We start from the raw sequence: 55,130 nt of genomic DNA on the forward strand, positions 1-55,130 counted from the left end.
AGTCGGCGTGGCCGGGGCAGTCGACGTGGGCGTAGTGGCGGGCCGGCGTCTCATATTCGACGTGGGCCGTCGAAATCGTGATGCCACGCGCCTTTTCTTCCGGGGCAGCGTCGATCTGGTCGTAACGCTTGTACTCGCCGAAATACTTGGTGATCGCTGCCGTCAGAGACGTCTTGCCGTGGTCAACGTGGCCAATCGTGCCGATGTTAACGTGCGGCTTGTTGCGCTCAAACTTACTCTTTGCCATTTGAATGCTTCCTGATGAACGTAGGATTGGTGACCCCGGCGAACCGGTTTAGTGCCGCCGTTTAAGACTTTCGTCGCCATAGCGCAAGACTTAATTGCAGGACGCCATTCGGGAGCAGCTTCCGATCGGTCTTGAGCTTTCGAACGTGGCGGTAGGCACTCGGCAAGCGCGTCGAATAGTGTCGCTTCGGACGCCCCGACCTCTATCTGACGATGGGCGGCACTCGATCGACAGGGCAGCCTCGAAGGCGGCGAAGGGATTAGTATTTCACATCGACATTTCCGTCGAAGCTAGCCGGACGACGTGACCTGCCAAGCTCAAAGGCCGCGGGTGACATTCCGATTTCCTAAGGAATTGGAAAACTGGAGCGGGTAGCGGGAATCGAACCCGCATATTCAGCTTGGAAGGCTGCTGCTCTACCACTGAGCTATACCCGCGGGTGCAAAAAGATCCTGTGATGGAATGGTGGAGGGAGTTGGATTTGAACCAACGTAGGCTGAGCCAACGGATTTACAGTCCGTCCCCTTTAACCACTCGGGCATCCCTCCAGATTCCATCCGGATCTTAGCGACCAAGTCTGTGAGACCGTGACGCTGCCGCCGCGATCTGCGCCGCGTATATGACCGCCTCACTTCTTCCTGTCAACATGATCTCACAGCAAAAATGACGAAATAATTTCAGTTCCCGTGGAAAGCCGCAGCGCAAAAGAAGGGCTATGCGCCTTCCGGTGCGGTCGGTATAAAGCGGCATGAGCAAAGACAAATCCCCAGGGCCTCCGGCCCCCGAAAACCCGATAGACGATCGCTCCGGCAAGGACACGCATTACGCGACGCTAAGGCGCGCCCACCGCGATGCCAAGCGCGAGCGCGGCGAGATTCCGACGCCCGCGCCGCAGAAGCGAAAACGGGGCGGCGACGATTGGAAGCCGCCGGCACTTGCCCCAGATCAGGTCCAGCTTTACGGGCTGCATACGGTCAGGGCCGCACTCGACAATCCCGAGCGGCAGATCATCAAGCTGTCGGTGACGCAGAATGCGCTCGTGCGGCTGGAGATCGGTCCTGTCGACCAGCTGCCCTACCCGCTCGACATCGTCTCGCCGCAGGATCTCGACAAGGTGCTCGGTCCGGATGCGATCCACCAGGGCGCGATGCTGGAGACACGACCACTGCCAGTGCGCCGATTAGCGGCGCTCACCGACAGTCCGCTGCTCCTCGTGCTCGATCAGGTCACCGACCCGCACAATGTCGGCGCCATCATGCGCTCGGCCGTCGCCTTCAATGCCGGTGCCGTCATCACCACCATGCGCCACAGCCCGACCGAATCGGGTGTGCTGGCAAAATCAGCCTCCGGCGCTCTCGAGCTCATACCTTATATACAGGTCACCAATCTGGCAGATGCTCTGGGTGAGCTCAACAAGCTAGGCTTCATGACGATAGGTCTTGATTCGGACGGCCCTGCCGCACTCGAAGGCAGCTTTTCCGGCGGCAAGATCGCGCTGGTCCTGGGGTCCGAGGGCAAGGGTTTGCGGCAGAAGACGCGCGAGACGGTCAATGCGCTTGCGCGCCTCGATATGCCCGGCGCAATCAAATCGCTGAACGTCTCGAATGCCGCCGCAATCGCCATGTACGCAGCGCGTTCATTCCTGAAGACTTGAGCGGCACAGGAAGCCCCGAGCCGCGACCAATTGGGAGAACCCGCCTTGATTCGCTTGTTCAGCCTCGTTGCGACTGCCATCACGATCACTCTTGCAAGCGCTACAACTTCGCCGGCTGCCGATGACGAGCAGGCCAAGGCGCTGGTAGGTTCATGGCTCGTTGCACCGGAGAACGGGGCGAAAGGTTGCCGCCTCAGTCTCGAGATGGCTGAAACGATCGGCGGCCGTGTCATTGCGGGCGCACAAGCCTGTGCTGCAGCCCTTCCCGTTCTTGCCGGCGCCACCGCCTGGAAACTCGGAAGCGACGACACGCTGAGGATCATCGATGTGAACCGCAAGGAGCTGCTTCGCTTCGGGCAGGAAGAAGGCTCCCCCTGGGAGACCGAGGAGGGCGATCCCATGTGGCTGCTGCCGGCGCTCGGCGATCTGGATCACGTTCCGTCGGTCGAGAGCCTGGTTGGCACATGGCAGCTTAAGAGCCAGAGCGGCGAAGCTCTGTGCCAGATCGATCTCACCGCCGATAAGGATGAGGACGGCACGACCAAGATGTCGCCGAAGACCGCTTGCCCCGCATCCATTTCCGATATGAAGCTCAGCCTCTGGGCAACGGAAGGCTTCGGACTGGTGCTGATGGGCAGCGAAGGCTCTGCACTGGCATTCGACATGAATGCATCTGGCAATTTCGAAAAATCCGCTGATGAAAGCGGGCCGCCGATGCTTCTCGTCCGACAATAGCGACGGTGGGCGGCTCAGGCCTTCTTGAGGAATTCGGTTCGCAGCACGAGCCCTTTGACCTTTTCGACGCGGCACTCGACCTCGTCGGGATTGTCGGTCAGGTGGATTCCCTTGACCAGCATGCCGCGCTTCAGGGTCGTCGACGTTCCCTTGACCTTCAAATCCTTGATCAGGGTGACATTGTCATTTTCCTGTAGAAGCGCACCGTTCGAATCTCTGACTTCCATGTCCCTGCCCTCATTCTGCCCGTTCTGCGGCCGGCATAAGCCATGGGTATAAAAAGCTCAACCCGCTGACGTGCAATTTGCCGGAGCCTTGCGGCCGACGGTCCACATCGCCTCGCAGCCCTTGCCACGGAGGCCGTAGAGACCGGTCGAATACCAGATGCCAGACCCGGCAACGCGCTGAGGCAGCTTAAGCTTCTTTCCGTCCGATAGCGTCACGACGGCCACCCCTCGGTGAAAACGGACGGAGAAGTGGCTGCCATCCTCGCAGCTGTAACCGGCCTTGGGATCGGCGCCGAAGGAAGGCTGCGTAAAAGAGCCCGCGGCGAACACGGTCGCGACGACAATTGTCTTCTGAAGCATAGGATCAATTTCATATAAAATATTCTACCTACGGCTGAGTCGTAGAGCCAAAATCGCCTGGATTGCACCGCCTTTACGGCGCTGAGATCCGGTCAATTGGCGCGAAGCAGCGGGCTTTTCAGCAGTTCGCGCCCGCGCGCGACAATCTCGTCCTTGGTCATGCCGTTGAGCGTCGTGTGGGCTGCCTTGATCGCTGGATTGATCAGCGACACCAAAGCCGCCCCTTCGGCATTGGCGGCCGGTGGGTAGTGGGCAAGCACGATATTCATCAGGCCGCGCTTGTAAGGCTCGCGCTCCTCCGGCGTCAGGCTTTTGGCGATGGCACTCATGCTTCTGGCGAAACTCGCCTCCGAACTGCCATCAATCCGCAATTCCTCGGCAGATGCCGTCATAGCATTGAAAACAAATAGGAAAGAAAACGCCAGTTGCACCAGCTTCATCGCATGTTCCTTCTGCCGCAAGAGCTTGCGTTTCAACAAAGAGACGTGATGCCACCCTGTTTCCCTCCGCTTTTGCAGGGCTTCGGAGACCAAGGATGCTTCAATCAATCGAAATATTACTCAACAATGTCAGTTTGAACATAGGGCTGGCGGTTGTTTCATTGCCTAACGTTACGTCAGTTCTGCAGATATTCTCGCAGTTCGACGGGATTTCCCATTGCCGGAGCAGACCCAGCCCCGGCTGGCCTGCACAAATCACACCGATCTCGGCGCCCAAATGGCGAATTTTGGCTTTACAGCCGCGCAGAATCTGGTACTTGGCTGCCAACATGCCCTTGTAGCTCAGTTGGTAGAGCACCTGATTTGTAATCAGGGGGTCCCGGGTTCGAACCCTGGCGGGGGCACCATTTTTCCTTTTATAGATCAGGCGAACGGTACGGTGGCTCGGCGGACTTCGATGGCTGTTCGCCCTTGATTGCCGGGCGCCCTATTCCACATAGTCGCCAAGAGCTTCTCCACGTCAGCACAGCGAGGATAGAATGACTGACGAACTCGATCAGGCGATGACAGAATTTGTACAGGCGGCGGCCATGCATGTGCTGGAATTTGACGCTGGGGCCCGCCAAGAGTGCCTGATCGGCCTGCATGAGAGCTGGGTCGATATCGGTAAGCAAGCCGGCATGGACGACACGGCTGCGCGCATTCATGCCGATATGCTCGTCGACTTCACCCGCGATATGGTCTCCGCGATCGAACTGAGTGGCGGTGCGCTCGGTGGGACTGCCTAGGCTCCGGCTTGAAGGAAGCCGCCTTGAACCATCGCAAATGCGGATTGTCGGCGATCTCGCCGCTTAGGCCCAATGTTGAACCCTAGGACATTCTTGCCACCGGCCGATCAACGTCCATACTGCCCGGGCAAAGCGAAAGCGGCCAAGATGAGCACGGACTGGGCAGACATCGAGCGCATGGGCGCAAAGGCTAGGGCCAGCGGCTTTCAGCTGGCCGACAACCCGTTTCTCAGCGATGCCGGAGACACGGAAGACACACGCGAAGACTGGGAGACCAAACGCGACACATGGATTCTCGGCTGGACCCTTGAAGACGCATTCCGGCGCCAGGGCCCATAGCGAACCCACATCGGGGTCGCGTAAACCATATTAGTACTATCTGTTTGAGTAATCTTTAACTTTTCGGTAACCATCAAGCTGCGTTGTCCCCGTAGCTCAATGGTAGAGCACCTGAGTTGTAATCAGGAAGACCTGGGTTCGAATCCCGTGCGGGGGCTCCGCGCACTTTCTTTTTCGGCTTGTCGCACAAGGCAATTATCCTTTACCTAGAACAGCGTTCAAAAGGACATTGCATGCCGCAATCTTTTCAATCTCTTTGCTTCATCGCTTCCTCATCTCCTGAAGCATGCGCCGCCCGCGAGGAGTTGATCGCGCTTTATGGCCAGGCACCGCCGGAGAAGGCAGATGTCGTGGTAGCTCTCGGCGGCGATGGTTTCATGCTGCAGACGCTTCACAACACAATGAATTCCGGCAAGCGGGTCTACGGCATGAACCGGGGATCGATCGGCTTTCTGATGAACGACTACCGGATTGAGAACCTACCCGACCGGATTGATGCGGCGGTGGAGAACGCATTCCATCCTTTGCAGATGAAAACGACGAACGCCGACGGGTCGACATCGGTCGCGCTTGCGATTAACGAAGTCTCCGTCTTTCGCCAGTCCTATCAGGCTGCGAAACTCCGCGTTGAAGTCGATGGCTATGTCAGGCTCGAGGAATTGATCTGCGACGGACTGATGGTGACGACGCCGGCCGGCTCGACGGCCTACAATCTTTCTGCCCATGGACCGATCCTGCCGCTTGACGCGCCGCTGTTGGCCATCACTCCGGTCAGTGCCTTTCGGCCGCGCCGGTGGCGCGGAGCTTTGCTGCCGAACAAGGTCACGGTCGATCTCATCGTGCTCGAACCGGAAAAACGGCCCGTCAATGCCGTTGCCGACAATGCCGAGGTGAAATCCGTCCTGAGCGTTCGCATTGCCCAGACGGAGGATACGACGGCGCGGATCCTGTCCGATCCCGATCGCTCCTGGTCGGACCGAATTCTTGCCGAGCAGTTTTCCGATTGAGCGCGTCGGGGCGGATATCGCACCGAGCCGCGGTAAGATCACCTGCCATGGCAGCCTTCATTGCGGCATCGCTGCTCGGTGTTTTTCTTGCGGCGACGGATGTGTCGGCCGACGAAACGACGATCCTGCCGGCGACTATCCAGTTTTCGACCAGCACAGGTTACTGGGAAGACGATGGTGCCGTGGCCACGCCTGCAACTCCGCCTGCAGCCAAGGACACCCCTGCCCCTCAGCAGACAGCGGAGCCTGCACAAAAGCCGCAGCAGCGCCACGGCTACTACAAGCTTTTTTCGGTTCGCCAGGCCGATAGGACATCTAAGGTCTATCTCCAGCAGATCGTTGCAGGTGATGCGGCCCCTGAGATCCTTTCGACCACCGAGCTGCCCGAGATCACTGCGATGAAGGCCTATGTCACAGACATCCGCCCGGAAAATTCCAGCGGCCTCATCCGCGAGCCCGGTCTCTTCGCCATGGTCTTCATCAAGGTCGATCCCGATGCCGATGCAGAGGTCTGGAACGTGATGCTCGACGAGATAGGCGAAGTCAGCGTCGAGAAGGCGTCGAATTGAACCCAACTGCAGATGTGCCGCGAACGAAAAAAGCCCCGTTTCCGGGGCCTTTTCAATGTGGGCTGTTGCCCTTTAGTCAATGTCATCCACAGCGGCATCTGCGGCGCCGCTGATGCGGTGGGCAAGTGCTGCTTCCATGAACTGGCTGATATCGCCGTCGAGCACATCGCCGGGCGCTGTGCTGGCGACGCCTGTGCGCAGGTCTTTCACCAGCTGATACGGCTGCAGGACGTAGGAGCGGATCTGGTGGCCCCAGCCGATGTCGGACTTTGAAGCCGCTTCGGCGTTGGCCGCGTCTTCGCGCTTCTTCAGTTCGGCTTCGTACAATCGGGCGCGCAGCATGTCCCAGGCCTTGGCCTTGTTCTTGTGTTGCGAACGTTCCTGCTGGCATTGGACGACAATGCCGGAGGGCATATGCGTGATGCGCACGGCCGAATCGGTCGTGTTAACGTGCTGGCCGCCGGCGCCGGACGAGCGATAGGTGTCGATGCGGCAATCACCTTCGTTGATGTCGATCTGGATCGAATCGTCGATGACGGGATAGACCCAGATGCTCGAAAACGAGGTGTGACGACGGGCGTTGCTGTCATAGGGCGAAATGCGCACCAGACGATGGACGCCCGATTCGGTCTTCAGCCAGCCATAGGCATTGTGGCCCTTGATCAGGAGGGTCGCAGACTTGATGCCGGCTTCTTCGCCGTCATGAACTTCGAGAAGCTCGACCTTGAAGCGCTGGCGTTCGGCCCAGCGGGTGTACATGCGCAGAAGCATGTTCGCCCAGTCCTGGCTCTCCGTACCGCCAGCGCCGGAATGAACTTCAAGATAGGTGTCGTTGCCATCGGCTTCACCGGAAAGCATCGCCTCGACCTGCAGGTGGCCGGCCTCGGTCTTCAATGCCTTCAGGGCATCTTCGGCTTCCTTGACGACATTGGCGTCGCCTTCCTCTTCACCGAGTTCGATAAGCTCGATGTTGTCGCTGAGCTGGCGCTCCAGAGTGCGCACGCCGTTGATGCCGTCTTCGAGCCCCTGGCGCTCGCGCATCAGCTTCTGCGCTTCTGCGGCGTCGTTCCAGAGGTTCGGATCTTCCGATTTGTTGTTCAGCCAGTCGAGGCGTCTTACCGCTTGATCCCAGTCAAAGATGCCTCCTCAGCAGGCTTATGGCCTGCTTGGTCTCGTCGACAACGTTCTCGATTTCCGCTCGCATCTCTGTGCTTCTATGCCTCGATTTAAATGTTGCCCGTCAATAGATAGGCGTGCCGCCGATGTAAAGCCCCGGCAGGACGACTTCAATGAAACTCAAAAGATCAGTAGAGACCGCCGGCGCCCGAGGTCACCGCTTGGTTGGCCTGCGGCGAGGTCTTGAGGATTTCCTCCGGTGCCAGCTGGGCTTCGCCACCGCCGATGACCGAGTAGCTCGTTGCCGGTCCGGTGCCGGGCTTGAACACCTCGACGATCGAATTCGGATCGCCGGGCTGGGCGGCCATGCCGGTCTTGCGATCGACGGCAGCCATGGTCATCCCGGTAGGAACAACGAATTTCTCCGGCGCCTCGTCCTTGGTGGCTGCCTGCATGAACTCGTTGAAAATCGGGGCGGCGATCGACCCGCCTGTTGCGCCGCGACCAAGCGTTGCCGGTGAGTCGAAACCGACATACATGCCGGCAACCAGGCTCGGGGTGTAGCCGACGAACCAGGCATCCTTTTCATCGTTGGTCGTGCCGGTCTTGCCCGCGACTTCGGTGTTCAGCTTGATCTTGCCGGCGGCCGTGCCGCGGATGATCACGCCCTGCATCATCGAGGTCACCTGGTAGGCGGTCATCGGATCGAGAACCTGTTCGCGATTGTCGACGATGTTCGGCTCTTCCTGATTTTGCCAATCCTGGACATTGCAATTGTCGCAGACGCGCTCTTCATGCCTGAAGATCGTCTTGCCGTAGCGGTCCTGGATGCGGTCGATCAGCGTCGGCTTGATCTGCTTGCCGCCGTTGGCCAGAACCGAATAGGCAGACACCATGCGCAGGACAGTCGTTTCGCCGGCCCCGATGGACATGGCAAGAACCGGCAGCATGTGGTCGTAAATGCCAAAGCGGTCGGCATATTCGGCAACCAAGTTCATGCCCATGTCGTTGGCGAGCCGAACCGTCATCAGGTTGCGCGAATGCTCGATGGCAAAGCGCAGCGTATTGGCGCCGCCGCCCTCGCCTTCATAGTTTTGCGGCTTCCAGACCTGGCCGTTGCTCATCTGGATTTCGATCGGATCGTCGAGAATGACCGAGGCAGGCGTATAGCCGTTGTCCATCGCCGCGGCGTAGACGAAGGGCTTGAAGGACGAGCCGGGCTGGCGCATCGCCTGGGTTGCGCGGTTGAACTCGGACTGGCCGTAGGCGAAACCACCGACCATGGCGAGTACGCGGCCGGTATGGGGATCCATCGCCACCAGGCCACCCTGGACCTTCGGCGGTTGGCGCAGACGGTAATTGCCGGAGGCCTCATCACCGATCGGCTCCACGTACACGACATCGCCGGCCGAAAGCACGCCGGTCGGGGACTTGGCGGTCTTGTGATCGCCTTCCGACGAGCGAAAGGCCCAGCGCATGTCAGCGGCAGCGATCGTTCCACGCTTGCGGTCGGTCGACACCTTGCCGCCACCGTCGACGTCGGGCTGGAGGCCGATATCGACACCCTGGTCGGAAGCGGCAAGCACAACCGCGATATGCCATTCCGGAACGTCGGCGAGCGAGGCAACCTTGGCAAGCTCCTGTCCCCAGTCCTGCGCCGTCGAAATCTGCTTGATCGGACCGTGGAAGCCACGGCGCTCGTCATAGCTGACCAGACCGTCCTGCAGCGCCTTGCGCGCTTCGATCTGAAGCTGCGGGTCGAGCGACGTGCGAACGGAAAGACCACCCTCGTAGAGGGCCTTGTCGCCATATTTGTCGATGATCTGGCGGCGGACTTCCTCGGAGAAGAATTCCGAGGCGAAGACCGAACCGCCGCTGCGCTTTCCAGTCACGCCGAGCGGCTGTTTCTTGGCGTCCTCGCCGTCTGCCTGGCTGACATAGCCGTTCTCGACCATGCGGTCGATCACCCAGTTGCGTCGGGCAATGGCGGCATCGGCATGGCGGAAAGGATTGTAGTTCGACGGTCCCTTGGGCAAGGAAGCCAGATAGGCGGTCTCGGCAATGGTGAGGTCGGTGACCGGCTTGTCGAAATAAGTGAGTGCCGCACCGGCGATGCCGTAGGCGTTCAGGCCGAAATATATTTCGTTGAGGTACAGCTCGAGGATCTTGTCCTTGCTATAGGCCTGCTCGATGCGGAACGACAGGATCGCTTCCTTGACCTTGCGGTCGAACGTCTGGTCGGCGGACAACAGGAAATTCTTGGCAACCTGCTGCGTGATCGTCGAGGCGCCGACGGGGCGGCGGCCCGAGCCGATATTCTGGGCGTTGACGATCACGGCGCGCGCAAGGCCTGACAAATCGACACCCGGATGGTTGTAGAAGTTCTTGTCTTCCGCGGAGAGAAAGGCTGCCTTTACTCGATCCGGAATTGCCTGAATTGGAATGAACAGGCGCCGCTCGTGGGCATATTCGGCCATCAACGCACCGTTGCCGGCATGAACGCGGGTGGTGACCGGCGGCGCGTAATGGGCAAGTACTTCGTAGTCCGGAAGCTCCTTGGAAACGATGCTCAGATAGATGGCGCCGGCAGCCGCAACTCCCAGAAACAGGATGCAGCCCAGCCCAAAGAAATATCCAATCAGTTTGACCATATTTAAGCTACCGGTGTTTCTTCACTATTCAGCGCGTACGCGATACGTCACATACCGGCCGTTTTGCACGCTCGGAACCTTATTGCAAGACAGGAACGACGACAAAGCCGCCCTTGCGCTCCCACCCGACGATACTTCGCTGTAGCGGCGGGAATGTGAGCAAAATAGGGCTCGTCAGTCGCATTCTCCACTTGCTCGCCAGCCTTATAGTCAGGCTGTTACAGGAATGACACGAAGGCTGGCCTGCAACGTAAGGTCAGCCGCCGTTCGCAACCGTCGTCGCACGATATTGCCGGACCGCATCAGCGAGGCGGTCGATGACCTTCTCTCTCCAAGTATCGTCTAAAAGAAGCTTCTCGTCATCCTTGTTCGACAGAAAACCCAGTTCCAGCAGGATCGACGGTACATCCGGCGCCTGAAGCACGCGAAAGCCTGCATACCGATGCGGATTGTTGATCATCGAAATCTGGCCGTCGAACGAATTGAGCACGTCCTGCGCCAGCGAAATGGAAAAGGCCTGCGTCTCCCGGCGCGTCAGGTCCATCAGTATATCTGCGACGGCGGGCGGCTGGGTCGGCGCCTCGGTGCCGGCGATCTTGTCGGAATTGTTTTCGCGCTCGGCAACCTCGTTTGCAAGTTTGTCCGAGGACTTGTCGGAGATCGTATAGACCGTCGCGCCCCGGATATCCTTCTGCTTCAGCGTGTCGGCGTGCAGGGAAATAAAGAGTGCCGCGTGGTTCTGGCGCGCGATCGTCACTCGCTCGGACAGCGACAGATACTGGTCGCTGTCTCGCGTAAGGAATGCCTTCACGCCGGGCTGCTTATTGAGTTCGTCAGTAAGGCGCTTGGCGAAGGCGAGCGTGATGTCCTTTTCTGGCGTCGTACCGTCGCTGGCCACCGCCCCGGTATCAATGCCGCCATGACCAGCGTCGACTGCGACCAGAAAGTCGCCTGGACCGGCGTTTTCGACAGGTGCGACCGGACCGACGTCCTTGGTATCGTCCTCCCCCGTCCAGCTTTCTTTGCTGACGAGGTCCGCGAATTGATCGGCGGGCATCATTTCGGCATCGAGCACCAGCCTGTGGCCCTTGCCACCTTCGTCGGCCTGCACCTTGGCTGACACCATCTTCACCGGTTTGACCGCGGTCAGGACGATCCGCGCGCTATCTGCATCCATCGTGCCATAGCGTATATCCTTGAAGAGGCCGCGCGGCGCCAGATCTCTTGCCGGAAAACCGAAGGCGGTGGCCGGAAGATCGATGACCACGCGCGTCGGATTGGCGAGGTAGTGGACCGAAAATTTGGGTTCGCGATCGAGATCGATTACGATTCGGGTGCGCGCATCATCACCCGCAATGCGTGCGCCATAGGCAAGAATCGGATCGGTCGCCGGTGCCGCGGCAAGTGACGCGGACATGGTTGCGACAGCCAACAGGATGGTCGCGACCGTGAGCCCAAACCGCCGTCCTATCACAAAGTCCATCCCTGCATGTCGCTTTCCCTTCAACGCTGGCCCGCGGCACCCCATATGCGTTTCGAGGATGTTTGCGAAGCCTAAAATGAAAATAAAGCCGCTGAAAATCCTGAGATGAGCCCGTTGCCGGGCGCTATGGGAACGCCCGAATCGCAGGTGCCGAAGCTGCCTTTTGCTTCATCCGAGAAATCCATCAATATTATGGCGCAACTGGCTTTGCCCTTGCTATTGTGACAGATAAAACATACAAGGCACTTTAGAGTAGAAGTGTTGACGGGACAGAGTCGCCGCAAAGGCAGCCACCACGATTTGGCGCCATAACCGGCAGTCGTCCGCCGTCTTACGAACTTTTACTCCACATACTGGATCCTGAATTTCTGGCACTATGCTGGAATTTCATCGGTGGAAAGCCACCAAACGCTCTTTAGGAGCACATTCATCGGACCCGAAATGGGGTCTAAGGCATTGTCGATCTCGCTTGGTTACGGATGTTGTCGCAGCAGCTTTTATCTGGAATGAACAGGCCCCGGGATATTCGCCCGGCTGTTGTCTGGCTGCTGACCGCTCAAGAAGACCAAGTGCGACTTTCATTATCCGGTACAGCAGTTGCGGGTTGCATCCGGTCTGTCTCTAGGGCAGTCCGGGCCGACCTGCTGTGGCTGTACCGAGGAGCACAGCTTTCATGGCAGACAAAATGCTTATCGATGCGTCTCACGAGGAAGAGACGCGCGTTGTCGTTGTACGCGGGAACCGCATAGAAGAATTTGACTTCGAGTCCGAGCACAAGAAGCAAATACGCGGCAACATCTACCTCGCAAAGGTCACCCGGGTAGAGCCCTCGCTGCAGGCGGCCTTCGTCGACTACGGCGGCAACCGGCACGGCTTTCTCGCCTTCGCCGAAATCCATCCCGACTACTACCAGATCCCGCTTGCGGATCGCCAGGCGCTGCTTCGAGCGGAAGCCGAGGATCGCCGGGATGACGATGTCGAACACGTCGAAACCGCATTCGATCTTTCCAAGCAGGAACAGCCCGACGTCGGCATCGTCCCGAAGGACGAGCCTGTAGCGGCGCCAGCCGAAGCAGATCCGGTTTCAGCAGAGCCCGTTGCGGTAGAAGCCGAGGCGCCGGCCAAGAAGGCGGCCAAGCCACGCCGCAGCCGCAAGAAGGTGGTCGAGGCGGCCCCCGAAGAGGCCGCTTCCGCCGACAATGACGACGAAGGCCCGGCTGGCGAAATGGCCGCCATGGTGGAGACCGATTCGATTTCGGAAGATATCGATCTGATCAAGCGTCGCGGCGACGACGACGATGACGATGACAACGGCGAAGAAGAAGTGATCGAATCCGTCGGCGCCGAAGACGCCATGGAAGAGGTTCCGGATCGCGTCGCCCGTCGTCCGCGCAAGCAGTATCGCATCCAGGAAGTCATCAAGCGCCGGCAGATTCTGCTCGTTCAGGTGGCCAAGGAAGAACGTGGCAACAAGGGCGCGGCGCTCACAACCTATCTGTCGCTGGCCGGCCGCTATTCGGTGCTGATGCCGAACACTGCGCGCGGCGGCGGCATCTCCCGCAAGATCACCAATCCGCAGGATCGCAAGCGCCTGAAGGAAATCGCCCGGCTGCTCGAGGTGCCTTTGGGCATGGGGGTCATCCTGCGCACCGCCGGCGCCAACCGCACCAAGGTCGAAGTCAAGCGCGACTTCGAATACCTGATGCGTCTTTGGGAAAACGTGCGGACGCTGACGCTGAACTCGACGGCCCCCTGCCTCGTCTATGAGGAAGGCAGCCTGATCAAGCGCTCGATCCGCGATCTCTACAACAAGGACATTTCGGAAGTCATCGTCGCAGGCGAGGAAGGCTATCGTGAAGCGAAAGACTTCATGAAAATGCTGATGCCGAGCCACGCAAAGGTGGTTCAACCCTATCGCGACATCCATCCGATCTTCTCGCGCTCCGGCATCGAGGCGCAGCTCGACCGCATGCTGCAGCCGCAGGTGACGCTGAAGTCGGGCGGCTACCTGATCATGAACCAGACGGAAGCGCTGGTTTCGATCGATGTCAACTCCGGCCGTTCGACCCGCGAGCACTCGATCGAGGATACCGCTCTCCAGACGAACCTCGAGGCCGCGGAAGAAATCGCCCGCCAGCTTCGCCTTCGCGACCTTGCCGGCCTTGTCGTCATCGACTTCATCGACATGGAGGAAAAGCGCAACAATCGCGCCGTCGAGAAGAAACTGAAGGAATGCCTGAAAAACGATCGCGCCCGCATTCAGGTCGGTCGCATCTCGCATTTCGGCCTTCTGGAAATGTCACGCCAGCGCATCCGCGCTTCGGTGCTCGAAAGCACGACCCAGGTCTGCTCGCATTGTGGAGGCACCGGTCTGGTGCGTTCGCAGTCGTCGGTCGCCCTGCATGTCCTGCGCGGCATCGAGGAGTACCTCCTCAAGAACACGACGCACGATATCACCGTGCGCTGCACGCCCGAGACGGCGCTCTATCTGCTCAATCACAAACGCAATACGGTCGTCGACTACGAGAGCCGCTTCGGCGTCTCGATCGTGATCGGTGCCGACAACACTGTCGGAGCACAGCACTTCGCGATCGATCGCGGCGAGCCTGTTGAAAACCCCGTCAAGATCGAGACCCTGTTCAACTTCGCCGCTGTTCCGGAAGATGACGACGACGATGTCATCATCGAGATGGATGAAGACGAAGACGAAGAAATCGAGGAAAAGGCAGCCCCGGTCGAGCAGGTTGTCGTTCGCTCTGAAGGTGATGGCAACCGCAAGCGCAAGCGCCGGCGCCGTCGGCGCGGCAAGAGCGGCTCGGGCGATGGCCAGAACGCCCAGGATGCCGCAGGTTCCTCCACTGAGGATGGCGATGACGACGCTGAAGGCGACGAGGACGAAGGCGACGATAGCGCAGCAAGCACTACACCAGCCGTTGCCGGCGACGACGAGCCTCAGAAGCGCAAGCGCCGCCGTCGCGGCAAGCGTGGCGGCCGTCGCAACCGCGATGAAAATGGCGAACTGATCGCCGATGGTGAGAATGCGAGCGGCGACGCCTCTGATGAGGGGGATGTCGATGAAATCGACACCCCGCCTGCCCCAGAGCCGAAGAGGACTGAAGCGGTCACCGAAGTCGAGAACGAAGCAGCCGTTGTAGCAGTCGAAAGCGCATCCGGCGCCGTGGAAGATGTGAAGCCGGTCAAGGCGCGACGCAGCCGCAAGCCAAAGGCTGACGCATCTGCTGCGGAAGCGGCTGTCGCAGAGGTGGCCGCGGTTGAAGCGGCTCCTGTCGAAATGGCTCCGGCGGCCGAACCGGAAGCCATCGCCGAGGTGGCGAGCGTCGCGGTTTCAACCGAAGTGGAAGCAGAAAAGCCTGCCCGCGCCAACCGCCAGTCGAACGTCTCGTCTTCGGAGCCGGTGGTGAAATCCACCCGCACAGCCGAGCAGACCGATAGCGACGGTAAGCCTAAGAAGGCCGGCTGGTGGCAGCGCCGTGGCTTCTTCTGAAAGATAGTGTTCGGTAAAGACTGATCATAGCCGGCCGCAGCGATGCGGCCGGTTTTTTATGCCATAACGCAATGGATACCGAGCAAGCGCTCTCGACCTTTGAGGCAATTCTTCGAATTGCACCTCAAGGTGAGGGCTCCAAAGGGCGCCGCCGCGCAATGGCTGACAGCATTCACTGCTTCCGATGAATGTTTGCGAACCGGCTCTTGATGGAGCTCTACAGATCCCTCCCCGATCCCCATATTGAGCTGAACAGATGCCGCCCCAGCCCTCATGTAAGGTGCCGCGCCGCCGGAGCGGAGGTGGAGGCGGCGGGCCTCGAACCACGAGGGATGGCCGCGTGGCTGGCGGCTTTCGATGGCGGGAGCCGCAACGGAGCAAGCGCCCTCGCCCTTCGAGGCTCCGGCCTATGGCCTGTGCACGTTGGGGTGAGGGCTCGGCAGACCGCGAGCCAGCCTTCATGTCTTGAATCAACGCGCTCGGAATCCGATTCCGCCGATCACCGCAACACTCTGAAATCAGACTCTATTTCAGCCAGGCTGCGATGCGGTCTACCGCCTCTTCGATCTCGGCATTCGAGCCGGCGTAGGAGAAGCGCATGGCGCGGTGGCCCTCGAGCGGATCGAAATCGAGCCCCGGCGTGGCGGCGACATTGATCTCGGCCAGCATCTTGCGGGCAAACAGCATGCTGTCGTTCGTGAACCGGCTGACATCGACATAGGCGTAGAACGCGCCGTCCATCGGAGAGGCGATCGAAAAGCCGATCTCCGGCAGCCGTCGCGCCAAAAGGTCACGGTTACGGCGGTAGCTTTCCTTGTAGACGTCGAGCTCCGCGGCCGCTGTCAGCGCCGCCTTCGCAGCGATCTGCGAAAGCTCGGGCGGGGAGATATAAAGGCTCTGCGCGACGCGCTCGACGGGGCGCACGAGGCGCTCGGGCAGGACCATCCAACCGATCCGCCACCCAGTCATGCAATAATATTTCGAAAAGGAATTTATAACGATCGCCTCGTCGGTGATTTCAAGGGCGCTCGCCTCTTCGCCTACGAAGGTAAGGCCATGATAGATCTCGTCGGAGATGAAGGCGATGGACCGCTCAGTGCAGTAGTCGGCCAAGGCCTTCAGCCCCTCCCTGCCCGTCACCGTTCCTGTCGGGTTGGCGGGGCTTGCCAGCAGCACGCCCTTGAGAGGCTTGCCGCTTGTCGCTTGGGCCGCCTCCAGGCTCTCTGGCGTCAAGGTGAAATGCGTTTCCGCAGTCACCGGCACTTCGACGACCCTTAGACCCAAGGCGGCAAGGATGTTGCGATAGGCGGGATAACCCGGTCTCGCGATTGCGACACAGTCGCCCGGATCAAACAATGTCAGGAAGGCCAGATTGAAGCCTGCCGACGAACCAGTGGTTATCGCAATGCGCGCCGGATCGATCGTCAATCCGTGATGGCCAAGATATTGATCGGCGATCGCCTGCTTCAGGCTCTGGGTTCCCAGCGCGTCGGTATAGCCGATGCGCCCATGATCAAGTGCCGCACGCGCGGCCTCAAGCGCCACCTTCGGGGTCGGATGCGAAGGCTGGCCGACCGCCATCGAGATGACGGCATGGCCCGCCTGGCGCCTCTTCGTTGCCTCGGCGAGAACATCCATGGCATGAAACGGCTCGACTGCGCTGCGCTTTGATAGGGAAAACAAGATCAATATGTCCTTGAATGGAGTTGCGGTCAGACAATTGCCGCAATAATCCGTTGTTCACAATCCCGCGATTGATGCCTTGTCACGATATTTCCTGTTTCAGGATTGCCGGGCACACCTTAACCTGCCGCTTTGTGTCGATGGATTTTAACCATGCGGTGGTATCCGGAAACATGATTGCACTAAATGAACGGTTCACGAGGATTTCCATGGCCCTTTTCCCAAAGCCCCTACTTGCTGTCTCAACCGCAGCGATCCTCGCCTCACTGGCGTTCTTCCAGCCCGCCGCCGCCTTTGACGACAACCAGAAGAAGGAACTCGGCGACTTCATCAAACAATATCTGATGGAGCACCCTGAGGTTCTGCTGGATGCGCAGGCAGCGCTCGACAAGAAGCAGGAAGAAGCCAAGCTCGTTCAGGCCAACAAGGCCGTTGCCGACAACAAGCAGACCATCTTCAATGCCAACTATGACGTCACGGTCGGCAACCCGAAGGGTGATGTCACCGTCGTCGAATTCTTCGACTATAATTGTGGCTATTGCCGGCATGCGCTAAGCGACATGGACGCGTTGCTGGAGAAGGACAAGAATATCCGTTTCGTGCTCAAGGAATTCCCGATCCTCGGACCGGATTCGGTGGCCGCATCCAAGATTTCCGATGCTTTCCGCAAGCTTGCCCCAGAGAAATACGCAGAGTTCCATCATAAGCTGCTTGGCAGCGATGGACGCGCCTCCGAGGACAGCGCCATCGAAGTGGCCACGGCCCTCGGCGTCAAGGAGGATGCACTCCGCGCGGAAATGACCAAGAGCCCTAACAGCGGGTCGGTCAAGGAGACCTACCAGCTCGCGACCGATCTCGGCCTTACCGGCACGCCCTCCTACATTATCGGCAACGAGGCGATCTCCGGCGCGGTCGGCGTCGACGTCATCACGGAGAAAGTGAACAACGTACGCGCGTGCGGGAAGACAACCTGCTAAACCTCCGCTCGTTAAATTGCCGGAATGAGAGCGTTCTAACACTGTGGACAAGCGTGACCTATGACCTAAGGGCTTTCCTCCAAGTCCTTGGGAGTCTATAGGTTGCGCTCTACTTTGACGGAACCTTAGATGACGCCAACGATTTTCGTCCTGAACGGACCCAACCTGAACGCGCTGGGAAAGCGCGAGCCGGGCATCTATGGCGGCACGACGCTAGCGGATATCGAGGCGGAATGCCGGTCGGTGGGCCAAACGCTGGGCTTTGCCATAGATTTCAGGCAGAGCAATCACGAAGGCGTTCTCGTCGACTGGCTGCATGAGGCGGGCGAAAGCGCCGTCGGCGTGGCAATCAATCCCGGAGCCTATGGACACACCTCCATCGCCATGCACGACGCGATCCGGGCGATTTCCATCCCGGTGGTTGAGGTTCATATCTCCAATATCCACGCGCGTGAGGAATTCCGCCATACTTCGATGATCACTGCCGCTGCCAAGGGGATGATCTCAGGCTTCGGGCCTCACAGCTACATCCTGGCGCTGCACGCGCTGAAGAACATCATGCAATGACAAGAATTACAGGGCAAAACTCTATGGCTGATAAGAAATCGGGTATCGACCAGACACTGATCCGCGATCTGGCGAACATTCTCAATGAGACCGATCTGACCGAGATCGAAGTCGAACAGGACGATCTGCGCATCCGCGTCTCGCGTGCCGGCACGCCGCAATACGTCCAGGCGCCGATGATGGCTTCCGCTCCGGCTGCCGCTGCCCCGTCCGTCGCCGCCGCGCCAGCAGTTGCGGTCCGCAATCCCGACAATGTCGTCAGCGCTCCGATGGTCGGCACGGTCTATATGGCATCGGCTCCCGGTGCGCCGGCCTTCATCGAGGTTGGCAAGACGGTCAAGGAAGGCCAGACGCTGCTGATCATCGAAGCCATGAAGACGATGAACCAGATCCCCGCTCCGCGCTCCGGCATCGTCGTCGAAATTCTCATCGAGGATGGCCGACCAGTTGAATACGGCGAAGCCCTCGTCGTCATCGAGTAGGCCATGCCAATGATTTCCAAGATTCTCATAGCCAATCGCGGCGAGATCGCCCTTCGCGTGCTGCGCGCCTGCAAGGAGCTTGGCATCGCTTGCGTGGCCGTCCACTCGACAGCCGATGCTGACGCGATGCATGTGCGGCTTGCCGATGAAAGCGTGTGCATTGGGCCTCCGCCCGCCCGCGACAGCTATCTCAACATTCACCAGATCGTCGCGGCCTGCGAGATCACCGGCGCCGACGCCGTGCATCCGGGCTATGGCTTCCTGTCGGAAAACGCCAAGTTCGCCGACATCCTCGACGCGCATGGCATTACCTTCATCGGCCCGACGGCCGAGCATATCCGGCTCATGGGCGACAAGATCACCGCCAAGCTGACGGCGGTCGAACTTGGTATTCCGGTCGTTCCCGGCTCCGACGGCGAAGTGAAGACCGAGACGGATGCGCTAAGGACCGCGGCCGAGATCGGCTATCCCGTGCTTATCAAGGCGACGGCGGGCGGCGGCGGACGCGGCATGAAGGTTGCGACCTCGGCTGACGAACTTGTCGAGGCCTGGTCGACGGCCCGCACGGAAGCCGCAGCCGCCTTCGGCAACGATGCCGTCTACATGGAAAAATACCTGAGCACGCCGCGCCACATCGAAGTGCAGGTGTTTGGCGACGGCGAAGGCAATGCCGTCCACCTCGGGGAACGCGACTGCTCGCTGCAGCGGCGTCACCAGAAGGTTTGGGAAGAAGCCAATTCACCGGCGCTCAACGTCGAGCAGCGCATGAATATCGGCCAGATCTGCGCCAATGCGATGAAGAAGCTGAAGTATCGCGGCGCCGGCACGATCGAGTTTCTCTACGAGAACGGCGAGTTCTATTTCATCGAGATGAACACCCGTCTGCAGGTGGAGCATCCGGTCACCGAAGCAATCACCGGTATCGACCTCGTTCACGAGCAGATCCGCGTTGCCTCGGGCGGCGGCCTGTCGGTCACTCAGGACGAGGTCCATTTTCATGGCCATGCGATCGAATGCCGGATCAATGCCGAAGACGCGCGCACCTTCGTGCCTTCGCCCGGCACGATCACGCATTTCCATGCCCCCGGCGGCCTTGGCGTTCGCATCGATTCCGGCGCCTATCAGGGCTACAAGATCCCGCCCTACTACGACAGCCTGATCGGCAAGCTGATCGTGCATGGACGCACGCGCGTTGAATGCATGATGCGCCTGCGCCGTGCGCTCGACGAATTCGTCGTCGATGGCATCAAGACCACGTTGCCGCTGTTCCAGGACCTGGTTTCCAACCAGGATATTGCGAACGGCGACTATGATATCCACTGGCTTGAGAATTATCTGGCCAGAACCTCAGTCTGAGGAACCATGCATGATGGGGACGCGCAGAAGGTCACCAGGTATTACACCCGAGATCCTTTTGCGCGCCTATTCCATCGGGCTCTTCCCGATGGCGGAATCGGCTGACGACCCCGAGATTTTCTGGGTCGAGCCGGAGCTTCGCGGTGTCCTGCCTCTCGACGCCTTCCATGTCTCCAAGAGCCTTGCCAAGACAGTCCGGCAGAAGCCGTTCGACATTCGCTACGATTGGGATTTCGACGGCGTCATAGCGGCATGCGCCGAGCATACCAGCGGCCGCCCGAGCACATGGATCAACAGGACGATCCGAACTCTCTATTCCGCACTCCACAAGGTCGGGCATGCGCACTCCGTTGAGGCGTGGGATGGGAAAAAGCTGGTCGGCGGACTCTATGGCGTGTCGCTCGGCTCGGCCTTCTTCGGCGAAAGCATGTTTTCGCGCCGCACCGATGCTTCGAAGATCTGCCTCGTGCACCTCGTCGAGCGGCTACAGGCGAAAGGCTTCACCTTGCTCGACACGCAATTCACCACCGAGCACCTGAAAAATTTCGGGGCGATCGACGTTCCGAAAGACGAATATACCAGCATGCTGGCCAAGGCCATGGAATCACCCAACCTCATTTTTTGATGAAAAACGCAACCTGGAGACGTTGCTTTAAACGGCTATTTCGCTACTCTGCGGCAGACGTGGGGGGTTGTGCGTTGAGAATTCATCTTTTAGTTACTATGTTTATCCTGGCTCTCGCCTCGCAGGCGGATGCAAAATCCTACCGTGAAATGTTTGGCGAGGATGTGCCGTCAAACCAGGACGGAGAGGTCCTGAAGACGCTCGATTTTCAGCAGGGAACGATCAAGCTGCCCGCGGCAAATGTGACGCTGACTATTTCCGACCAGTTCTACTATCTCTCGCCGGAGGACACCGGTAAGGTCATCGCCGATCTCTGGGGCAATCCGAAGGGCACCGCCAAAGGCGCTCTCGGCATGCTGTTCCCGGCCAAGCATTCACCCGTTGACAACGGCTCCTGGGGATCAGTGATCGAATATAATGGCAGCGGTTACGTCTCGGATGCCGACGCGGCCACGACGAACTTCGATGAGGTCCTTCAGCAGATCAAGGATGCCATCGCAGCGAACAATCCCGAGCGCGAGAAGGCCGGATACCCTGCGCTGACGCTCGCAGGGTGGGCCGCCCCGCCCTACTATGACAAGACGACGCATGCCATGCATTGGGCGCGCGACCTGATCTTCGGCAAGGCACCTAATGTAAGGCATTCGCTGAATTACTCTGTTCGTGTTCTCGGACGCGAGGGCGTTCTGGAATTGAATTTTGTCGCCGGGCTCAATCAGCTCACGGAGATCAACACCGTCATTCCATCGGTAGTCAATACGGTGGAGTTCGATCCGAAGAAGCGCTATTCCGACTATGTCGATGGTGACAAGATGGCAGCCTACGGTCTGGCTGGGATGATTGCTGCCGGTGCGGGCGTGAAGATCGCCGCAAAGCTCGGTCTTCTGGCGCTGGGACTAGGACTGCTCAAGAATTTCGGTTTGGCGATCCTCGCCCTCAAGAAGGGACTGGTTGTTTCCATTGTTCCGATAGTTGCAGTCTGGCGGCGCATCGTATCTTTTTTCACTCGAAAGAAGGATTCCGAGGTCTGAACAAAGAACGCTGCACGCCAGTTGATTGGCCGGATCAATTCGTCTTGGGAGCAACCGGCGGGGGGACGTCCGACTTCTGCTTGCACTCTTTCAACCAGACGTCATAGATCGGATGTTCGACGGCGTTGAGGCCGGGGCTTGCTGCAAACATCCAGCCGGTGAAGATGCGGCGGATGCGTCGATCGAGGGTGATCTCGTCAACTTCAACGAAGCCGTCGACCTTCTGTTGTTCAGTATCATCCCTGGAATAGCAGGCCTTCGGGGTAACCTGAAGGGCGCCGAACTGCACCGTCTCGTTGAGATAGACATCGAACGTGGTGATGCGGCCGGTGATCTTGTCGAGACCGGAAAAGACGGCAACGGGATTGGCGATGCGCGCAGCCTCTGCCGGCAGCGCTGAAAACGCGCCGACGCCAATCACAAGCATCAGCCCTGTTGTCGCACGCAAAGAAGCGCTCCGCGTGAAAAACGTCATATCCGCCAGCCTCCAGCGTGGTATCGGTCGCGATGCCGCGGATGCATTACCATCGGCGCTCTCAGCGGGTAAACGCAAATTGTGGCCAAAGGGCGGGTCAAAGAACCCTTGGAGCCGTCGGAGTTGCCCTAGCCACCCGGTGTCCAGGCGTCATAGTCACCGGTGACGCGGGGGCGCTCGCCGGCAACGGCAAGGGAGCCCGGCGGGCGATAGGCCTGCGGCGAACCGGTCAGATTGGGACGGTGGCCGATCTGCCAGTCCTTGGCGACGTAGGTCTCCTTCGACGGAGGAACGTCGGTCCTGTGATGCATCCAGCCATGCCAGCCCGGTGGGATCGCGGACGCTTCGGCATAGCCCTTGTAAATCACCCAGCGCTTCTGAAGTCCGTAGGAAGACATGCCGCCTTCGTAATAGACGTTGCCGAATTCGTCTTCGCCAACGCGTTTGCCGAAGCGCCAGGTGTAGAAGCGCGTGCCCATGGTCTGGCTGTTCCACCAGGTAAAGAGCTGCAGCAGGAGATTCTTCATGTCTTTTCCTTGGTACTTGGCTTTGAGCGCGCAAGCGGGATCAGAATTCTATCCCTCGCTTATGCCGCCTGCCAGCTTTGTTGTCCAGTGATTCGCAAGGCAAAAACGGCTCATTTCAAAGCCATCTTGAAGCCGAGATGGCTCGACTTGAAACCCAGCCGTTCATAGAAACGATGGGCATCCTTGCGTACGGCATTCGAGGTGAGCTGAACGAGCCGCACGCCGCGACGCATTGCCTCGGCTATGCAGAATTCGATCATCAGCGCGCCGATCCCCTGCCCGCGCATGTCGCTGCGCGTTTGCACCGCCTCGATGATCATCGAGGACGAGCCGCGCCCGGTCAGCGACGTGGTGATCATCGTCTGAAAGGTGCCTACCACCTCGCCTTCGCATTCGGCGACATACAGTATCTGATCAAAAGATGCTTCGATCGTTCTGAAAGCCTTGAGATAGTCCGGAAAAGCATCCGGAGCGGCCGTGTCGCCGTGGCCGCCGACCAGATCGGCGGCAAAAAGCGCGACAAGTGCGGTCAGATCATCCTCACGGGCCGTGCGGATCAGGATTGGCAAACCGGTCATCTTGCCGCCTTCGACGCTCAACGTTGCGCCAATGATTTCTCAAATACCAATGTCGGTATACCGGATTGCTTTGGGCCGGCATTCTCGTTGCGGCCGACCTCGTCGAAACCGAGGCCTTGGTAGAAGCTGATCGCGAGCGCATTTTCGGGCTCGACCTCGACCCTGATCGTTTCCGCATCGGGAAAGCAGGTCTCGAGCTCGGCGAAAATGTCGCGTCCGATGCCCTGGCGCTGCAGCAATGGGCGCACATAAAGCATATGAAGCAGCACAGTCTTTGCCATATCGATGGACATGGAGGCGTAGCCCATGCCTCCGATGTCCTTGCCGCTGTCGGCCACGACAAACTCGGAGCCCTTCTTCTCCAGCCGTGTCTTCAGCGAGGCGACCGAGTGCCAGGAGGCATGCAGCTCATCGACCTTGCCAGCGCCATAGAGGCCGTCATAGGTCGCGTGCCATGTTTCCCCCAACAGTGCCCGGACCTTGTCCAGGTCGCGCTCACCGGCGGTGCGGACGAAATACATCGGCTATTCCTCGATGCCGAGCTTGGCTTTCACCAGCGCCTGGACCGCCTGGGGGTTGGCCTTGCCGCCAGTCGATTTCATCACCTGGCCAACGAACCAGCCGGCAAGCGTCGGCTTGGCAAGAACCTTGGCCACCTGATCCGGATTTGCTGCAATGATCTCGTCGACGGCCTTCTCGATGGCGCCTGTGTCGGTCACTTGCTTCATGCCGCGGCTTTCGACGATCTCGGCCGGGTCGCCACCTTCAACTAGCACGATTTCGAAGAGATCTTTGGCGATCTTGCCCGAGATGGTTTCTGCCCTGATGAGATCGATGATGCCGCCGAGCTGGGCAGGCGAAACCGGAGTCTCTTCAATACTTTTGCCGGTTCTGTTCAAGGAACCGAGCAAGTCGTTGATGACCCAGTTGGCGGCGAGCTTTCCGTCACGACCGGCAGCGACCGCCTCGAAATAATCGGCAATCGCCTTTTCCGAGACGAGCACCGACGCATCGTAGATCGACAGGCCCATATCGCGGACGAAGCGTTCCTTCTTGTCGTCGGGAAGCTCCGGCAGTCCGACCTTCAATGCCTCGATGAATGCGTCGTCGAACTCGAGCGGCAAAAGGTCCGGATCGGGGAAATAGCGGTAGTCATGCGCATCTTCCTTGGAGCGCATCGACCTCGTCTCACCCTTGTTCGGGTCGAACAGCCGGGTCTCCTGGTCGATCGAGCCGCCGTCCTCGAGAATGGCGATCTGGCGGCGGGCTTCGAATTCGATCGCCTGGCCGATGAAGCGGATGGAGTTGACGTTCTTGATTTCGCAACGCGTGCCGAACTCGCCGCCGGGACGGCGGACGGAAACGTTGACGTCGGCGCGCATCGAGCCTTCGTCCATGTTGCCGTCGCAGGTGCCGAGATAGCGCACGATCGAGCGCAGCTTGGTCATATACGCCTTGGCTTCGTCGGACGAGCGCATGTCCGGCTTGGACACGATCTCCATCAGCGCGACGCCGGAGCGATTGAGATCGACGTAAGACATGGTCGCGTGCTGGTCATGCATCGACTTGCCGGCGTCCTGTTCGAGATGCAGGCGTTCGATGCCGATCTCGACATCTTCGAACTGGCCCTGCCGATCCGGGCCGATCGAAATGACGATCTTACCCTCGCCGACGATCGGATCCTTGAACTGCGATATCTGATAGCCCTGCGGCAGATCGGGATAGAAATAATTCTTGCGGTCAAACAGCGAACGCTTGTTGATCTGAGCCTTCAGGCCCAGGCCAGTGCGCACCGCCTGCTTGACGCATTCCTCGTTGATGACGGGCAACATGCCGGGCATGGCCGCATCGACCAGCGATACGTTGGAATTTGCAGGCTTGCCGAACTCGGTGGAGGCGCCGGAAAACAGCTTCGAATTGGAGAGCACCTGCGCATGGACCTCCATGCCGACGACGATTTCCCAGTCGCCGGTGGCGCCGGGAATGAAGCGTTTCGGATCTGGTGTGCGGACGTCGACAAGGGTCATGGGATGCTCTTGAAATGCTGTTCTTGTGCTGTTGTGAGGTAAAGGAAATGGCTGATTGGTGCAAGGCTTTCGGGCCCGCTATATGCCCGGTCCATAGGTGCCGTCGCCTGTGTTGACCAGTGTTTTCGACAGGCCGACCGTCGGCAGGTCCCGGTCGAGCTTCGGCGAATAGACCACCGAGAGCCAGTGGATCTGATAGCCATGCGACTTGAAGAAGCCGATCGCCTCGGCATTGCCCGAATGCGTCTGCAGCGCCGCCTTTTCAAAGCCCTGGTCGACGATATCCTTTTCGATCTGCGAAAGCAGCGCCGAACCGAGCCCCTGGCGCAGGCTGGCGGGGTCTATCCAGAAATCGGAAATGGTTTCATCCAACCCCTCGCGCGCCGCCCAGCCGAGTGAGGCACCATTTTGCTCGACGACGGTAATTGTCAGCCAGAATTCCCTGATGAAGTTGGAAAAGGCATCGCGGGCGCTATCCAGCAACGCGTCGGTATCGCCAATCGGCGCCATCGCCTTCTGCCAGGCGCGCAGCCCGATATTCATCAGAATATCGGCATCGCCTTCACGCGCATTGCGAACGTGGATCATGGGGTCCCCAGGCTATTCTTAGCCAGTAGAACACTGTGAGCAGCCTTTTTCCAGATGCATGAGAGGTTTGAAACGCTCGCTCCGGAGTTATATGCACCTTTATCGCTGCAACGCAGGGCAGCCTTGTCGCCGTCCAGATCGAACGACGCAAGGCGACACAAATGCCGGCAAGCTGCCGAATGCGCGACCTACCACCATTTCGTCGGCGAGAACCGCCCGGCGGCTTGCTCGATGACATGGGCTGTCTTGAACAGCGTCTCCTCGTCGAACGGCTTGCCGATCAGTTGCAGACCGAGAGGCAGCCCCTTCTGGTCGAGGCCGGCAGGGACGGCGATGCCGGGAAGGCCCGCCATGTTGACGGTGACCGTGAAGATGTCGTTGAGGTACATCTTGACCGGATCGGCTGCGAGATCCTCGTCGGCAACGCCGAAGGCGGAGGAGGGAGTGGCGGGCGTCAGGATAGCGTCGACCCCTGCATGGAACACCAGCTCGAAGTCGCGCTTAATCAAGGTGCGAACCTTCTGCGCCTGCAGATAGTAGGCGTCGTAGTAGCCAGCCGAAAGCACGTAGGTGCCGATCATGATACGGCGCTTGACCTCCGTGCCGAAGCCGGCTGCACGCGTGTTCTCATACATGCTGGCAATATCCTTGCCGTCGACGCGCAGGCCGTAGCGGACGCCGTCATAGCGGGCAAGGTTCGACGATGCCTCAGCGGGCGCGACGATATAATAGGCAGGCAGCGCGTATTTGGTGTGCGGCAGCGAGATGTTGACGATCTCGGCGCCTGCGTCCTTCAGCCAGGCTATGCCCTGCTGCCAAAGCTTTTCGATCTCGTCCGGCATGCCGTCGACACGATATTCGTTCGGAATGCCGATCTTCATGCCCTTCAGCGACTGGCCAAGCGAAGCTTCATAATCCGGCACCGGCAGATCGACCGAGGTCGTGTCCTTGGCATCGACGCTTGCCATCGACTTCAGAAGAATGGCGGCATCCCGAACATCACGGGCGATTGGGCCTGCCTGGTCCAGCGATGAGGCAAACGCCACCACACCCCAGCGCGAGCAGCGGCCATAGGTCGGCTTGATGCCGACTGTGCCGGTGAATGCCGCCGGCTGCCGGATCGAGCCGCCGGTATCCGTCGCAGTGGCGCCGGCGCAAAGATGTGCGGCAACAGCTGCAGCCGAGCCGCCCGAAGAGCCGCCGGGTACGAGCTGCTGGTTCGAGCCCGTGGCACGCCAGGGGTTGATCACCGGCCCGTAGTGTGAAGTTTCGTTGGAAGAGCCCATGGCGAACTCGTCCATATTGAGCTTGCCGAGCATGACAGCGCCGTCGTTCCAGAGGTTCTGGGTGACGGTCGATTCATAGCGTGGCTCAAAACCATCGAGGATATGGCTGCAGGCCTGGGTGTGGACGCCTTCCGTGCCGAACAGGTCCTTGATGCCGAGCGGAATGCCTTCCAGGGCCCCGGCCTTGCCAGCGGCGATGCGGACATCGGAGGCCTTGGCCATATCGAGAGCCTTGTCGGCGGTTACTTTGATATAGGCATTGAGCGCGCCGTTGGCAGCGTCGATCGCCGAGAGATAGGCCCCTGTCAGCTCGGTCGCGGTGATCTCTCTGGCGGCGAGCTTGTCGCGGGCTTGCGCAATGGTCAGGCTGGTGAGTTCGCTCATCTTATCTGTTCACTTCACGTCTGAAAGGGCTGCTGGTTCGGGTCGGCGATATCGCCTCGCAGGCGAAGCGCCGCTGCGGTTTGGCGACGTCTATTCGACAACCTTCGGCACCAGGAAGAAATTCTGATCGGTGAGCGGCGCATTGGCGACGATGTCGCCTGCCTTGCTGCCGTCCGTGACGACGTCGGCGCGCTTCCTCATGACCATCGGCGTGACCGAGGTCATCGGCTCGATGCCGGTGACGTCAACCTCGGAAAGCTGCTCGACAAAGCCGAGAATGCCGTTCAGTTCGCCCATCATCCGCTCGGCCTCAGTATCGCTGACGGCGATGCGGGCAAGATGCGCGACGCGCTTCACGGTGGCAAGATCGACGGACATGGCATTCTCCGGATAGGATTTTTCCTACCCGCTATAAAGGCCATGTCCGCTGCGTGCAACGGGGGAAATATCAGAAGGACAGCACCTCGCCGGGCTTCGGGGCCGAGACTTTGGTCTTCGAACCCTCCATGCCGGCGACGAACTTCTCCGGTGTCTGGTCGATGATCGGGAAGGTGCCGTAATGGCAGGGAATGGCGGCGTTGAAATTGAAGTAGCGCTGGCAGGCAAGTGCGGCAACCGCCCCGCCCATGGTGAAGCGATCGCCGATCGGGACGATGCCGATGTCGGGCTGATGCAGCTCGTTGATCAACGCCATATCCGAGAAGATATCGGTGTCGCCCATGTGGAGCAGGCTCGCCTCGTCCTGGAAGTGCAGCATCAGGCCATTGGGGTTACCAAGCGCATGCGAGACACCGTCCTCGGTGATCTGCGCAGAGGAATGGAGGGCGTTGGTGAAGGTCGCGGTGAAGGAACCGAGCGTGACCGTACCGCCGGTATTGCCCATTTCCAGTCTCTCAAGCCCCTTGGTGCCCAGCCATGAGCCGAGGTCCGCATTGGCAAGGACGACTGCGCCGGTTTCCTTGGCAATGGCGACCGTATCGCCGACATGGTCGCCATGGCCATGGGTCAATAGGATATGTGTGATGCCTGCCGTCACGTCCTTGATGTCGAGACCGGCGAAGGAGGGATTGTGGGTGAGAAACGGGTCGATCAGGATTTTTGCGCCCGCCGTTTCGATACGGAATGCGGCGTGGCCAAGCCAAGTGATCTTCATTTATCTGCTCCTTCAATAGTTTGATGCAAAAGCGCGCCGGGATGCTAAGGACATAACCGATGTGGCCGCAAAGAGAAGCGGTGCGCCGTTCAATTTCTTTTGACGAGACAGACGACTGATGACCACGCTTACCATCGAAGAGCTTGCCGCAACGCTCCTGCCCGGTCAGGCGGTAGCGGGGCTGGATCTCGGGACCAAGACGATTGGGCTGGCAATGTCCGACCTTGGGAGGCGTCTTGCAACGCCCCGCACCGTGATCCGCCGGGTGAAGTTTACCCAGGATGCCGTTGCCCTGCTGCAATTCGCGAATAAGGAAAAGGTCGCCGCCTTCATCATCGGCCTGCCGGTAAACATGGACGGTTCGGAAGGTCCGCGCGTTCAGGCGACCCGCGCCTTCGTGCGTAACATGGCTGAAAAGACCGCCCTTCCCTTCGTCTTCTGGGACGAGCGGTGGTCAACGGTTGCGGCGCAACGCGTGCTTATAGAAATGGACGTATCACGGGCGAAACGGGCGGACCGGATTGATTCGGCCGCCGCAAGCTTCATCCTTCAGGGCGCCCTGGACAGGCTTTCATCTCTGGCAAGGCGGGACAGTCCCGATCTCGACGCCTGACGCGCCGTCCACCAGGCCTTGATGATCGCACGCTTGCGGTAGGCGATCAGCGAAAATACCAACAGTGTATCAAAAGCAATCGCGCGCATCACGAGCGGCGGAATGGTTTCCGGAGGAATGCCGAGAATGTTCCCATAGATCTGAAACACCAGGTCATGCATCTGGCGGGTATACATGAAGACGCCCATGCTCATGTCGTAATAGGAAAGCCAATACCAGCTGCCGAGAAAAAAGATGGGGCCGGCCCAGAAAATCAGAAACCACTTCATGCGGCTCCCCTTCCATACTGAGAGCCTTCGGAGCCGGAGGACAATACTAGCCAGTTCGACAAGGCCATGATGCTCAGTACCAGCGTCGGCACTGCGATATCGAGTGCAAGCACGGCGAAAAACAACATCGATGCCAGCAGGAACACGACTTTGAAGGAATTCATTCCCAGGGCCACACGTTGGTTAACTAACAGTTACAGCGCACATTCGCGCCTTAACGGAAGGGGCGCAACGTAAACCATTTGTTAAGGTTAACGGCCCTGTGGATCGCGCCACATCCTGTAATAAGCTCAACCAGTTAGCCGTAAATGCCGCGAACGATGCGCTTCACCGCAACCGATGCCTTATCCCAATCCTTCTCAGTCTTGAGGGAAAGGCCCGCGCATTGCCCGCTTGTTGCTGCCGAGAGCACCAGGTGCTGGACTGCCGCAATCAGCAAGGCATTGACGGCAACGACGTCGACGCCCTTCGGCGGGATCAACGACCCGCGCATACGGTCGATCCAGAGAGCTAGCGCCTTGGAGCGGGCCTCGGAAAGCCGCCTCACCTGCTCGGTGTTCTCGGATATTTCCCAGGCAACGATCTTGCGCATCAGCTGATCATCCCGGAGCGCCTCGATGAACAACAATATCAATCGCTCCATGAGGTCGCCGTAGGTCAATAGGAACATGCCGCCAGCATCTTCTGGGATGCGATCCCTCACCCAGCTGCCGACATCAGCGCCGATCGCCTCGACCAGCCCATCGAGCCCACCGTAGTAGCGATAGATCAGTTGCTTGTCGCAGCTGGCGCCTCGCGCCACGGCATTGATGCCGAAGCCCTGGAACCCATGTTCGGCGAGGAGCCGCTTGGCGGCCTCAAGGATGGTGCGCTCCGTGGCTGCCCTGTCTCGAACCCGCCTTCCAGGCTCGGCAGTATCGTCCAGCGGCTTTTCGAGAACGGCAATTGCGTCCGACATATGGGGCACCTCCAGCCTGTCACTGACCGGTGATTAACAGTGGGGCTTCAGGGAGACAATCGCCGCGGAGACGCGTGCGGCTTAAAGCTGTGGATTCAATCTGAAGTCGAGATCGACCGACCGAGCCATACCGTCCTGCTTGACCGGTTGCGGCCGACAGCGCAAGCCCGCGCAAGCCACGCGATTGCCAGAAGCGCACCGCACCTTCGTTCGCAAGGCTGGCTCCAAGGTGGACGGCTTTTGTGTTCGCCAGGCGCGCCTTTGACAACCACAGTTCAAGCAGCGCCGTCCCGATACCAAGGCCCTGCAGGCGGGTCAGCAGATGCATAAGAATGTGCGCAGGAAATGTGTCTGTTGTCCCTATCAGGAGCCCGCCTTGGATGGTGGATCTGAAAACTGGCAGCGCGCAGGTTGATCATGTCACCACCGTTGCGTCGGGCATGAGCCTCAAGTCGCCGGTGGATATAGCAGGTCGACGATGTAGGCGGCATCGAAACGGCTGTCGAGCATGCCATAGGTCGAGCGCCAACCGCCTGCCAGGCGGGTTTCGATGAAGGCATCGGCGATCTTGCCGGCGCCGAGGCGATAAAGCTCGGCAGCACCAGCGGCGAGCGCCATCTGCTCGATCAGCAGCCGGGCGGCTCCCTCGTCGCGCTCGCAGAGCGCCATGGCGGCGCGCAGAACCTCAATGGTCTTCTTGCCGGCCGGTCCGAGATCGCGGGCAAGGCCTGCAAAGACCATTTCGAAGAGGTCCCTGCCCCGGTTGAGAACGCGGAGAAGGTCGAGCGCCATGACGTTGCCGGAGCCCTCCCAGATCGCATTGACCGGCGCTTCCCGGTAGTGACGGGCGATCGGGCGTTCTTCGATATATCCGCTGCCGCCGATGCACTCCATCGCCTCATAGATGAGGCCGGGGGCTATCTTGCAGCACCAGTATTTGGCAACCGGTGTCATGACGCGGGCAAAGGCTGCTTCTTCGGCGCTGTCGCGCGCCTTGTCGAAAGCTTCGGCCAGGCGGAAGGAAAGTGCCGTGGCCGCTGCGACATCAAGCGCCATATCCGCAAGCACACGGGTCATGATCGGCTGATGGACGAGCATCTTGCCGAAAACGCTGCGGCCGCGCGCGTGATGGACGGCTTCGGCAAGCGAGGCTCGCATGATGCCGGTCGAGGCCAGCGCGCAATCGAGGCGGGTTAGCGTCACCATGTCGAGGATGGTGCGAATGCCACCGTCGGGCGCGCCGAGCAGGAAGCCGAAGGTATCGCTGAATTCCACCTCTGAAGAGGCATTCGAGCGATTGCCGACCTTGTCCTTCAGCCGCTGGAATTGCAGGCCGTTGGCCGAGCCATCTTCGAGCAGGCGCGGCACCAGGAAGCAGCCCATGCCATCGCCGGTCTGCGCCAGCATGATGAAGGCGTCGCTCATCGGCGCAGACATGAACCACTTGTGGCCGGACAGCCTGTAAATCCCCTCGCTGACCTTTTCGGCACTTGTCTTGTTGGCGCGCACGTCGGTGCCGCCCTGCTTTTCCGTCATCCCCATGCCGATTGTGACTGCGGACTTTTGCATCGCCGGCTTGTTCGACGAATCGTATTTGCGCGAAAGTATTTTCGGCGCCCAGTCTTTTTGCACGGCGGGAGCAGCCATCATCGCCGCCACCGAGGCGCTGGTCATGGTCAGAGGGCAGAGATGGCCGCATTCGAGCTGCGCCGTCAGGTAGAAGCGGGCTGCGCGAACCCTGTGCGCCTCGCCTTTTGCCTCGGGGTCGGCCTGCGGATCCCATATTGAGGAGTGAAGCCCGATCGACATCGAGCGGCGCATGAGGGCGTGCCAGGCCGGATGAAACTCAATGACGTCAAGCCGTTCGCCGCGCGGGCCATGGGTGCGCAGTTGCGGCACGCCCTGGTTCGCCATACGGGCCAGTTCCTGCGCTTCGTGCGAAGTGACGAACCGCCCCATCTGCTCGAGGTCGTCGCGGATCGACCGGGGAAGGCCGGAGGTCAAATCGACAATCAACGGATCGGAGCGATAGGCATTTATCCCGGACCAGAGGCTCGGCTGGTTCAGATCGGCAAGTGTTTCTTCAGTCCGGGTCGATTGTGTCATAAGACGCTTCTAGAGTAAGAAAATGACAAGGGAAACTGGAAGTTTCCGCTCGTCCCCATCCTGATCTAGCGGGATTCGCGTTAAGTTGCATGGGAAACAGGTGCGGTTGCCCGCAGGGCGCGCTTGCTCCTGGCAGACCTACTCTTTATAGACGCCCTGACGACATCCAGAGGCAGGTTCATGGTCTTCTTTCCCCACCGGCACCTCATCGGCATCAAGGGCCTGACCGAGCAGGATATCACCTACCTTCTCGATAGGGCCGACGATGCGGTGAAGATCAGCCGTCAACGCGAAAAGAAGACTTCGACCTTGCGTGGTCTGACGCAGATCAACCTCTTCTTCGAAGCCTCCACCCGCACGCAAGCATCGTTCGAACTGGCCGGAAAGCGGCTCGGTGCCGATGTGATGAACATGTCGGTCGGCAACTCCTCGGTCAAAAAAGGCGAGACGCTGATCGATACGGCGATGACGCTCAACGCAATGCGCCCCGACGTTCTTATCATCCGCCATTCCAGCGCCGGGGCTGCCGCGTTGCTTGCGCAGAAAGTCTCCTGCTCCGTCGTCAACGCCGGCGATGGCCAGCATGAACATCCGACGCAGGCGCTGCTCGATGCACTGACCATCCGCCGGGCCAAGGGCAAGCTTTCCCGCATTATCGTTGCTATCTGCGGCGACGTCCTGCATTCGCGCGTCGCACGCTCCAACATCCTACTGCTGAACGCCATGGGCGCCCGGGTGCGCGTCGTTGCGCCGTCAACGCTGTTGCCCGCCGGCATCGCTGAGATGGGCTGCGAAGTCTTCCATTCGATGAAGGAGGGGCTGGCGGGCGCAGATGTCGTCATGATGCTGCGGCTGCAGCGCGAGCGCATGTCCGGCGCATTCGTGCCCTCGGTGCGGGAATACTACCACTTCTACGGCCTCGACGCTGAGACGCTGAAGTCTGCGAAGGAGGATGCAATGGTGATGCATCCAGGGCCGATGAACCGCGGTGTCGAAATCGCATCCGAGGTGGCCGATGGCCCCCAGAGCGTCATTGCGGAGCAGGTGGAAATGGGGGTCGCGGTTCGCATGGCCGTCATGGAGACGCTGTTAGTATCGCAAAATCAGGGACCCCGGACCGACGGATCGGCCGCATGAGCAACTCCATCGTCCTCAGGAATGCCCGCATCATCGATCCGTCGCGCAATCTCGACGAGATCGGCACTATCATTGTCGAAGACGGCGTCATCGTTGCGGCCGGCAAGGACGCATTGGGCCGGGCTGTGCCGAAAGGCGCCGTCGTCAGGGATTGCAGCGGACTTGTCGCCGTGCCCGGTCTGGTCGATGCCCGCGTCCATGTCGGTGAACCGGGAGGCGAACATCGCGAGACGATCGCTTCGGCAAGCCGCGCTGCGGCTGCCGGCGGGGTCACCTCCTTCATCATGATGCCGGACACCGATCCCGTCATCGACGATATCGCCCTTGTCGAATTCGTGAAGAAGACGGCGCGCGACAAGGCCGTCGTCAACGTCTATCCGGCCGCTGCCATTACCAAGGGCCTTGCCGGCCAGGAAATGACGGAGATCGGTCTGCTTCGGGAGGCCGGGGCCGTCGCCTTTACGGACGGACACTCCGGCATCCACGACACACAGGTGCTTCGCCGCGTCATGACTTATGCCCGCGAATTCGGCGCGGTGATTTCCTGCGCAACCCGCGACGAGCATCTCGGTGCCAATGGCGTGATGCATGAGGGACTGCTGGCGAGCTGGCTCGGACTTTCCGGCATCCCCAAAGAGGCGGAACTAATCCCGCTGGAACGCGACCTCCGAATAGCCGCGCTGACCCGTAGCGACTATCATGCGGCGATGATTTCCATCCCGGAATCCGCCGAGGCGATCCGGCTTGCCCGCCAGCGCGGCGCAAAGGTCACCTGCGGCATCTCGATCAACAATCTGTCGCTGAACGAGAACGACATCGGCGAATACCGCACCTTCTTCAAGCTTTACCCGCCGCTGCGCTCCGAGGATGACCGTATCGCCATGGTGGAGGCGCTGGCCGACGGCACGATCGACATTATCGTATCGTCGCACGATCCGCAGGACGTCGACACCAAGCGGCTGCCCTTCGCCGAGGCAGAAGACGGTGCCGTCGGCCTCGAGACGATGCTGGCCGCAGCCCTTCGCCTGCATCACAACGGCCAGGTCAGCCTAATGCGCCTAATCGACGCGATGTCGACAAGACCAGCGCAGATATTCGGTCTCGACGCCGGCACGCTGAAACCAGGCGCCAAGGCCGATATTACCCTTATCGATCTCGATGAGCCTTGGCTCGTCGCCAAAGACATGCTCCTTTCACGCTCGAAGAATACGCCGTTCGAGGATGCGCGCTTCAGCGGCCGTGCCGTTGCGACCTATGTGGCGGGCAAATGCGTACACACGCTCTGATCGACCGATATTTGTGGGGAATATCAGCATGACCGGAATTTCGACGTGGCAGATCACCTTGCCAATCGCGCTCGCAGCGCTTGCCATCGGCTACGTCCTGGGCTCTATCCCCTTTGGGCTCGTCCTGACCCGGATGGCCGGGCTCGGCGACGTTCGCAAGATCGGCTCGGGCAATATCGGCGCGACGAACGTGCTGCGCACGGGAAACAAGAAGCTCGCCGCCGCCACCCTCCTCCTCGATTCGTTCAAGGGCACGGCAGCGGTGCTCATTGCCTACAACCTCTTCGGCGAGGAAGCGGGCATTCTTGCCGGCTTTGCCGCTTTCATCGGCCATATCTTTCCCATCTGGATCGGCTTCAAGGGCGGCAAGGGCGTGGCGACCTATCTCGGCGTTCTTCTCGGCCTGGCGCCGCTGATGGCGGCGACGTTCGCCATCGTCTGGATCGCGCTTGCCTTCGTTACCCGCTATTCCTCGCTTTCCGCACTGGTTGCAACACTTGTCATTCCGGTTGCATTGTGGATACTGGGCGCCGACAAGATCGCGGTCGCCATGGCAGTCATGACCGTCATTTCATGGTGGAAACACAAGACCAATATCGCCCGGCTTGCAGCGGGAAGGGAAAGCAAGATCGGGGCAAAGGGGTAAAGGTCGCAGACTGCGAAGACGGACTGGAATTGCGCTGACGGAAAACCAAAGGATCGCCTGACTGAGACGACAGCGAGCGATCACTGATCGCCGATGCGCTTGGACCGACGCCCGTTGATATCGACGACGTTATCCACCACACCGGGCTTCTGGCCTCTTCGGTCTATCTCGCTTTGCTGGAGCTCGATATTGCTGGACGGCTACATCGTCATCCGGGTGGATTAGTTTCTGTTGCGATGCTGGACTGAAAATGACCCTGCTCCAGCTTGGAGGTCGCCAGCTTCAACATATGCCATCTCGATCAGGTAGCAGAAGAAATCGGCGCTTTCCTTCTCGGCGATCTTGCACAGCTCTGCGAGCATCTCTCTTATATTTGCAATATTATTACGGGCAGCGGCCGTGCCACCGTCGTCGAACTTGCTGACTTTTGGCATCATTTGTCGTTCCCGTCGAAGCGGCGGTTGTCGTTGCCGGACCATTGTTCCACCAACGTACAAACGACGATAGAGAGCTTATCTTAAATTGTAATACTCAGTAAATCACCTATAGATTGCATTCCATTGCTGTGATCAAAAATGACGCGTCCCCCTTGACCGAAACGATTTCCCTGTCCATGTCGGAGAGCCGGAAAGTGGACTTTGCCGGAAAGCACCGCCCCGTTCCCTGCCGGTGCGACCTCATATTTAGAGAATCATGATGAATGTTGTAGTGGTGGAATCGCCCTCGAAGGCTAAGACGATCAACAAATATCTCGGACCGGGGTACAAGGTCCTGGCGTCTTTCGGCCATGTGCGCGATCTGCCGGCGAAGGACGGATCGGTTCTCCCCGACCAGGATTTCGAGATGCTCTGGGAAGTGGACAGCGCGTCTGCCAAGCGGATGAAGGATATCTCGGACGCCATGAAAACGGCCGATGGCCTCATTCTCGCGACCGACCCTGATCGCGAAGGCGAGGCGATTTCCTGGCATGTGCTCGACCTTTTGAACAAGAAGCGCGTCATCAACGGCAAGAAGGTCCAGCGCGTCGTTTTCAACGCCATTACCAAGAAAGCCGTTCTTGACGCCATGGCAGCGCCGCGCGAAATCGACGTTCCGCTGGTCGATGCTTATCTCGCCCGCCGCGCCCTCGACTATCTTGTCGGCTTCAATCTCTCGCCAGTCCTCTGGCGCAAGTTGCCCGGCGCGCGTTCGGCAGGACGCGTACAATCCGTGGCGCTCCGGCTGGTCTGCGACCGCGAATCCGAGATTGAGCGCTTTATCACTGAGGAATACTGGAACCTCTCCGCCTTGCTGAAGACGCCGCGCGGCGACGAATTCGAGGCCCGCCTGGTTGTAGCCAATGGCAAACGGTTGCAGCCGCGAGCGATCGGCAACGGCGAGGATGCAGCCAAGCTGAAGGCCCTGCTCGAGGGCGCAAGCTATGTGGTCGATACCGTCGAGGCGAAGCCGGTCAAACGCAATCCAGGCCCGCCCTTCACCACCTCGACACTGCAGCAGGCAGCGTCGTCAAAGCTCGGCTTTTCCGCTTCGCGCACCATGCAGGTGGCACAGCGGCTTTACGAAGGCTTCGACATCGGCGGCGAAACCGTCGGTCTCATTACCTATATGCGTACCGACGGAGTGCAGATGGCGCCGGAGGCTATCGACGCTGCGCGCGCCGCGATCGTCGACCAGTTCGGCAACCGCTATCTACCCGAGAAGGCCCGGTTCTATGCCACCAAGGCCAAGAACGCGCAGGAAGCGCACGAGGCTATCCGTCCGACCGACTTCAATCGCACGCCGGATCAGCTGCGCCAGTATCTCGATGCCGACCAGTTGCGCCTCTACGACCTGATCTGGAAGCGCGGCATCGCCAGCCAGATGGCCTCGGCCGAGATCGAGCGGACGACCGTGGAGATCCTTGCCGACAAAAGTGGCGAGAAAGCCGGGCTTCGCGCCGTTGGCTCTGTCATCCGTTTCGACGGTTTCATCGCCGCATATACCGATCAGAAGGAAGATGGCGAGCAGAGCGACGATGGCGACGAAGACGGCCGCCTGCCCGAGATCAACGCCCGCGAGAACCTTGCAAAGCAGAAGATCAACTCGACCCAGCATTTCACCGAGCCGCCACCGCGCTATTCGGAAGCGACGCTGATCAAGAAGATGGAAGAACTCGGCATCGGCCGGCCTTCGACCTATGCCGCTACGCTCGCCACACTGCGCGACCGCGAATATGTAACGATCGACAAGCGCAAGCTGGTACCGCACTCGAAGGGCCGACTGGTCACGGCATTCCTCGAAAGCTTCTTCACGCGCTACGTCGAATACGACTTCACGGCCGATCTCGAAGAAAAGCTCGACCGCATCTCGGCCGGCGAACTGAACTGGAAAGACGTGCTTCGCGAATTCTGGACGGCATTCTTCGCCCAGATCGAGGATACGAAAGAGCTCAGGGTCACCAATGTCCTCGACGCGCTCAACGAGACGCTGGCGCCGCTCGTGTTCCCGAAACGCGAAGACGGAAGCGATCCGCGCATCTGCCAGGTCTGCGGCACGGGCAATCTTTCGCTGAAGCTCGGCAAGTACGGCGCGTTCGTCGGCTGCTCGAACTATCCTGACTGTAACTATACGCGCCAGCTCTCGTCCGAAGGTGGTGCGGAGGCGGAGGCATCGGGCCTCAACGAACCGAAGAGCTTCGGCAAAGACCCGGTGACCGGCGAGGAACTGACGCTGCGCAGTGGCCGGTTCGGACCCTATATTCAGCGCGGCGACGGCAAGGAAGCCAAACGCTCCTCGCTGCCAAAGGGCTGGAAGCCGGAGGATATCGATTATGAAAAGGCAATGGCGCTGATCGCACTGCCACGCGACATCGGCAAGCATCCCGAAAGCGGCAAGATGATCTCGTCGGGCATCGGCCGCTACGGGCCGTTCCTTTTGCACGACGGCAGCTACGCCAATCTAGAAACGGTCGAGGACGTCTTTACCGTCGGGCTCAACCGCGCCGTCACCGTGCTTGCGGAAAAGCAGGCCAAGGGCCCGGGCGGCGGACGCTCCACGCCGGCGGCACTGAAGGACCTCGGAGACCATCCGGATGGCGGCAAGATCACAGTCCGTGACGGCAAGTATGGCCCCTACGTCAACTGGGCAAAGGTCAACGCGACATTGCCGAAGGGCAAGGATCCGCAAAGCGTGACGGTCGAAGAGGCGCTGGCCTTGATCGTCGAAAAGAGCGGCAAGCCCAGCGGCACGAAGGCAAGGGCGAAGGCCCCGGCCAAAGCCAAGGTGGCGGCCGCTGCGACCAAGACAGCTAAAGCGACGGCGAAGCCGAAAGCCAAGGTCGTAAAGAAACCCGTCGCGAAGACAGTGAAGAAGAGCGCATAGTGACCCGAGAACCGCGCGGCAAAACTCCCCTAACCGGCCCGCGCGCGGGCAGGCATTCCCGTGCATCAGCGGATGTTCCGGCCGTGGAGCCGCTCAGCATTATTCATGGTGTGCTGCCACCGCGCGAGGTCATCCTACGCTTCATCGCGGATCATCCACAGCAGGCTTCGAAGCGCGAGATTGCCAAGGCTTTCGGGCTGAAGGGCGAGCAGCGCGTCGAGCTCAAGGATCTTCTTCGGGACCTCGAAGAAGAAGGCATGCTGCAGAAAAACCGCAAGTCCCTGATCCGGCCGGGGGCGCTTCCGCCGGTGACGGTGCTCGATATCACCACCCGCGACAAGGACGGCGAGCTTATTGGCCGTCCGGCGGAATGGCCTGAGGATGCCGGTGTCGCGCCCGCCGTTACCATCCGCCAATCCTCCTCTCCTGCCGGTCGCAACGGCAAGGGCAAGGCACCGGTCGCAGGGCTTGGCGACCGTATTCTTGCGAAGATCTTTGCCGCCTCCCACCATGGCGGCCCGGCCTATACCGCGCGCATCATCAAGGTTCTCGACAAGCGCCGCCTTTCCACGCTCGGCGTCTTTCGCGAAACGCCTGGTGGCGGCGGCAGGCTCATGCCGGTCGAGCGCCGCGGCGAGGAAATGGTCATCGATCCCGGCGATGTCGGCGAGGCAAAAGACGGCGACCTGATCGAAGTCGAGATCGCCAGGCTAGGGCGTTTCGGCCTGCCGCGCGCCAAGGTTTTGAACGTTGTCGGTTCGACGGGCTCGGAGATGGCGATCTCGATGATCGCCATTCATGCCCACGGCATCCCGAATATCTTTCCGCTGCCGGTCATCGACGAGGCGGAGGACGCAAAGCCTGCCACCATGTCGCGCCGTGAAGACTGGCGCGACGTGCCGTTGATCACCATCGATCCTCCTGACGCCAAGGACCATGACGACGCGGTCTACGCAGAGATGGACCCATCGCCCGACAACGAAGACGGCATCATCGTTACCGTCGCGATTGCCGATGTCTCCTGGTATGTGCGACCGGGCTCGGCGCTCGACCGCGAGGCGCTGAAGCGCGGCAACTCGGTCTATTTTCCCGACCGCGTCGTGCCGATGCTGCCGGAGCGTATTTCCAATGATCTCTGCTCGCTGAAGGAAGGCGTCGACCGTCCGGCGCTCGCCGTCCGGATGACCTTCTCGAAGGAGGGGCGCAAGATCAGCCACACTTTCCATCGGATCATGATGAAGAGCGCTGCCAAGCTCTCTTATCAGCAGGCGCAGGCTGCCATCGACGGCAACCCCGACGACAAGACCGGCGTGCTCCTCGAGCCGATCCTGAAGCCGCTTTACCATGCCTATGCCGTGATGACGCGGGGCCGGGATCGTCGCCAGCCGCTCGAACTCGATATGCCCGAGCGCAAGATCCTCCTAAAGCCCGATGGCACGGTCGACCGTGTCGTCGTACCGCCGCGGCTCGATGCGCACAGGCTCATCGAAGAGATGATGATCCAGGCTAACGTCGCGGCCGCGGAGACGCTGGAAAAGAAGCGGCAGCCGCTGATCTACCGCATCCACGACGGCCCGACGCTTGCAAAACAGGAGATCCTGCGCGAATTCCTCGCGACCCTCGGCATCCCGCTTGCCAAGGGCGGCAACATGCGCGCCAACAATTTCAACGGCATCCTGGCCAAGGCGGAAGGTACCGCGCACCAGACGATGGTCAGCGAAATGGTTCTAAGGTCCCAGAGCCAGGCGATCTACAGCCCTGAGAATATCGGGCATTTCGGCCTCAACCTGATGAAATACGCCCATTTCACTTCGCCGATCCGCCGTTATGCCGATTTGATCGTGCATCGCGCGCTGGTCGGCTCGCTGGGTCTTGGCGAAGGCGGGATCACGCCTGAAGAGGAGGCCGCGCTCGACGACGTCGCTGCCGAAATCTCGACCTTCGAGCGCCGCGCCATGGCTGCCGAGCGCGAGACCGTCGATCGGCTGATTGCGCATCACCTCGCCGGCCGCGTCGGCGAGGAATTCGACGGTCGCGTCGGCGGCGTTACTAAGGCCGGCCTGTTTATTGCCCTTCCGGACTATGGCGCCGATGGCTTCGTGCCTATATCTACGCTTGGAAACGACTATTTCATCTACGACGAGGCCCATCAGGCGCTGACCGGACAAAAGACCGGTCTTGGCTTTCGGCTCGGCGACAGCGTGAAGGTCCGGCTTGCGGAGGCGATCCCGCTTGCGGGCGCCCTGCGGTTCGAGATGCTGAGCGACGGGCGAGACATGCCGACTGCGATGCGCTCGTTTCATAAATCCGGGCGTCGCAATGCGGGCGCTGCCCGGAAGGCCGGCACGAGGCCACCGCGCGGCCGTAGATAGACAGGCGTTACGGGCGGGTCGGCAGGAGGACAGAATGACTACGAACAGCCGATCTGGACCCGATATTGCCGGCCCGATTGCCAGATATGGCAAACCAAGCGAGGCCGACCGTCCGCTCGGCCGCTCCATCCTGCGCGGCATGCTCGGCCGCTGTCCCAACTGTGGCGAAGGCCGGCTTTTCCGCGCCTTCCTCAAGCCGGTGGAATATTGCCCCGCCTGCAATGAAGAGCTTTTTCACCAGCGCTCCGACGATCTTCCTCCCTATCTGGTCATTCTTGTCCTCGGTCATGTGGTCGTGGGCGGTTATATGTTGACGGATACCCTGCATCATCTGCCAATGTGGGCGACGCTTGCCATCTGGGCGCCGATCACGGTGCTGACGGCGCTGCTAGTGATCCAGCCGATCAAGGGCGGCGTCATCGGCCTACAATGGGCCTTGAGGATGCACGGGTTCGGCGGGCAGGAAGACAAGCCGGACGAATTCGACGACGGAAGCGGCCAGCCGTGAGGGTATCACCGGCGGCAACGCCTCACGCGCCGGTCGGAAGACCCAGGGATGCGGCGACATTGATCCTGATAGACCGGTCGCTTGGAAGCAATCGCGTCCTGCTCGGCAGGCGCGCCGCGATGCATACCTTCATGCCGGATCTCTACGTCTTTCCCGGTGGCCGGAGGGACGCCGGCGATCACCGGCGCCCGTTCGCCAGCGACCTCCATCCGCTCGTGACGCAGAAACTCCTTGCCGCCAACCGGCGACCGATGACTGCTGGCAGCGCCCGGGCACTGGCACTTGCGGCAATCAGGGAACTTACCGAAGAAACCGGATTACAGCTCGGCTCGGAGTTATCGCCGGCCGACAACAGGGTGCCTGAAGCAGCGGAACTTTCGACCCTGCGCTACGTCGCGCGTGCGATCACGCCGCCCGGATCTCCTCGTCGTTACGACACGCGCTTCTTCCTGACTTTCACTGACGAGGCCGGCGTCGATCCATCCCACATTCAAGATTCACAGGAATTGCTTGATCTGCAATGGCTTGACATTGGAGACATTTCTTGTCTGAACATGCCGGACATTACAAAGATGGTTTTGAGGGATGTAGCCGATCAGATGAAGGCCGATCCGTCCTTTGGATTCGGCCTTGCCGTGCCTTTCTATTTCTTGCGCCGCGGGCAATTCGTCCGCCACATGCTCTAAGGATCAATTCATGTCTGAACCGACGAACGGCAAAGTCGGCCATGTCGAAGAAATTCACTGGCCCTCGCTTTTCGCCGCAATCTCGTCGATCTCTTCCGTCGGCATAGCAATCGGCCTCGGCCTTCCCCTCCTCAGCATCATCCTTGAAAAACGCGGCATCCCTTCGACACTGATCGGGCTCAATACCGCCATGGCCGGCATTGCCGCCATGATCGCAGCACCGATCACGACGCGGCTTGCCCACCGATTTGGCGTCGCGCCGACGATGCTGTGGGCGGTCGTGCTCTCCGCCGTCAGTGCACTCGGCTTCTACTATGCTGAAAGTTTCTGGCTCTGGTTTCCCTTGCGCCTGGTCTTTCATGGCGCAACAACCACGCTCTTCATCCTGTCGGAATTCTGGATCAACGCCGCCTCGCCGCCAACCAAGCGAGGCTTCGTGCTCGGGATCTATGCCACCGTCTTGTCGCTCGGCTTTGCAGCGGGGCCGCTCATCTTTTCCCTTGTCGGCAGCGAAGGCCTCCTGCCTTTTGCAATCGGCGCCTGCGCCATCCTCGTTGCCGCCATCCCGATCTTTATCGCCAGGAACGAGAGCCCCGTTCTTGGGGAAAAGCCGGAGCTGCATTTCATGCGCTACGTCTTCCTAGTGCCGACTGCAACGGCTGCCGTTTTCGTCTTCGGCGCCGTCGAGGCCGGCGGCCTGGCACTTTTCCCGATCTATGCCACGCGTTCCGGGTTCGGCGAATCGCAAGCGGCGCTGCTGCTGACGATGATGGGCGTTGGCAACGTGGTGTTCCAGATCCCGCTCGGCCTGCTATCCGACCGGCTTTCCGACAAGCGCCCGCTTTTGACGGCAATGGCCTGCATGGGCCTCGTCGGCGCATTGCTGTTGCCGTTTCTCGCGACAAACTGGCTGCTGATGGCAGCTGTACTGCTTTTCTGGGGAGGCTGCGTTTCCGGGCTCTACACCGTTGGGCTCAGCCACCTCGGATCGCGCCTGACCGGCCCCGACCTTGCCGCTGCGAACGCCGCCTTCGTCTTCTGCTACGCCGTCGGCACGGTTGCCGGTCCACAGGCGATCGGCAGCGCGATCGACATATCAGGGGCGAACGGTTTTGCCTGGTGTATCGCCGGCTTCTTCGGACTTTATGTCGTCCTGTCCGCGATCCGGCTGCTGTTCATGGGGAAGAGGGGTTGACTTTTCGGGCGCGATTTGTAATTTCGCGCCAGATTTAGCCGTGGACCCGGATCGGACGTCCATGGAATCATTTTTCTTAAAGGCAGGACGACCATGGCCAAGGCTACAACAATCAAGATCAAGCTGCTGTCGACAGCCGACACCGGTTCCTTCTACGTTACGACGAAAAACAGCCGTACGATGACCGACAAGATGACCAAGACGAAGTACGACCCGATCGCTCGCAAGCATGTCGAGTTCAAGGAAACCAAGATCAAGTAAGATCCTGGTTGGCTTTTGTTTTCAAGGGGCGCGTCCGCACGGATTGCGCCCTTTTCCTTTGCCGGCAGTTTCGTCATTCAACGAAAAAACGCCGCTCTTCCATTGGAAGGCGGCGTTTTCAATAGGGGGCCGGCTAGTTTGCAAGCGGCACGAGGAACCGCGTAGGTATGCTCACTAACCGGCCGACCCCACGACCCAGGAGATGCGGCGGACCTGAGCATCATGGGGTAGCTTTTGCCCTTCTGCGGGGCTTGTCCTCATATGGTTATAAATTTGACCGAAAACCAATTAAAATCAACAGATTCTTAACGACAGGGCCGCGAAGCCTTGTTCTATGGTTAAAATTCCCGCCTTGGCACAGGTCACGTCAAACGCAAAGCTACAATTTCAAGTCGAAAATATGAGGAACAATAGAGAGACTATAAAATATATCTTTGGATATACCGCAATATTTTTCTACCGAATTTTGAAATCTTTAGTTTACTTACGAATTATCCGTAACAATCCCTGTATTACTTGCTAAAGCCTCTCGCACTTTTAAGTATTTTTCTCGAAAATCAGCCATGGAGAAGTTGTTGACGCTGGGGGACGCGGAATATTCTGAGTTTCAGGCGCCGATATTGTATCGCAGGCGTCTATCGCTCAGTCTTTGCCGCCGACCCAAACCGGGAAAATAAAGTTTTGCGACGGCGATAAAAAAAGCCTCGAATTTTGTTCGAGGGGACCCGTCGAACCTATCAATTTTACTAGGCCGCTGCCGCGACTACCCGATTTCGTCCGCTGTTTTTCGCGGCGTAAAGCGCCAAGTCAGCCTGCTTGATGAGCTGGTCGGCGGTTTCCACCGTGCCGATGCGGGACGATATGCCGAAAGAAGCCGTCACGTTGAGAACCTGTCCGCTATCGCGCAACGTGAACGGTACGGTCTCGACCGCCATTCGCAAGCGCTCGGCGATGCTCGCGGCAACTTCGCCTGGCGTGTCCGGCATCACGACCACGAACTCCTCGCCGCCATAGCGGCAGGCGAGATCGGCACCGCGAACCGTCGAGCGAATGCGGGATGCGAATTCCTTCAGCACCTGGTCGCCTGCGTCATGGCCGTAAGTGTCGTTCACAGCCTTGAAGCGATCAATGTCGGTGATCAGCACAGAGAGTGGGCGGCCACGGATCAAAGAGCGCTTGAACAAGACGGCCAGGTGATTGTCGAGATAGCGGCGATTGTTGAGACCGGTCAGCGCGTCGGTAACGGCAAGCTCGATCGTGTGCTGGACGCTTGCGCGCAGGCGGTCGTTGTAGCGCTTGCGGCGGATTTGCGAGAGGCAACGGGCAACGAGCTCATTGGCGTCGACGGGGCGGACGATATAGTCGTTGACGCCAAGCTCCAGCGCCCGGACGGTCATCTCGTCGGCGCCCTGCTCGGTTATCAGAAGGACCGGCAGGAATCGCGTCCGCTCGAGCGAACGGAGCTGCGAGCAGAGCCGCAACGGATCGTAATCCTCGAAGTTTGAATTGACGATGACGAGCTCGAAGGCGCTTTCGGCCGCTTCGAACAGCGCCGCCTGCGGATCCGACATCGCCGTGACCTCGGCAATGGGCTTCAGCGCCCTGATGATCCGTTCCTGCGAGCTGGCGCGCCCATCGACGAGGAGCACATGCGCACTCTCTTCCGAACGCCCCTCGCCCAGACGCAGTACGTCCTCAATGCCGATAGTGCGCGCCGTCTCTGCACGGGTCCGCAATTCGTCGCTCAGCGTCTTCAGGCGCAACAGGCTCTTCACACGCGAAATGAGCTGGAGATCGTTCACCGGCTTGGTCAGGAAATCGTCGGCGCCCGCCTTGAGACCGCGGACGCGGTCGGCGGATTGATCGAGGGCGGTGACCATGACGACGGGAATATGCGAGATGCGCGGATTGGCCTTTATCCGCTCGCAGACCTCAAAACCGTCCATGCCGGGCATCATGACGTCGAGAAGGATGAGATCGACCTGGCTATCCTCGCAAATGTTCAAGGCATCGCGCCCATTGTCAGCGGTCAGCACGTCGAAATACTCGGCGACCAGCCGGGCTTCGAGCAGCTTCACATTGGCGGGAATGTCGTCAACCACAAGAATTCGCGCGGTCATAAGTCCTTTTCGACGCTCAGGCGTCGCCCAGATAGGTCTTGATCGTTTCAATGAATTTGGGGACGGAAATCGGTTTGGAGACATAGGCTTCGCAGCCGCCCTGGCGAATGCGCTCCTCATCTCCCTTCATCGCGAAGGCCGTCACGGCAATGACGGGAATGACGTGAAGATCGTCATCCTCCTTCAGCCATTTTGTCACCTCAAGCCCGGAAACCTCCGGGAGCTGGATGTCCATCAGGATGAGATCTGGCCGGTGCTTGCGGGCTAGTTCGAGCGCTTCCATGCCGTTGCGGGTCTGGATCGTCGTATAACCGGACGCCTCGATCAGATCGCGAAAGAGCTTCATGTTAAGCTCATTGTCTTCGACGATCATCACTTGTTTGGGCATGATATACTGTCCTTATGACCGGTCTTGAATCCGCCAACCGAAAATATAAGGTCGCGAAGACACCGATTCCATAAATCCGAGAGCCTGACGCTATCGGCATTTGGTTGAGAAATAGGTAATTCACCGTCCAAAATGCAAAGCAACTTCAAGAAGTCGAAGATATCTTCTGCCGATCCGCAGGACACCGCCGTCGCAGTCCTTGGGTGGCTGGCAAATGAGCCCGACATGTTCGGCCGCTTTCTCGCTTTGACCGGGATCGAAGCCGGACAGGTTCGCGGCGCCGTCAACGATAGCGGCTTTCTCGCGGGAATGCTGGACTTTCTGATGAACCACGAGCCGACACTCATGGCTTTCTGCGACGCTACCGGCACAGCGCCCGAAACGGTGGCTGCAGCCTCGGCGCATTTCTCGCCGCCGGGTCTATCCTCCGGAGAGTATTGATCGTGGCCGATATATTTGACCTTGGTCATGTTTCGCTTCGGAACAGGCCACTGGTCATTTGCGATGTCGATGACGTTGTTCTGCAATTCATAACTCCCTTTCAGGCATTCGTGGAAAGCCGGGGCTACCGATTCCTGCCCCGCTCCTTCCGGCTTCATGGCAACATCGTCTCCGGTTCCGATGAGAAGCCGCTTGAAGACAGCGGCGTCTCATCGCTGATCGAAGGCTTCTTCGAGGCGCAGGATCAATGGCAGACGCCATTCGATCTGGTGGCGCAGAAGCTTCATACTTTCTCGGCCGATGCTGACATTGTTTTCCTCACCGCCATGCCACCGCAGTTCCACCAGAGAAGACGCCGGCTTCTCGACAGGCTTGGCTTCGCCTTTCCCCTGCTGTCCACGCAACAGCCGAAGGGACCTGTCGTTAAGGCGCTCCACCAAGGTCGCACCCTGCCAGTCGCCTTCATCGACGACATGGCTCACAATCTTCATTCGGTTCGTGACCACGTAGACGGTTGCCTACTGATCCACCTGGTACCCGTTTCGACCGTTCAGCGGTTTGCCCCAGCGGCGGACGCCGAGATTACGCGAGCGAGCGACTGGAACCACGCGGCGGCGCTGGTTGCCGCCCATATTGCCGTCTGAGGGTGCCAGGGTCACAATACCAGCCGCATCAGCGGGCGACCTTCCTTGCGCTTTGCCACTTCCGAAAATCCAGCCGCCTCGAAAATCCTGAGAGAGCCGACGCAGAGGCCGACCGACTTCGATTGTTTGGTGCGCTCGATCGGACATCCCTCGACAATACGCGCACCTGATATCCTAGCGTATTCGACCGCAGCCGACAGCATTTTATGGCTATAGCCCTTGCCGCGATCGCGGGCACTCATGAAGAAACAGCTCACCGCCCAAACGGACGGATCAGCCGCGTCCTCCGGGTCTATCGGCCTTGAGACGGTTTTCAACGAATTCCATTTCGGCAGCTCGGCGCGCGGACCAACCTGAGCCCAGGCAACCGGCCGTTCGCCGATATAGCCCAGAATTCCGGGCGGCGATCCTGCAACCACGCGGCCCTTCATGAATTGCTTCTTTGCCTCGCCGTCCATCAGTTTTCGCTCTGAGGTGGGAATGCGTAGATAGGTACACCAGCAGCCATAGCAGGCGCCGCTTGGACCAAAGAGCCTCTCGAAATCTCCCCAGCGATCCGGCGTCAGCGCCAGCGTCTTGAGTTCCTCCACACCAAACTCCTTTCTCCCGTCTTGAGAGTCTCAGGCATAGGGCATAAAGTACGGATGTTCAACATTTGTTCTCACAAGATGACGACTGCGACCGACAAGACACCCGGCTTCTGCCGCGATTGCCTCAGCGAGCAGCCGGCGGTTCGGCAGCGTTGCCGCGCCTGCGGAAGCCCACGTCTGGTCTATCATCGCGAACTCAACGATCTGACGCTGGCCCACATCGATTGCGATGCGTTCTATGCTGCCGTCGAGAAGCGCGACAATCCGGAGCTTGCCGACAAACCCGTGATCATCGGTGGGGGCAAACGCGGCGTCGTATCGACTGCCTGCTATATCGCGCGCATTCACGGCGTGCGCTCTGCCATGCCGATGTTCAAGGCGCTCGAAGCCTGTCCTCAGGCGGTGGTCATTCGGCCGGACATGGAGAAATACAGCCGCGTCGGGCGCGAGATGCGTCAGATGATGCAGGAGCTGACGCCTCTGGTGCAGCCCCTTTCGATCGACGAGGCCTTTCTGGAACTTGCCGGCACCCAACGCCTACATCAGGACCGCCCTGCCCGGATCCTTGCGAAATTTGCCCGGCGCATCGAAAGCGAGATCGGCATTACCGTCTCGATCGGCCTTTCTTACTGTAAGTTTCTCGCCAAGGTTGCCTCCGATCTCAACAAACCGCGCGGTTTTTCCGTCATCGGCCGTAAGGAGGCCGTCGCTTTCCTGGCGCCGAGACCGGTGACGACTATATGGGGCGTCGGCAAGGCGTTTGCTGCGACCCTGGAGAGCGACGGCATCCGCACCATCGGCCAGCTGCAGACCATGGACGAAGGCGACCTGATGCGCCGCTACGGCACGATGGGCCAGCGGCTCTTTCGGCTCGCCCGTGGGATAGACGACCGCGACGTTCATCTCAATGACCCGGCCAAGAGCGTCTCGGCCGAGACCACATTCTTCGACGACATCTCCAAGCATGACGAGCTTGTGCCGATCCTGCGCAGCCTTTCGGAAAAAGTCTCGCGGCGGCTGAAGAAGAGCGGAATTGCCGGACAGACCGTAGTGCTGAAATTGAAGACCTCGGAGTTCAAGAGCCGGACCCGCAATCGACGGCTCGAGGACCCGACGCAACTCGCAGACCGGATCTTCCGCATCGGCCTGCGGCTGCTTGAAAGCGAGACAGACGGCACGAAATTCCGACTGATCGGCATCGGCGTTACCGATCTCTGCGACGCAGCGTGTGCCGATCCGCCCGATCTCGTCGATGAAAAGGCGGCGCGTCGCGCGGCAGCCGAAGCCGCAATGGACAAGCTGCGCGAGAAGTTCGGCAACAAGACGGTCGAGACCGGCTATACGTTCGGCAGTGGCAAGCGCGACGGCTGACCGGCCCTATCTTGGGCGCTTGGCCATGTGTCGCGTTCCTTCAAGCCTTCCTTAAACTTCCATGTCTAACGTCAAACCACGAGTATTGCGTTTTGGTATGTCATCATGTTGCGTCTTCTTTTCGGGATAGGCCTGCTCTCGGCCACGGCCCTTACCCCGCCTGCGTTTGCAACGGATGCGGCGCGCACGCTGCAGATCGTTGTTTCCACCGATCGGCAGTCGCTCGCCGTCTATGACGGCGCCGAGGTGGTGGCAACCTCTAAGATCTCGACGGGAAAGCAAGGCCACTCGACACCGAACGGCATCTTCTCGATCCTCGAGAAGGAGCGCTATCACGCTTCCAACATCTATTCGAATTCGCCGATGCCCTTTATGCAGCGGCTGACCTGGTCCGGCATTGCGCTGCACGAATCCGGTTTCGTGCCGGGATATCCGGCCTCGCATGGCTGCGTTCGCATGCCCAAATCCTTTGCGCAAAAGCTCTACCAGATGACCGAGCCCGGCGTGCATGTGGTCATAGCCAACCAGCCGGTCGTGCCACAACCGATCGAGCACGCAACGCTGTTTCATCCGCCTGTCTCGGCGCTCGACATGCCGCTGTTTTCCGGTCTCGAACTGCGGCCGACGAATTCCATCTTTTTGAAGGCGAGCGAGCCCATCGAGGTGGCGACGAATGACACTGCGTCGCTGCCGGTTCCTGCCGCGACGCGTCAGCCAACACTCATAGATCAAGCGCCATTGCGCATCCTGATCACCCGCCGTGACCTGCGCGGCAACGTGCGCGATCTTCAGGTATTGCTGAGCGGCATGGGCTACGACGCGGGCATGCCGGATGGGATGCTTGGACCGACTACGGTACAGGCGATCGGGAATTTCAAGAAAGCGCACAATGTGACGGCGACCGGCGGGCTGGTGAGTGCCGCGCTGATGAAAGCAGTCTACGACATTGCCGGCAAGGGAGAGCCGCCGAACGGTACTGTCATGGTACGCCAGGGTTTCAGGCCGGTTTTCGAAGCGCCTGCCATGATCGCAGAGCCGGAGCAGGCGCTCGGAACCCACTTCTTCACCGCCCACGACGTCGACAAGATAGAGGGCAAAGCCGAATGGTACAGCGTGACGCTCGAAAACGATCTGTCGCGCGAGGCGATGAAGCGGTTGGGCATCACCAGCGAGGAACAATCGAACTCGCTCAACGCCGCCGATCATGCGCTCGACAGGATCACCATTCCAGACGATGCGCGCCGGAAGATCGAGGACCTGCTCACTGCCGGATCGTCGCTCACCATCTCCGACACGGGCGTCGGGCCCGAGACTGGCGACGGCACGGATTTCATCACCATAACCAAGAACGGCGGTTCTTCGAAGAAGGGCTGAGCTGCAAGCGACCGCCTGGTCGGTTCACAACTCAGACCAGTTCCACGTCGATGATACCCGGTGCGGAACGCAGGGCCGCGGCGATCTCCGGCGTAATCCGATACTTGTTAGGCAACTCGACTTCGACCTCCCGTTGGCCCTCTTCCTTGATGACGATGAAAGAGACCAGCCCGTCGCCCTTTGCATTCAGATGAGCAGCAACCATCTTCAGCGGTCCGGAATCCCTGATATAGACACGCAGCGCCTTCTGCATCTGAAGCGACTTCTCCTCAAGCGACTGTACCGTCTGAAGCCTAAGGCTTACGCCCTCCGGCCGCTCCTCCGCCGCGGCCGTGATGACGAAAGATTTGCCCACCTCGAGGACATCGCGATATTGCGCCAGCATCTCCGAGAACATCACGGCTTCGAACTGCCCGGAGGAATCCGAAAAGACGAAGATGCCCATCTTGTTGCCGGTGCGGGTCTTGCGTTCTTGCTTCGAAATCACCGTTCCGGCAAGCCGCGCATTGGCGGCGCCCTGCTTAACGGCCGCGGAGAAATCGGCAAAAGTCTGGACGCGCATCTTCTTCAGGACGGCATTGTAGGCATCGAGCGGGTGCGCGGTGAGGTAAAAGCCCAGCACCTGGAACTCCCGCAGCAAGCGTTCCGACGCCAGCCACGGCGTGAACGGTGGGAAAGAAATCCGCTCCGGCCCTGACCCGGAGCCGCTGCCGAACATATCGGACTGGCCGCTGCGCTTGTTTTCCTGGGCAAGCTGGGCATAGCCGATAACGCGGTCGAGTCCGGCGAGGACCTGCGCACGGTCGAGGCCGAAACAATCGAAGGCACCGGCAAACAGCAGGCTTTCCAGCACCCGGCGATTGACCTGTTTCGGATCGATGCGCAGACAAAAATCCTCAATGCTGGCAAAGGACGTATCGCCGCGCACCTCCACGATGTGGTCGACGGCCGATTCACCGACGCCCTTGATCGCCGCCAGCGCATAATAGATACGGTTGTCGCCCGTCTGGAAATGCCGAAAGGAAGTCTGCACAGATGGCGCAACAACCTCGATGCCGAGCCGCTTTGCATCCTGGCGGAAATCGTTGACCTTTTCCGTATTCGCCATATCAAGCGTCATCGAGGCCGCGAGAAACTCGACCGGATAATGCGCCTTCATATAGGCGGTCTGGTAGGAGACGATGGCATAGGCCGCAGCGTGCGACTTGTTGAAACCGTAGTTGGCGAACTTTGCCAGGAGATCGAAGATCATGTCGGATTGCGGCTTCGAGACGCCGTTCTTCATCGACCCTTCAACGAAGCGTGCTCGCTGCTGGTCCATCTCCGCTTTGATCTTCTTGCCCATGGCGCGGCGCAGTAGATCGGCTTCTCCCAGCGAATAACCGGAGAGCACCTGCGCGATCTGCATCACCTGTTCCTGGTAGACGATGACGCCCTGGGTCTCCTTGAGCAGATGGTCGATCATCGGATGGATCGATTCCATCTCCTCCTCACCATGCTTGCGGGCATTGTAGACCGGGATATTCTCCATCGGACCCGGGCGATAGAGCGCCACCAACGCGATGATATCCTCGATGCAATCCGGCCGCATGCCGAGGAGAGCCTTGCGCATGCCCTGGCTTTCCACCTGGAACACGCCGACCGTCTCGCCGCGAGACAACTTGTCGTAGGTCTCCTTGTCGTCGAGCGGGATCGTTGCAAGATCAATCGATATGCCGCGCTTGGCGACGAAATCGACAGCCGTCTTCAAGACTGTCAAAGTCTTCAGTCCGAGAAAGTCGAATTTGACGAGACCCGCCTGCTCCACCCACTTCATGTTGAACTGAGTGACCGGCATATCGGAGCGCGGATCGCGATACATCGGCACCAGCTTTGACAGCGGCCTGTCGCCGATGACGATGCCCGCGGCATGGGTCGAAGCGTGGCGATAGAGCCCCTCGATCTTCTGGGCTATGTCAAGAAGGCGCGCAACCACGGGCTCCTTGTCAGCTTCCTCCTGGAACCGCGGCTCCTCCTCGATCGCCTTTGCAAGCGTCGTCGGATTGGCCGGATTGTTCGGCACCAGCTTGCAGATCCTGTCGACCTGGCCATAGGGCATTTCCAGCACGCGACCGACATCGCGCAGTGCTGCGCGAGCCTGCAGCGAACCGAAGGTGATGATCTGCGCGACCTGCTCGCGACCATACTTCTGCTGCACGTAACGGATCACCTCTTCCCGGCGATCCTGGCAGAAGTCGATATCGAAGTCCGGCATCGAGACGCGCTCAGGATTGAGGAAGCGCTCGAACAGCAGAGAAAATCGTAGCGGGTCGACGTCGGTGATCGTCAAAGCATAGGCAACCAGTGAACCGGCACCCGAGCCACGGCCTGGCCCGACGGGAATGTCATGCTGCTTTGCCCACTTAATGAAGTCGGCAACGATCAAAAAGTAGCCCGGAAACTTCATGCGCTCGATGACGCTGAGTTCGAACTCAAGCCGATCGCGATAGTCCTTCTCCTCGTATCCAGGCGCCATCCCAAGCGTCGCCAGCCGCATGTCCAGGCCCTCGACCGCCTGGTTGCGCAGTTCCAGCACCTCCGCCCGCTCCGCCTCTTCGGGATCGTCGGTGGCACCGGTGAAACGCGGCAGGATTGGCTTTCGGGTCTCGAGCACGAAGGAGCAACGTTCGGCGATTTCGACCGTATTTGCCAGGGCTTCCGGCAGATCGGCGAAGAGCTTGACCATATCGGCCCTGCTCTTCAGATAGTGATCCGGCGTCAGGCGGAAGCGGCTGTCGTCGGAGACGATGGCGTTATGGGCAACGGCCATCAGCGCATCGTGGGCATCATAATCGTCGCGTGTCGGAAAGAACGCCTCGTTGGTCGCGACAAGCGGCAGATCGTGTTCATAAGCGAGCGCTACCATCTTCTGCTCATGGCGGCGATCGAAAGTGCCGTGCCGCTGAAGCTCGACATAAAGCCGGTTACCGAACAGTCGCTTCAGCTCTAGCAGCCGCGCCTCGGCCTGGGCGCCATGGCCTTCCTTGAGAGCCAGGTCGATCGGGCCGCCGACCGAACCTGTCAGCGCAATCAATCCCTCGGTGCCAATCTCGTCCAACCAGGACCTGTTGATATGCACAGCCTGACTGCTGTCGCCGCCGAGATAGGCGCGGCTGACAAGATCGACGAGACGCTCGTAGCCCTCGGCAGACGCGGCAAGAAGCACGATCGCCGGAAGCTTGGCGAGCGCGTGCTGACCATTGCGCCTATCGCCCTCGGCCCCGTCCCCCATATCGATGGACACCTGACAACCGATGATCGGCTGTAAACCCTCCTCCATCGCCTTCTGGGAAAACTCCAGCGCGATGAAAAGATTGTTCGTGTCGGTAATCGCGATGGCCGGTTGACTGTCGGCAACCGCTTTGGCGAGGATTTTCTTGAGTGGCAACGCGCCTTCAAGCAGCGAATAGGCGGAATGGACACGTAGATGAACAAAGTCCGGCAACGGCCCGAGAGGACCGACTGCGCTGTCATTTGCTTCCGCCATAATATGCCTTTTCGCCCGCCAGAATGAATCGCGGCTATTGTCGGCATTGCGGAAGATAGAGTCCAGTCGTTATCCCAGAAATCACAGGCGCATCGACACGCCACGATGGTTGAAAGTCACATCGCCATCACGATGATCGAAAAGCTTGCGACAAACATGACGATGGAGGTAAACGCGGCGACGTCTCTGATAAAGTCGGTCATTGGGCCTCTCCTTGCTTGTTATGTTTCCTATATGTTCTATTTATGTTCACCAGTCAATTGCTATTTCGAAGAATTTGTTGCGATTGCTACAGAGGGAACAAAACAGATAGAACTTTGCTATGTTCCCCCTATGTTCTTTACAGTGGCAATGGGATATGCAACTCTACGTTATAGAGCGGCATGGAGAGGAAGATGTGGGAGCTGAGCGAACTGAAC

The 55,130-nt window shown here is 59.7% G+C and carries 56 protein-coding genes, 4 tRNA genes and 1 pseudogene (1 of these 61 running past the window's edge); 31 read left to right on the forward strand and 30 right to left on the reverse strand.

The window, feature by feature from the left end; genetic code table 11:
• The 3 genes from AB4Z52_RS07530 to AB4Z52_RS07540 form a co-directional block, all read right to left on the reverse strand.
• A partial coding sequence (locus tag AB4Z52_RS07530; RefSeq protein ID WP_442217304.1) for a GTP-binding protein occupies positions 1-247 on the reverse strand: 247 nt, incomplete at its 3' end.
• A gap of 363 nt (positions 248-610) precedes the next feature.
• Positions 611-684, reverse strand: a tRNA-Gly gene (locus AB4Z52_RS07535).
• 26 nt (positions 685-710) lie between these two features.
• Positions 711-795, reverse strand: a tRNA-Tyr gene (locus tag AB4Z52_RS07540).
• 200 nt (positions 796-995) lie between these two features.
• Here AB4Z52_RS07540 and AB4Z52_RS07545 point away from each other — a divergent pair.
• Positions 996-1,901, forward strand: coding sequence for a TrmH family RNA methyltransferase (locus tag AB4Z52_RS07545; RefSeq protein ID WP_442217305.1), 906 nt, complete (start codon positions 996-998; stop codon positions 1,899-1,901).
• Positions 1,902-1,946: 45 nt separating this feature from the next.
• Positions 1,947-2,636, forward strand: a complete 690-nt coding sequence (locus tag AB4Z52_RS07550) for an AprI/Inh family metalloprotease inhibitor (protein WP_442217306.1) — start codon at positions 1,947-1,949, stop codon at positions 2,634-2,636.
• A 14-nt stretch (positions 2,637-2,650) separates the two neighbouring features.
• On the opposite strand, the gene AB4Z52_RS07555 is transcribed toward AB4Z52_RS07550, so the two are convergent.
• From AB4Z52_RS07555 to AB4Z52_RS07570, 4 genes are all read right to left on the reverse strand, one after another.
• Entirely contained in the window at positions 2,651-2,863 is a 213-nt protein-coding gene (locus AB4Z52_RS07555) for an alkylphosphonate utilization protein (protein WP_442217307.1), read from the reverse strand.
• A 57-nt stretch (positions 2,864-2,920) separates the two neighbouring features.
• Positions 2,921-3,223, reverse strand: a complete 303-nt coding sequence (locus tag AB4Z52_RS07560) for an MliC family protein (RefSeq protein WP_442217308.1) — start codon at positions 3,221-3,223, stop codon at positions 2,921-2,923.
• Between the two features lie 92 nt (positions 3,224-3,315).
• Positions 3,316-3,663, reverse strand: coding sequence for a DUF6694 family lipoprotein (locus AB4Z52_RS07565; protein WP_442217309.1), 348 nt, complete (start codon positions 3,661-3,663; stop codon positions 3,316-3,318).
• 100 nt (positions 3,664-3,763) lie between these two features.
• Complete coding sequence (locus AB4Z52_RS07570; RefSeq protein ID WP_442217310.1) at positions 3,764-3,994, reverse strand: hypothetical protein; 231 nt, start codon at positions 3,992-3,994, stop codon at positions 3,764-3,766.
• On the opposite strand from AB4Z52_RS07570, the gene AB4Z52_RS07575 reads away from it, so the two are divergent.
• From AB4Z52_RS07575 to AB4Z52_RS07600, 6 genes are all read left to right on the forward strand, one after another.
• Positions 3,995-4,070: transfer RNA gene (locus AB4Z52_RS07575), tRNA-Thr, on the forward strand.
• Positions 4,071-4,202: 132 nt separating this feature from the next.
• Positions 4,203-4,451 carry a hypothetical protein gene (locus tag AB4Z52_RS07580; protein ID WP_442217311.1) on the forward strand — a complete coding sequence of 83 codons (249 nt, stop codon included), beginning with the start codon at positions 4,203-4,205 and terminating at the stop codon, positions 4,449-4,451.
• Between the two features lie 147 nt (positions 4,452-4,598).
• Entirely contained in the window at positions 4,599-4,790 is a 192-nt protein-coding gene (locus AB4Z52_RS07585) for a CrpP-related protein (protein WP_442217312.1), read from the forward strand.
• A gap of 85 nt (positions 4,791-4,875) precedes the next feature.
• Positions 4,876-4,948: transfer RNA gene (locus AB4Z52_RS07590), tRNA-Thr, on the forward strand.
• Between the two features lie 75 nt (positions 4,949-5,023).
• Positions 5,024-5,797, forward strand: coding sequence for an NAD kinase (locus AB4Z52_RS07595; protein ID WP_442217313.1), 774 nt, complete (start codon positions 5,024-5,026; stop codon positions 5,795-5,797).
• Positions 5,798-5,844: 47 nt separating this feature from the next.
• Positions 5,845-6,366, forward strand: coding sequence for a hypothetical protein (locus tag AB4Z52_RS07600; RefSeq protein ID WP_442217314.1), 522 nt, complete (start codon positions 5,845-5,847; stop codon positions 6,364-6,366).
• A gap of 72 nt (positions 6,367-6,438) precedes the next feature.
• Here AB4Z52_RS07600 and prfB read toward each other — a convergent pair.
• From prfB to AB4Z52_RS07615, 3 genes are all read right to left on the reverse strand, one after another.
• A protein-coding gene (prfB, locus tag AB4Z52_RS07605) for a peptide chain release factor 2 (protein WP_442217315.1) occupies positions 6,439-7,570 on the reverse strand; the annotation gives its coding sequence in 2 pieces (ribosomal slippage) (positions 6,439-7,500 and positions 7,502-7,570; 1,131 coding nt in all).
• 100 nt (positions 7,571-7,670) lie between these two features.
• Entirely contained in the window at positions 7,671-10,133 is a 2,463-nt protein-coding gene (locus tag AB4Z52_RS07610; RefSeq protein ID WP_442217316.1) for a penicillin-binding protein 1A, read from the reverse strand.
• A 256-nt stretch (positions 10,134-10,389) separates the two neighbouring features.
• Positions 10,390-11,616, reverse strand: a complete 1,227-nt coding sequence (locus tag AB4Z52_RS07615) for an N-acetylmuramoyl-L-alanine amidase (RefSeq protein WP_442217317.1) — start codon at positions 11,614-11,616, stop codon at positions 10,390-10,392.
• A gap of 673 nt (positions 11,617-12,289) precedes the next feature.
• Between AB4Z52_RS07615 and AB4Z52_RS07620 the strand changes: the two genes are divergently transcribed.
• Positions 12,290-15,121 carry an Rne/Rng family ribonuclease gene (locus tag AB4Z52_RS07620; RefSeq protein ID WP_442217318.1) on the forward strand — a complete coding sequence of 944 codons (2,832 nt, stop codon included), beginning with the start codon at positions 12,290-12,292 and terminating at the stop codon, positions 15,119-15,121.
• Between the two features lie 525 nt (positions 15,122-15,646).
• Here AB4Z52_RS07620 and AB4Z52_RS07625 read toward each other — a convergent pair.
• Positions 15,647-16,804 (reverse strand): pyridoxal phosphate-dependent aminotransferase, encoded by a 1,158-nt coding sequence (locus tag AB4Z52_RS07625; RefSeq protein WP_442217319.1) that lies wholly within the window; start codon positions 16,802-16,804, stop codon positions 15,647-15,649.
• A gap of 209 nt (positions 16,805-17,013) precedes the next feature.
• Here AB4Z52_RS07625 and AB4Z52_RS07630 point away from each other — a divergent pair, with 209 nt between their 5' ends.
• The 6 genes from AB4Z52_RS07630 to AB4Z52_RS07655 all read left to right on the forward strand — a co-directional run bounded on the left by AB4Z52_RS07630 (position 17,014) and on the right by AB4Z52_RS07655 (position 21,842).
• Entirely contained in the window at positions 17,014-17,781 is a 768-nt protein-coding gene (locus AB4Z52_RS07630; protein WP_442217320.1) for a DsbA family protein, read from the forward strand.
• 129 nt (positions 17,782-17,910) lie between these two features.
• Positions 17,911-18,348 carry a type II 3-dehydroquinate dehydratase gene (gene aroQ / locus AB4Z52_RS07635; RefSeq protein ID WP_442217321.1) on the forward strand — a complete coding sequence of 146 codons (438 nt, stop codon included), beginning with the start codon at positions 17,911-17,913 and terminating at the stop codon, positions 18,346-18,348.
• Positions 18,349-18,371: 23 nt separating this feature from the next.
• Positions 18,372-18,830: an acetyl-CoA carboxylase biotin carboxyl carrier protein gene (accB, locus tag AB4Z52_RS07640; protein ID WP_442217322.1), complete on the forward strand. Its 459-nt coding sequence runs from the start codon at positions 18,372-18,374 to the stop codon at positions 18,828-18,830.
• Between the two features lie 3 nt (positions 18,831-18,833).
• On the forward strand, positions 18,834-20,186 hold the full coding sequence (gene accC / locus AB4Z52_RS07645; protein ID WP_442217323.1) for an acetyl-CoA carboxylase biotin carboxylase subunit: 1,353 nt from the start codon (positions 18,834-18,836) through the stop codon (positions 20,184-20,186).
• Between the two features lie 10 nt (positions 20,187-20,196).
• Complete coding sequence (gene aat / locus AB4Z52_RS07650) at positions 20,197-20,811, forward strand: leucyl/phenylalanyl-tRNA--protein transferase (protein ID WP_442217324.1); 615 nt, start codon at positions 20,197-20,199, stop codon at positions 20,809-20,811.
• A 74-nt stretch (positions 20,812-20,885) separates the two neighbouring features.
• On the forward strand, positions 20,886-21,842 hold the full coding sequence (locus tag AB4Z52_RS07655; RefSeq protein ID WP_442217325.1) for a DUF2167 domain-containing protein: 957 nt from the start codon (positions 20,886-20,888) through the stop codon (positions 21,840-21,842).
• A gap of 34 nt (positions 21,843-21,876) precedes the next feature.
• Here the strand turns inward: AB4Z52_RS07655 and AB4Z52_RS07660 are convergent, their stop codons facing one another.
• The 9 genes from AB4Z52_RS07660 to AB4Z52_RS07700 all read right to left on the reverse strand — a co-directional run bounded on the left by AB4Z52_RS07660 (position 21,877) and on the right by AB4Z52_RS07700 (position 28,860).
• On the reverse strand, positions 21,877-22,317 hold the full coding sequence (locus AB4Z52_RS07660) for a DUF2155 domain-containing protein (RefSeq protein ID WP_442217326.1): 441 nt from the start codon (positions 22,315-22,317) through the stop codon (positions 21,877-21,879).
• Positions 22,318-22,445: 128 nt separating this feature from the next.
• Positions 22,446-22,844 (reverse strand): NADH:ubiquinone oxidoreductase subunit NDUFA12, encoded by a 399-nt coding sequence (locus tag AB4Z52_RS07665; RefSeq protein WP_442217327.1) that lies wholly within the window; start codon positions 22,842-22,844, stop codon positions 22,446-22,448.
• A gap of 110 nt (positions 22,845-22,954) precedes the next feature.
• Complete coding sequence (locus AB4Z52_RS07670; RefSeq protein ID WP_442217328.1) at positions 22,955-23,422, reverse strand: GNAT family N-acetyltransferase; 468 nt, start codon at positions 23,420-23,422, stop codon at positions 22,955-22,957.
• Between the two features lie 17 nt (positions 23,423-23,439).
• Positions 23,440-23,943 (reverse strand): GNAT family N-acetyltransferase, encoded by a 504-nt coding sequence (locus tag AB4Z52_RS07675; RefSeq protein WP_442217329.1) that lies wholly within the window; start codon positions 23,941-23,943, stop codon positions 23,440-23,442.
• Positions 23,944-23,946: 3 nt separating this feature from the next.
• Positions 23,947-25,449, reverse strand: coding sequence for an Asp-tRNA(Asn)/Glu-tRNA(Gln) amidotransferase subunit GatB (gatB, locus tag AB4Z52_RS07680; protein ID WP_442217330.1), 1,503 nt, complete (start codon positions 25,447-25,449; stop codon positions 23,947-23,949).
• Positions 25,450-25,527: 78 nt separating this feature from the next.
• Complete coding sequence (locus AB4Z52_RS07685) at positions 25,528-26,037, reverse strand: GNAT family N-acetyltransferase (protein WP_442217331.1); 510 nt, start codon at positions 26,035-26,037, stop codon at positions 25,528-25,530.
• Between the two features lie 188 nt (positions 26,038-26,225).
• Positions 26,226-27,707 (reverse strand): Asp-tRNA(Asn)/Glu-tRNA(Gln) amidotransferase subunit GatA, encoded by a 1,482-nt coding sequence (gene gatA, locus AB4Z52_RS07690; protein WP_442217332.1) that lies wholly within the window; start codon positions 27,705-27,707, stop codon positions 26,226-26,228.
• 90 nt (positions 27,708-27,797) lie between these two features.
• Positions 27,798-28,085, reverse strand: coding sequence for an Asp-tRNA(Asn)/Glu-tRNA(Gln) amidotransferase subunit GatC (gene gatC / locus AB4Z52_RS07695; RefSeq protein ID WP_442217333.1), 288 nt, complete (start codon positions 28,083-28,085; stop codon positions 27,798-27,800).
• 70 nt (positions 28,086-28,155) lie between these two features.
• Positions 28,156-28,860, reverse strand: coding sequence for a metal-dependent hydrolase (locus AB4Z52_RS07700; RefSeq protein WP_442217334.1), 705 nt, complete (start codon positions 28,858-28,860; stop codon positions 28,156-28,158).
• Positions 28,861-28,978: 118 nt separating this feature from the next.
• Here AB4Z52_RS07700 and ruvX point away from each other — a divergent pair, with 118 nt between their 5' ends.
• A complete protein-coding gene (gene ruvX, locus AB4Z52_RS07705; protein ID WP_442217335.1) occupies positions 28,979-29,473 on the forward strand; it encodes a Holliday junction resolvase RuvX in 495 nt (164 codons plus the stop codon).
• On the opposite strand, the gene AB4Z52_RS07710 is transcribed toward ruvX, so the two are convergent.
• The 5 genes from AB4Z52_RS07710 to AB4Z52_RS07730 form a co-directional block, all read right to left on the reverse strand.
• Entirely contained in the window at positions 29,410-29,742 is a 333-nt protein-coding gene (locus AB4Z52_RS07710) for a DUF6105 family protein (protein ID WP_442217336.1), read from the reverse strand. The two genes, ruvX and AB4Z52_RS07710, sit on opposite strands and share 64 nt — an antisense overlap.
• The gene (locus AB4Z52_RS07715) at positions 29,739-29,906 is read right to left on the reverse strand and encodes a hypothetical protein (RefSeq protein ID WP_442217337.1); all 168 of its coding nucleotides are present in this window, start codon (positions 29,904-29,906) and stop codon (positions 29,739-29,741) included. Before AB4Z52_RS07715 ends, AB4Z52_RS07710 begins: the two co-directional genes overlap by 4 nt.
• A 134-nt stretch (positions 29,907-30,040) precedes the next feature.
• Positions 30,041-30,700, reverse strand: coding sequence for a TetR/AcrR family transcriptional regulator (locus tag AB4Z52_RS07720; protein WP_442217338.1), 660 nt, complete (start codon positions 30,698-30,700; stop codon positions 30,041-30,043).
• A 19-nt stretch (positions 30,701-30,719) separates the two neighbouring features.
• Positions 30,720-31,028, reverse strand: coding sequence for a GNAT family N-acetyltransferase (locus AB4Z52_RS07725; protein ID WP_442217339.1), 309 nt, complete (start codon positions 31,026-31,028; stop codon positions 30,720-30,722).
• Between the two features lie 119 nt (positions 31,029-31,147).
• Positions 31,148-32,806, reverse strand: coding sequence for an acyl-CoA dehydrogenase family protein (locus AB4Z52_RS07730; RefSeq protein WP_442217340.1), 1,659 nt, complete (start codon positions 32,804-32,806; stop codon positions 31,148-31,150).
• A gap of 180 nt (positions 32,807-32,986) precedes the next feature.
• Here AB4Z52_RS07730 and AB4Z52_RS07735 point away from each other — a divergent pair, with 180 nt between their 5' ends.
• The 4 genes and pseudogenes from AB4Z52_RS07735 to AB4Z52_RS07750 all read left to right on the forward strand — a co-directional run.
• Positions 32,987-33,943 carry an aspartate carbamoyltransferase catalytic subunit gene (locus tag AB4Z52_RS07735; protein ID WP_442217341.1) on the forward strand — a complete coding sequence of 319 codons (957 nt, stop codon included), beginning with the start codon at positions 32,987-32,989 and terminating at the stop codon, positions 33,941-33,943.
• Positions 33,940-35,229 carry a dihydroorotase gene (locus AB4Z52_RS07740; RefSeq protein ID WP_442217342.1) on the forward strand — a complete coding sequence of 430 codons (1,290 nt, stop codon included), beginning with the start codon at positions 33,940-33,942 and terminating at the stop codon, positions 35,227-35,229. Before AB4Z52_RS07735 ends, AB4Z52_RS07740 begins: the two co-directional genes overlap by 4 nt.
• Before the next feature lie 28 nt (positions 35,230-35,257).
• On the forward strand, positions 35,258-35,875 hold the full coding sequence (gene plsY, locus AB4Z52_RS07745) for a glycerol-3-phosphate 1-O-acyltransferase PlsY (protein WP_442217343.1): 618 nt from the start codon (positions 35,258-35,260) through the stop codon (positions 35,873-35,875).
• Between the two features lie 68 nt (positions 35,876-35,943).
• Positions 35,944-36,123 (forward strand): annotated as a pseudogene (locus AB4Z52_RS07750) (DNA-processing protein DprA); the annotation flags it as partial.
• On the opposite strand, the gene AB4Z52_RS07755 reads toward AB4Z52_RS07750, so the two are convergent.
• A complete protein-coding gene (locus AB4Z52_RS07755) occupies positions 36,097-36,312 on the reverse strand; it encodes a hypothetical protein (RefSeq protein WP_442217344.1) in 216 nt (71 codons plus the stop codon). The pseudogene AB4Z52_RS07750 and the gene AB4Z52_RS07755 overlap by 27 nt on opposite strands.
• Positions 36,313-36,571: 259 nt before the next feature.
• Here AB4Z52_RS07755 and topA point away from each other — a divergent pair, with 259 nt between their 5' ends.
• The 6 genes from topA (at position 36,572) to rpmG (ending at position 44,257) form a co-directional block, all read left to right on the forward strand.
• Positions 36,572-39,235, forward strand: coding sequence for a type I DNA topoisomerase (gene topA, locus AB4Z52_RS07760; RefSeq protein ID WP_442217345.1), 2,664 nt, complete (start codon positions 36,572-36,574; stop codon positions 39,233-39,235).
• On the forward strand, positions 39,235-41,607 hold the full coding sequence (gene rnr / locus AB4Z52_RS07765; RefSeq protein ID WP_442217346.1) for a ribonuclease R: 2,373 nt from the start codon (positions 39,235-39,237) through the stop codon (positions 41,605-41,607). Before topA ends, rnr begins: the two co-directional genes overlap by 1 nt.
• A gap of 34 nt (positions 41,608-41,641) precedes the next feature.
• Positions 41,642-42,115: a DUF983 domain-containing protein gene (locus tag AB4Z52_RS07770; RefSeq protein WP_442217347.1), complete on the forward strand. Its 474-nt coding sequence runs from the start codon at positions 41,642-41,644 to the stop codon at positions 42,113-42,115.
• Positions 42,112-42,801 (forward strand): NUDIX hydrolase, encoded by a 690-nt coding sequence (locus tag AB4Z52_RS07775; RefSeq protein ID WP_442217348.1) that lies wholly within the window; start codon positions 42,112-42,114, stop codon positions 42,799-42,801. The genes AB4Z52_RS07770 and AB4Z52_RS07775 overlap by 4 nt, the downstream gene beginning before the upstream one ends.
• Positions 42,802-42,811: 10 nt before the next feature.
• A complete protein-coding gene (locus AB4Z52_RS07780; protein ID WP_442217349.1) occupies positions 42,812-43,996 on the forward strand; it encodes an MFS transporter in 1,185 nt (394 codons plus the stop codon).
• 93 nt (positions 43,997-44,089) lie between these two features.
• The gene (gene rpmG, locus AB4Z52_RS07785; RefSeq protein WP_018900182.1) at positions 44,090-44,257 is read left to right on the forward strand and encodes a 50S ribosomal protein L33; all 168 of its coding nucleotides are present in this window, start codon (positions 44,090-44,092) and stop codon (positions 44,255-44,257) included.
• 746 nt (positions 44,258-45,003) lie between these two features.
• On the opposite strand, the gene AB4Z52_RS07790 is transcribed toward rpmG, so the two are convergent.
• Positions 45,004-46,377, reverse strand: coding sequence for a PleD family two-component system response regulator (locus tag AB4Z52_RS07790; RefSeq protein ID WP_442217350.1), 1,374 nt, complete (start codon positions 46,375-46,377; stop codon positions 45,004-45,006).
• A gap of 16 nt (positions 46,378-46,393) precedes the next feature.
• Complete coding sequence (locus tag AB4Z52_RS07795) at positions 46,394-46,765, reverse strand: response regulator (RefSeq protein WP_056537711.1); 372 nt, start codon at positions 46,763-46,765, stop codon at positions 46,394-46,396.
• 132 nt (positions 46,766-46,897) lie between these two features.
• Here AB4Z52_RS07795 and AB4Z52_RS07800 point away from each other — a divergent pair, with 132 nt between their 5' ends.
• Positions 46,898-47,206: a DUF3572 domain-containing protein gene (locus AB4Z52_RS07800; protein WP_442217351.1), complete on the forward strand. Its 309-nt coding sequence runs from the start codon at positions 46,898-46,900 to the stop codon at positions 47,204-47,206.
• The gene (locus AB4Z52_RS07805; RefSeq protein WP_442217584.1) at positions 47,206-47,850 is read left to right on the forward strand and encodes a hypothetical protein; all 645 of its coding nucleotides are present in this window, start codon (positions 47,206-47,208) and stop codon (positions 47,848-47,850) included. Before AB4Z52_RS07800 ends, AB4Z52_RS07805 begins: the two co-directional genes overlap by 1 nt.
• An 11-nt stretch (positions 47,851-47,861) precedes the next feature.
• On the opposite strand, the gene AB4Z52_RS07810 is transcribed toward AB4Z52_RS07805, so the two are convergent.
• Complete coding sequence (locus tag AB4Z52_RS07810) at positions 47,862-48,440, reverse strand: GNAT family N-acetyltransferase (RefSeq protein ID WP_442217352.1); 579 nt, start codon at positions 48,438-48,440, stop codon at positions 47,862-47,864.
• A 78-nt stretch (positions 48,441-48,518) separates the two neighbouring features.
• Here AB4Z52_RS07810 and AB4Z52_RS07815 point away from each other — a divergent pair, with 78 nt between their 5' ends.
• Both AB4Z52_RS07815 and AB4Z52_RS07820 read left to right on the forward strand, forming a co-directional pair.
• On the forward strand, positions 48,519-49,811 hold the full coding sequence (locus AB4Z52_RS07815) for a DNA polymerase IV (RefSeq protein WP_442217353.1): 1,293 nt from the start codon (positions 48,519-48,521) through the stop codon (positions 49,809-49,811).
• Positions 49,812-49,913: 102 nt separating this feature from the next.
• Complete coding sequence (locus tag AB4Z52_RS07820; RefSeq protein WP_442217585.1) at positions 49,914-51,185, forward strand: L,D-transpeptidase family protein; 1,272 nt, start codon at positions 49,914-49,916, stop codon at positions 51,183-51,185.
• A 31-nt stretch (positions 51,186-51,216) separates the two neighbouring features.
• Here the strand turns inward: AB4Z52_RS07820 and dnaE are convergent, their stop codons facing one another.
• Positions 51,217-54,711: a DNA polymerase III subunit alpha gene (dnaE, locus tag AB4Z52_RS07825; RefSeq protein ID WP_442217354.1), complete on the reverse strand. Its 3,495-nt coding sequence runs from the start codon at positions 54,709-54,711 to the stop codon at positions 51,217-51,219.
• A gap of 395 nt (positions 54,712-55,106) precedes the next feature.
• Between dnaE and AB4Z52_RS07830 the strand changes: the two genes are divergently transcribed.
• Positions 55,107-55,130: the 5' end (the start) of a DUF5680 domain-containing protein gene (locus AB4Z52_RS07830; protein ID WP_442217355.1), read on the forward strand. The gene runs 444 nt beyond the window's last position; only the first 24 of its 468 coding nucleotides appear in the window; it begins with the start codon at positions 55,107-55,109; its stop codon lies beyond the right edge, outside the window.

The organism is Rhizobium sp. 2YAF20 (assembly GCF_052114685.1).
Taxonomy (GTDB): Bacteria; Pseudomonadota; Alphaproteobacteria; order Rhizobiales; family Rhizobiaceae; genus Rhizobium.

What these genes read in the sequence shown, in the direction of transcription:
- AB4Z52_RS07545 (WP_442217305.1), top strand. Translation starts at nt 996, where the DNA reads ATGAGCAAAGACAAATCCCCAGGGCCTCCGGCCCCCGAAAACCCGATA.
- AB4Z52_RS07555 (WP_442217307.1), bottom strand. Translation starts at nt 2,863, where the DNA reads ATGGAAGTCAGAGATTCGAACGGTGCGCTTCTACAGGAAAATGACAAT.
- AB4Z52_RS07560 (WP_442217308.1), bottom strand. Translation starts at nt 3,223, where the DNA reads ATGCTTCAGAAGACAATTGTCGTCGCGACCGTGTTCGCCGCGGGCTCT.
- AB4Z52_RS07565 (WP_442217309.1), bottom strand. Translation starts at nt 3,663, where the DNA reads ATGAAGCTGGTGCAACTGGCGTTTTCTTTCCTATTTGTTTTCAATGCT.
- AB4Z52_RS07570 (WP_442217310.1), bottom strand. Translation starts at nt 3,994, where the DNA reads ATGTTGGCAGCCAAGTACCAGATTCTGCGCGGCTGTAAAGCCAAAATT.
- AB4Z52_RS07580 (WP_442217311.1), top strand. Translation starts at nt 4,203, where the DNA reads ATGACTGACGAACTCGATCAGGCGATGACAGAATTTGTACAGGCGGCG.
- AB4Z52_RS07585 (WP_442217312.1), top strand. Translation starts at nt 4,599, where the DNA reads ATGAGCACGGACTGGGCAGACATCGAGCGCATGGGCGCAAAGGCTAGG.
- AB4Z52_RS07595 (WP_442217313.1), top strand. Translation starts at nt 5,024, where the DNA reads ATGCCGCAATCTTTTCAATCTCTTTGCTTCATCGCTTCCTCATCTCCT.
- AB4Z52_RS07600 (WP_442217314.1), top strand. Translation starts at nt 5,845, where the DNA reads ATGGCAGCCTTCATTGCGGCATCGCTGCTCGGTGTTTTTCTTGCGGCG.
- AB4Z52_RS07610 (WP_442217316.1), bottom strand. Translation starts at nt 10,133, where the DNA reads ATGGTCAAACTGATTGGATATTTCTTTGGGCTGGGCTGCATCCTGTTT.
- AB4Z52_RS07615 (WP_442217317.1), bottom strand. Translation starts at nt 11,616, where the DNA reads ATGGACTTTGTGATAGGACGGCGGTTTGGGCTCACGGTCGCGACCATC.
- AB4Z52_RS07620 (WP_442217318.1), top strand. Translation starts at nt 12,290, where the DNA reads ATGGCAGACAAAATGCTTATCGATGCGTCTCACGAGGAAGAGACGCGC.
- AB4Z52_RS07630 (WP_442217320.1), top strand. Translation starts at nt 17,014, where the DNA reads ATGGCCCTTTTCCCAAAGCCCCTACTTGCTGTCTCAACCGCAGCGATC.
- aroQ (WP_442217321.1), top strand. Translation starts at nt 17,911, where the DNA reads ATGACGCCAACGATTTTCGTCCTGAACGGACCCAACCTGAACGCGCTG.
- accB (WP_442217322.1), top strand. Translation starts at nt 18,372, where the DNA reads ATGGCTGATAAGAAATCGGGTATCGACCAGACACTGATCCGCGATCTG.
- accC (WP_442217323.1), top strand. Translation starts at nt 18,834, where the DNA reads ATGCCAATGATTTCCAAGATTCTCATAGCCAATCGCGGCGAGATCGCC.
- aat (WP_442217324.1), top strand. Translation starts at nt 20,197, where the DNA reads ATGATGGGGACGCGCAGAAGGTCACCAGGTATTACACCCGAGATCCTT.
- AB4Z52_RS07660 (WP_442217326.1), bottom strand. Translation starts at nt 22,317, where the DNA reads ATGACGTTTTTCACGCGGAGCGCTTCTTTGCGTGCGACAACAGGGCTG.
- AB4Z52_RS07665 (WP_442217327.1), bottom strand. Translation starts at nt 22,844, where the DNA reads ATGAAGAATCTCCTGCTGCAGCTCTTTACCTGGTGGAACAGCCAGACC.
- AB4Z52_RS07670 (WP_442217328.1), bottom strand. Translation starts at nt 23,422, where the DNA reads ATGACCGGTTTGCCAATCCTGATCCGCACGGCCCGTGAGGATGATCTG.
- AB4Z52_RS07675 (WP_442217329.1), bottom strand. Translation starts at nt 23,943, where the DNA reads ATGTATTTCGTCCGCACCGCCGGTGAGCGCGACCTGGACAAGGTCCGG.
- gatB (WP_442217330.1), bottom strand. Translation starts at nt 25,449, where the DNA reads ATGACCCTTGTCGACGTCCGCACACCAGATCCGAAACGCTTCATTCCC.
- AB4Z52_RS07685 (WP_442217331.1), bottom strand. Translation starts at nt 26,037, where the DNA reads ATGATCCACGTTCGCAATGCGCGTGAAGGCGATGCCGATATTCTGATG.
- gatA (WP_442217332.1), bottom strand. Translation starts at nt 27,707, where the DNA reads ATGAGCGAACTCACCAGCCTGACCATTGCGCAAGCCCGCGACAAGCTC.
- gatC (WP_442217333.1), bottom strand. Translation starts at nt 28,085, where the DNA reads ATGTCCGTCGATCTTGCCACCGTGAAGCGCGTCGCGCATCTTGCCCGC.
- AB4Z52_RS07700 (WP_442217334.1), bottom strand. Translation starts at nt 28,860, where the DNA reads ATGAAGATCACTTGGCTTGGCCACGCCGCATTCCGTATCGAAACGGCG.
- ruvX (WP_442217335.1), top strand. Translation starts at nt 28,979, where the DNA reads ATGACCACGCTTACCATCGAAGAGCTTGCCGCAACGCTCCTGCCCGGT.
- AB4Z52_RS07710 (WP_442217336.1), bottom strand. Translation starts at nt 29,742, where the DNA reads ATGAAGTGGTTTCTGATTTTCTGGGCCGGCCCCATCTTTTTTCTCGGC.
- AB4Z52_RS07715 (WP_442217337.1), bottom strand. Translation starts at nt 29,906, where the DNA reads ATGAATTCCTTCAAAGTCGTGTTCCTGCTGGCATCGATGTTGTTTTTC.
- AB4Z52_RS07720 (WP_442217338.1), bottom strand. Translation starts at nt 30,700, where the DNA reads ATGTCGGACGCAATTGCCGTTCTCGAAAAGCCGCTGGACGATACTGCC.
- AB4Z52_RS07725 (WP_442217339.1), bottom strand. Translation starts at nt 31,028, where the DNA reads ATGCATCTGCTGACCCGCCTGCAGGGCCTTGGTATCGGGACGGCGCTG.
- AB4Z52_RS07730 (WP_442217340.1), bottom strand. Translation starts at nt 32,806, where the DNA reads ATGACACAATCGACCCGGACTGAAGAAACACTTGCCGATCTGAACCAG.
- AB4Z52_RS07735 (WP_442217341.1), top strand. Translation starts at nt 32,987, where the DNA reads ATGGTCTTCTTTCCCCACCGGCACCTCATCGGCATCAAGGGCCTGACC.
- AB4Z52_RS07740 (WP_442217342.1), top strand. Translation starts at nt 33,940, where the DNA reads ATGAGCAACTCCATCGTCCTCAGGAATGCCCGCATCATCGATCCGTCG.
- plsY (WP_442217343.1), top strand. Translation starts at nt 35,258, where the DNA reads ATGACCGGAATTTCGACGTGGCAGATCACCTTGCCAATCGCGCTCGCA.
- AB4Z52_RS07755 (WP_442217344.1), bottom strand. Translation starts at nt 36,312, where the DNA reads ATGATGCCAAAAGTCAGCAAGTTCGACGACGGTGGCACGGCCGCTGCC.
- topA (WP_442217345.1), top strand. Translation starts at nt 36,572, where the DNA reads ATGAATGTTGTAGTGGTGGAATCGCCCTCGAAGGCTAAGACGATCAAC.
- AB4Z52_RS07770 (WP_442217347.1), top strand. Translation starts at nt 41,642, where the DNA reads ATGACTACGAACAGCCGATCTGGACCCGATATTGCCGGCCCGATTGCC.
- AB4Z52_RS07780 (WP_442217349.1), top strand. Translation starts at nt 42,812, where the DNA reads ATGTCTGAACCGACGAACGGCAAAGTCGGCCATGTCGAAGAAATTCAC.
- rpmG (WP_018900182.1), top strand. Translation starts at nt 44,090, where the DNA reads ATGGCCAAGGCTACAACAATCAAGATCAAGCTGCTGTCGACAGCCGAC.
- AB4Z52_RS07790 (WP_442217350.1), bottom strand. Translation starts at nt 46,377, where the DNA reads ATGACCGCGCGAATTCTTGTGGTTGACGACATTCCCGCCAATGTGAAG.
- AB4Z52_RS07795 (WP_056537711.1), bottom strand. Translation starts at nt 46,765, where the DNA reads ATGCCCAAACAAGTGATGATCGTCGAAGACAATGAGCTTAACATGAAG.
- AB4Z52_RS07800 (WP_442217351.1), top strand. Translation starts at nt 46,898, where the DNA reads ATGCAAAGCAACTTCAAGAAGTCGAAGATATCTTCTGCCGATCCGCAG.
- AB4Z52_RS07815 (WP_442217353.1), top strand. Translation starts at nt 48,519, where the DNA reads ATGACGACTGCGACCGACAAGACACCCGGCTTCTGCCGCGATTGCCTC.
- dnaE (WP_442217354.1), bottom strand. Translation starts at nt 54,711, where the DNA reads ATGGCGGAAGCAAATGACAGCGCAGTCGGTCCTCTCGGGCCGTTGCCG.